The organism is Microbacterium resistens NBRC 103078 (assembly GCF_001552355.1).
GTDB lineage: Bacteria > Actinomycetota > Actinomycetes > Actinomycetales > Microbacteriaceae > Microbacterium > Microbacterium resistens.
The window spans coordinates 1-42,977 of sequence record NZ_BCRA01000050.1; the positions used below are offsets into that span (position 1 = coordinate 1).

Genomic DNA, 42,977 nt, shown 5'->3' on the forward strand with positions numbered 1-42,977 from the left:
TGGCGCGCGGCCGGCTCGACTGGGTGCTCGTCCCGAGCGACGAGGGCATGTCCACGCCGGCGGTCTACGGCCGCCTGGATGCGCACCGCGACGAGGAGGGGGCGCTCGCCGACGACCCGCCGCTCTCGCTCGACGTCCCGCCGGCGGTGCTGCAGGCGCTGCGCGCGGGCGATCCGCACGTGCTCGCCGACGAGCTGCACAACGACCTGCAGGTCGCGGCCCTTCTGGAGCGACCGGATCTGCAGACGGTGATCGACGAGGGCGTGGCCGCCGGGGCGCTGCGGGGGATCGTCTCCGGCTCCGGCCCGACGGTCGCGCTGCTGTGCGAGGGGCCGGGCATCGCCGCCCGGGTCCGGGAGCGTCTGGGCGCGTCCGGACGCCGGGCGCTGCACGTGCATGGCCCGGTCCCCGGAGCGCGGGTCATCGGCTGAACCCCGGATGAACGGTCGCCGACGACTCCGAATCCGTGATCGGGAGCGCCGGGTCCTTCCGTAGCGTGACGTCCAGATGCAGCGGAACCGCTGCCAGGACGACGGGAGATCCGGATGGGACTGTTCAACCGCAAGTCGATGCAGGAGCGCCAGGCCGACGCCGCCAGGATGGCCGAGGACATCGCCGAGGGGCGCGGGTTCATGGGCCGGATGACCAAGGCCTTCATGGGCAGCGAGTTCACGGACAGCATGAAGCAGGGGATGGCCGCGCTGAACGCTCCCGAGCAGTTCGCGGCGCTGGTCGCGTCCGGCGTCCCGGTGGAGATCGCGACGGTCGTGTCGGTGCAGGACACCGGGATGACGATCAACGACAACCCGAGCGTGGTCCTCGTCGTGGATCTCGACGGGCGACAGCAGGCGCTCACCACCCTGGTCTCGCGCCTGGAGATCCCGCGGGGCGGCGACCGGGTGCGGCTGGCGCGGGACCCGCAGACGACCCGGCTCCTCTACGGCGGACTGGCCTAGCGCCGGCGCGGATGCGGCGGACCCGGAGGCAGGTCATAATGGGGAGACTCATGTGACCGTGCACATTCCGGGAGGCCGTGTTGTCCAGCCCTCCCGATCGCGCCCGGATGCCGAGCATCCGGGACGTGGCGCGGCTGGCCGGCGTCTCGCACCAGACCGTGTCGCGGGTGCTCAACGAGCATCCCAGCATCCGGCCCGAGACGAAAGCCCGGGTCCTGGACGCGATCGCGGTCCTCGACTACCGGCCGAACGTCGCCGCCCGCGCGCTGGCCACCAGCCGCTCCAGCACGCTCGGGATCCTCTCGGCCACCACGGGGGAGTTCGGCCCCACCTCGTCCATCGCGGCGATCGAGGACGCCGCGCGCGCCGAGGGATACTCGGTGAGCACCCTGAACCTGCCGGAGACGACGCCGGAGGCGATCGGCGCCGCGGTGCGCCAGCTCGTGCGCGAGCACGTGGACGGGATCGTCGTCCTCGCGCCGCAGGTCCGCGTGTTCAACGTGCTGCGGGGGACGGCGGTCGCGGTCCCGTTCGTGAGCCTGCAGACGGCCTCGGGGTCCGACGGCGTGAGCCTGTCCGCGGACCAGGTCGCCGGCGCCCGCATGATCACCGAGTACCTGATCCGGCTCGGTCACACCGACATCCTGCATCTCGCGGGTCCGCAGGACTGGATCGAGGCCGAGTCGCGGATGCGGGGGTACCTCGAGGCCCTGCGGGACGCGGACCTGCCGACGTTCCCCCCGATCCGCGGCGACTGGACGGCGGACTTCGGGTACTTCGCGGGGCAGGAGCTCGCCCGCCGCCGTGACTTCACGGCCGTGTTCGCCGCGAACGACATCATGGCGATCGGGCTGATGCACGGCTTCCGCGACGCCGGGCTGCGCGTGCCCGCCGACGTGAGCGTGGTCGGGTTCGACGACATCCCGGTCGCGGCGCACGTCGCCCCGCCGCTGACGACGATCCACCAGGACTTCCCCGAGCTCGGGCGTCGCGCCGTGCAGATCCTCCTCGCCCTCATCCGCGGGGAGGAGCCGCCGTCGTTCGGGCCGGTGGTGCCCGTCCTCTGCGGTCGCGAATCCGCCGCGTCACGGTCCTGACGCGAATCGCGCGCCGCACTTGACAGTGCGGGGGCGGCGATGCACGATGTTACCCAATGTGAACGGTCACATCGGAGGTGGCCGTCGGTATCGAGGAAGTCCCGTGAGCACCACAGCAACGTTGCCGGCCGTGTCGGGCCCCATCCTGGAGATGCGGTCCATCACGAAGCAGTTCCCGGGCGTGAAGGCGCTCGCGGACGTCTCGCTGACGGTCCGGACCGGCGAGATCCACGCGATCTGCGGGGAGAACGGCGCCGGCAAGTCGACCCTGATGAAGGTCCTGTCCGGCGTCTACCCGTACGGCTCCTACGACGGCGAGATCCTGCTCCACGGCCAGGAGCAGCGCTTCCGCGACATCGCGGCGAGCGAGGCCGCGGGCATCGTGATCATCCACCAGGAGCTGGCGCTGATCCCCGAGCTGTCGATCACCGAGAACATCTTCCTCGGCAACGAGATCCGCCGCGGCGTCCGCATCGACTGGACCGAGCAGAAGCGCCGCACCGTGGAGCTTCTGGCGCGGGTGGGGCTCAACGAGGACCCCGACATCGCCGTCAAGCACCTCGGCGTCGGCAAGCAGCAGCTGATCGAGATCGCCAAGGCGCTGAACAAGGACGTGAAGCTCCTCATCCTGGACGAGCCGACGGCCGCGCTGAACGAGAACGACTCGCAGCACCTGCTCGATCTCATCCTCGGGCTCAAGGCCAAGGGGATCACGTCGATCATCATCAGCCACAAGCTCAACGAGATCGAGCAGATCGCGGACGAGATCACCATCATCCGCGACGGCCGCATGGTCGAGACGCTCGACATCGGCCGGGGGGAGATCAACGAGGACCGCATCATCCGCGGCATGGTCGGACGCTCCCTGGAGAGCCGATACCCCGACCGCGAGCCCGAGATCGGCGAGGTCTTCTTCCAGGTCAAGGACTGGTGGGTCCAGCACCCCACGGTCTCCGAGCGGATGGTCGTGAAGGGGTCGGGCATCGAGGTGCGCCGCGGCGAGGTCGTCGGCATCGCCGGGCTCATGGGCGCGGGGCGCACCGAGTTCGCGATGAGCATCTTCGGGCGCTCCTACGGGACGTTCCTGTCCGGGACCGTGATCAAGGACGGCCGCGAGATCACGATCCCCGACGTGCGCAGCGCCATCCGCCACGGCCTGGCCTACGTCAGCGAGGACCGGAAGGTGCTCGGGCTCAACCTCCTCGACAGCATCAAGAGGTCCATCGTGTCGGCGAAGCTCTCCAAGATCGCCCGGCACGGCGTCGTCGACGACCGGGCCGAGGCATCGGTCGCCGAGCGGTACCGTCGGTCGCTGCGCATCAAGACGCCGACCGTGGAGCAGGGCGTGAACACGCTCTCCGGCGGCAACCAGCAGAAGGTCGTGCTGGCGAAGTGGATGTTCACGGATCCGGATCTGCTCATCCTCGACGAGCCCACGCGCGGGATCGACGTGGGCGCGAAGTACGAGATCTACGCGATCATCAACGAGCTCGCAGCGCAAGGCAAGGGCGTCGTCGTCATCTCCAGCGAGCTGCCGGAGCTGCTCGGCATCTCCGACCGCATCTACACCGTCTTCGAGGGACGCGTCACCGACTGCATCCCCGCATCCGAAGCCACCCCGGAGGCGCTCATGCGCAGCATGACCTCCCTGACCCAGAAGGCGCAGACCACCGCATGAGCACGACGACCGAGACCGAGAAGCGCGGCTTCCATTTCGGCGACATCCGGAAGATGTTCGGCGGGGGGCAGTCCACCGGCCGGCAGTTCGGCATCCTGGGCAGCCTGATCGTCATCATCGCGGTGTTCCAGATCTGGACGCTGGTGGCCAAGGGCACCGGGCTCACGCTCGCGCCGGGGAACGTCATCAACGTCGTCAACCAGTACTCCTACATCCTGATCCTCGCGATCGGGATGGTGATGGTCATCATCATGGGCCACATCGACCTGTCGGTCGGCTCGGTGGCCGCCTTCACCGGGATCATCGTCGCCAAGTCCATGGCGGAGTGGCACTGGCCCTGGTGGGCGGCCATCCTGCTGGGCGTGGGCGTGGGCGTCCTCGTCGGGGCGTGGCAGGGCTTCTGGGTCGCGTTCGTCGGGGTCCCCGCGTTCATCGTGACCCTGGCCGGCATGCTCTTCTTCCGGGGCGCCAACCAGTTCATCGGGGACTCGGCGACCGTGCCGGTGCCGAAGGAGTTCCAGTACATCGGGGCCGGATACCTCCCGGAGCTGGCGCTTCCGCTGAACTTCAACGTGCCGACGATGATCCTCGCGGTGCTGGCCGTCTGCTGGGTGGTCGGGTTCGAGTTCTGGCTGCGCCGGTCGCAGCGCACGATCGGGGCCGAGCAGGCGCCGCTGTGGGTGAGCATCGTCAAGGTGGTGCTGATCTCCGCCGTCATCCTCTACGCCGGCTGGTTGTTCGCGACCGGCCGCGAGGGCACGAGCTTCCCGATCTCCGGCGTGATCCTGCTCGTGCTCGTCATCCTGTACACGTTCCTCACGCGCAACACCGTGTTCGGGCGGCACATCTACGCCGTGGGCGGCAACCGCCAGGCCGCCCGGCTCTCGGGCGTGAAGGATCGCTGGACGGACTTCTTCGTGATGATGAACATGTCGGTCCTGGCCGCGGTCGCCGGCATGATCTACGTCGCCCGCGCCACCGCCTCCGGTCCGCAGGACGGCAACGGCTGGGAGCTGGACGCGATCGCCTCGGTCTTCATCGGCGGCGCGGCCGTCTCCGGAGGCATCGGCACCGTGATCGGCTCCATCATCGGTGGCCTCGTCATGGCCTTCCTCAACAACGGTCTCGCGCTTCTCGGCTTCGGCGCCGACGTCGTCTCGATGATCAAGGGCCTCGTGCTGCTCGTCGCGGTCGGCATCGACGTGTGGAACAAGCAGCAGGGACGCCCCTCCGTGACCGGGTTCCTCACCCGGCGCCTCTCCCGGCGCGAGCCGGAGCCCTTCCCGACCCCCGCGAGCCCGTCGGCGAGCGGAAAGTAGGCGGTCGTCGCCGCGACCGCCGGACACCAGAAAAGAGATCACATGAAGAAGCGAATCCTGCTCGGGGCGACAGCGCTCGTCGCCGCCGGCGTCATGGCTCTCGCCGGCTGCTCCTCGGAGCGCGGCGGCGGCTCGGGCGGCACCTCCGAGGGCGGATCCGAGACCTCCGCTCCCGCCGGTTTCGAGGCGGGCGCGACGATCGGCGTCGCCCTCCCGGACAAGACCAGTGAGAACTGGGTGCTCGCGGGCAAGCTGTTCACGGACGGGCTCGAAGAGGCCGGGTTCAAGGCCGACGTCCAGTACGCCCCGGCCAGCAACACCGTGGCCGAGCAGCAGAACCAGATCCAGGCCATGGTCACGGGCGGCGCGAAGGTCATTATCATCGGCGCGAAGGACGGCAAGCAGCTGTCCACGCAGGTGCAGGCCGCGCACGAGGCCGGGGCGACGGTCATCGCCTACGACCGTCTGATCGAGAACACGGACGCGGTCGACTACTACGTCGCCTTCGACAACTTCAAGGTCGGACAGCTCCAGGGCCAGGCGCTCCTGGACGGCCTCGAGGCCCGCGCCGGTCACCCGGCCCCCTACAACGTCGAGCTGTTCTCCGGGTCGCCCGACGACGCCAACTCGGCGGTCTTCTTCGACGGGGCCATGGAGGTCCTCCAGCCGAAGATCGACGACGGCACGCTCGTCGTGGCGTCCGGGCAGACCGACATCAAGCAGACGGCGACCGACGGCTGGAAGGCCGAGAACGCGCAGCGCCGGATGGACTCGATCCTCACCTCGACGTACGGGGACAAGACCGTGGACGGCGTGCTGTCGCCGAACGACACGCTGGCCCGGGCGATCATCACCTCCGTCCAGCAGGCCGGCAAGCCGGTCCCGGTCGTGACGGGGCAGGACTCCGAGGTCGAGTCGGTCAAGTCGATCATGGAGGGCATCCAGTACTCCACGATCAACAAGGACACCGCGCTGCTCGTGGAGCAGTCGATCAAGATGGTCGGCCAGCTCCAGAAGGGCGAGAAGGTCGACGTCAACGACACCGAGCAGTACGACAACGGCGTGAAGGTCGTTCCCTCGTACCTGCTCGACCCGGTCATCGTCACGAAGGAGAACGCCGCCGAGGCGTACGCCAACGTGCCGAACCTGCTGGAGATCGTCAAGCAGTACCAGTGACGCGTCACGAGTCGTGACAAATCGAGGGGCCGTGCGGAGGAGACTCCGCACGGCCCCTCGGCGTCGGGCCGGAGGCGGAGCCCGGGACACTCGCGGACGTCCGTGCAGGCACGGGCTGTTCGCCCTCGCCTAAGGTGTCCCCATGTCTTCCGCTGACCCGCCCTCGGCCCGTGCGCTGCGCGCATTCGGCGCCGACACGGATGCGCTCGAACGGCTCTCCGGAGGGCGCGGACTCACATGGCGGACGGGCGCCATGGTGCTGCGGCCGTCCGCCGGTGACGGCGAGACGGCGTGGAAGGCCGAGCTCCTTTCCGTCCTCGCGCACACCGACGGCTTCCGCACGCCGCGGCCGATCCGTTCGCGCTCGGGGGAGTGGACCGTGGACCGGTGGGAGGCATGGCAATGGCTTCCGGGCGCCACGGACGAGTCCCGCGTCGCCGACGTGCGGGCGGCGGGAACCGCCTTCCATGCGGCCGTCGCCGATCTCGACAGGCCTGCGTTCCTCGACACCGCCCAGGACGCGTGGGCCCGGGCCGACCGTATCGCGTGGGAGGAGGAGCCGATTCCCGCGGACGACACGCTCCATCGTCTCGCCGATGCTTTCGAGCCCGTGCGCGCGCGTTCGCAGCTCGTGCACGGAGACCTCTTGGGGAACGTGATGTTCGCGTCGGGCCAGGCGCCGACGATCATCGACTGGGCCCCCTACTGGCGTCCGACGGGCTACGCCGACGCGATCGTCATCGCGGACGCGGCGTGCTGGCACGGCCTGTCCCTCGCGCGGCTGCACGACCTGGTGGCGGGGATCCCGGACGGTCGCCAGCACCTCGTGAGGGCGCTGACGTTCCGGATCTCGACGTTCATCCTCAACGGGCTCTGGGACCACCGGATGCGCGATCGTCATGCGGGCGTGGTGGAGGCCGCACTGCGGTGAGCACCGGCGGCGCGGCCCGGCGTCGGAAATCGGGCGTCAGCGGCATCGCCGCACGCGACGGATCGCCGCGGATGAGCGCAGGTCAGCCGGTGAGGGACAGGAGCGAGCGTCAGCCGGTGAGGGACGGGAGCGCGGGATCGGTCCTCGCCCGTCCGCCGAGACGGGGCGTGCGCGCCGGATCGGTCCACGGCGGCGGGAGGAACCACACGCGCGCCGCGACACCGGTGCCGTCGATCCGGATGTCCCAGCCGTTGTCGTGGATGAGATGGTGGCAGGTCTCGCAGAGGAGGACCCCGTTGTCGAGATCGGTGGGACCGGTGTCACGCTGCCACCACCGGATGTGGTGGACCCGGGTCAGATGCGGCGGGAGACCGCACATCGCGCACCCGCCGTCGCGTTCGGTCAGCGCGAGCTTCTGAGCCCGGCTGAAGAGCCGCCGCCGTCGACCCCAGTCGAGGACCTCTCCCCGGCTGCCGCAGACCCAGGGGATGACGCTTCCCCCGGCCGCCATCCGGCGGGCCGTGGCGATGCTCACCGGCTGTGCGATGCCGTCGATCATCGCGGACCCCGTGCCCGTCTGGAGGTCGCCGAGCCCGACGCGCACGACGACCGTGGCGCCGTTCAGGGGCGTGCTCCGCTCGCAGCCGAGCGCATGGGCGGCGAGATGGGACAACGCATCCGCGCGGATCTGCGCGACCGGGCGGCGGTCGGCGTCCATGGCCCCGGGGTGGCGCCCCTCACGCGTGGCCGCGAACTCCGCGGAGACGTATCCGTCGATCGCGGCGAGGAGAGGGGCGCCGGATTCCGGGTCGAATCGGCCGTCGAGGTGGATCATGCCGTCCCGCTCGACGATCGTCAGCGAGCGCTGCGCGCGCAGCTGCTCCTCCCGGGGCGCGACGCCGTCCGGGTCCAGCCAGGCCTCGGCGCGAACGATCAGTCTCCGGATCTCGTCCATCGAGAGTCCCGGCACCTGCTCCGTCAGCACCTGCTCCGCTTCGGCGATCCGCTGTGCGCCGACCTTCACGCGCACCCGGTCGAGCAGCGCGATGACCGCACCGGCCGCGGAGGCGCCGATCGTGCCCGCGTGCAGCGCGGCCTGCACCGCCGGATACCGTGCCGGCATCGGCTCACCGATCAGGTTGGTCCGCGGTGCCGTGGCCTCGCCGACCTTCACGAGGCACTGCGCCTCGCCCGCGGAGGCGCCGGTGCTCGTCGCGATGAGGTGGGCGGGCGTACGGAAACCCTGCTGCTTCGCCAGGCTCTCCGGCCCGAGCTCCGGGCGGGACTCCTCCGCGATGCGGGCGGCGATCTCGGCGTGCACCGCGTCGAGCCGGCGCCGGACCAGACCGGCGGCGTCGTTCGCGGCGATCAGGTCCGCGCGGGTGAGCGTGGCCCCGTCCGACCGCGCCGACGCCAGGGCGGCGGCCGCCTGCTGGAGGATGCGGATCAGATCGGGCATACTCCGAGCCTAGCTTCAGACGGCCCGACATTCGAAGAAACATTCTAAGAGAGACTCATCCGTGACCCGGAATGCAGGCATGTCGGATCCTCTGCCGTCCGGGGCGACATCCTCAAGAGCGACGAGGGGTGCGAGCCCCCTCCCGGCGGGCGCCGAACGTGCGCGCGGAGCCGTCTACCCTGGTAAGGACATGGCACATCTTCTCGGGGCCGAAGGCCTCCACCTCGAATTCCCCACCCGCATCGTCTTCGACTCCGTCACCCTCGGGGTCGAGGAGGGGGATCGCATCGGGATCGTCGGACGCAACGGCGACGGGAAGTCGAGCCTCCTGGCGATGCTCGCCGGTCGCCTCGACCCCGACGCCGGCCGGGTGACGGTCCGCGGCGGAACGCGGATCGGCGTGCTCGACCAGGCCGACGTCCTCGACGACGCGCTGACCGTCGCCGCGGCCATCGTCGGCGATGTGCCGGAGCACGAGTGGGCGGGGGACCCGCGGGTCCGCGACGTCATCGACGGGCTGGTCGGCGACCTCGAATGGACGGCTCCCGTGGCGGCGCTCAGCGGTGGCCAGCGGCGCCGGGTGGCGCTCGCGCGGCTGCTGGCGGGCGACTGGGACATCATCGCGCTGGACGAGCCCACGAACCACCTGGACGTCGAGGCGATCACCTGGCTCGCGGCCCACCTGAAGAAGCGCTGGGCGGCGAACCAGGGCGCGCTCCTGGTCGTCACCCACGACCGGTGGTTCCTCGATGAGGTGTGCACGGAGACCTGGGAGGTGCACGACCGGATCGTCGAGCCCTTCGAGGGCGGGTACGCGGCGTACATCCTGCAGCGGGTCGAGCGCGACCGCATGGCGGCGGCGACCGAGGCCAAGCGGCAGAACCTCGCCCGCAAGGAGCTCGCCTGGCTCCGTCGCGGCGCCCCGGCGCGGACGAGCAAGCCGAAGTTCCGCATCGACGCGGCCAACGCCCTCATCGCGGACGTGCCGGAGATCCGGGACCGCGTCGCGCTGCAGTCGCTCGCGGTGTCGCGACTGGGCAAGGACGTCGTGGACCTGGTCGACGCCGGCGTCACGTATCCCGCGACCGACCTGAGCCCGGAGCGGACCGTGCTGCGTGACGTGGAGTGGCGGATCGCGCCGGGGGAGCGCACCGGGATCCTCGGCGTCAACGGCGCGGGGAAGTCCACGCTCCTGGGTCTCGTCGCCGGGACGATCGCGCCGACCTCGGGGCGCGTCAAGCATGGCAAGACCGTCCAGGTGCGCACGCTGACCCAGCGCCTGGACGAGCTCACGGAGGTCTGGGACGACCCCGTGCGCGTGGTGATCGGGCGCCTGCGGACCACGTACACGTTCGGGACCGGATCCAAGGCCGCCGAGCTCACGCCGGGCCAGCTCCTCGAGCGGCTCGGGTTCTCCTCCGCGCAGCTGTCCACCCCGGTGAAGGACCTGTCGGGCGGGCAGCAGCGGCGACTCCAGCTGCTGCTCGTGCTCCTCGACCAGCCGAACGTGCTGATCCTCGACGAGCCGACGAACGACATGGACACGGACATGCTCGCGGCGATCGAGGACCTGTTGGACTCGTGGCCGGGCACGCTCATCGTCGTCTCGCACGACCGGTACTTCCTGGAGCGGGTGACGGATCAGCAGTACGCGATCCTCGACCAGCGTCTGCGTCATCTTCCCGGCGGAGTCGACGAGTACCTGCGTCTGCGGGAGCGCGAGCAGGCCACCGGAGCCTCGGTCGTCGAGCGCGGGAACCGAGACGAGACGCCGGCGCCGGCGACGGCCCTCGACGGCGCGGCGCGCCGGGCGGCGGAGAAGGAGGTCTCCGCGCTCGAGCGGCGCATGCAGAAGCTCGCGGCCCGGATCGACGCCGCCAAGCACGCCTTGGCCGAGCACGACCAGTCCGACTACGCCGGTCTCGGCGAGCGGATGAAGGAGATCTCCGCCCAGGAGGCGGAGGTGGCAGAGCTCGAGGAGCGCTGGTTCGCGCTGACCGAGCAGCTCGGCTGAGGGCGCGATTCCTGGACCCGGTTCCAATATCCCGGTTGCACCGCGAGGTGCGCCGCTCGCTACAGTGGAGCGGATGAGCACCGGGAGCCCTGCCGACGTGACCCGAGCCCGCCTCCTCTCCGCCGCTGCGGAGGAGTTCCTGGAGCGCGGCTATGCGGCCGCGTCGCTCTCTCGGATCGCCGAGCGGATCGGCCTCACCAAGGGGGCGTTCAGCCACCATTTCCCGACGAAGGACACGCTCATCGACGCCATGATGAGTCACGTCGTGACGCACGCGCCGGAGATCGTCCGCGCCGCGGAGGAGGCGTTTCCCGAGAGCCCGGTCCGCGCGTGCGTGGCGGTCATGGGCGGGACGGCGGCGGCCGCCCACCGCGATCCGGTCGTCGCGGCGGCCATGCTGCTCTTCCAGGATCTGTCCGTGGACAGCCGCCGGGTCGCGCCGATGCGTCGCACGATGGCGGAGATGCTGGAGGGCAGGCTGCGCGGCGCGGTCGAGCGGGAGGGATACACGCTCACGATGCCGATCGACGACGCCGTCCAGTACCTCGTCATCGTCCTGGAGGGGTTCCTCCCGGCGAGTCGGTTCCCGGACACGTTCCGCCCCCGTCATGAGCCCCTGTTCGTCCGAGCGGCGCTCGCGGGGATCGGGATCGGCGACGCGGAGGCGGTCGTCCGCGACGCTCTGACGCACCTGACCGTGGCGGAGAGCGCCGACTGAGATCCGACGCGGACGCGCCGGCGGTCCTGCGCGGTTGCGTCGTCGCTCGGCGGCGTCTACGCTCGACGGACGAGATAGACGACCGTCTATCTCCACTGGGGGCGAAGTCCGGGGGAGCCGGTCAGGGGGATGACCGCTCGCGCCGGACCTGGGCCCGCGCACGGTCGGACGATGCGCGGGCCCCGCCCGCCCCTGTCGTGACCGCGTCGCAGGGAATACCGTGACCCTGTCGGACGCTGAGACCCCCGCGGGCCTCGCCGCGCCCGCCCCTCGACGCCGCGATCGTCCGGACCCCGGACGCCCGATGGCCCGCGCCTCCGGAGGTGGACATGGAAGGTCTCGAGATCACGGTCCTGCTCGGACTCACGATCCTCGTCGGCACTCTGCTCGCCCCGCGGCTGCGCCTCGCGCTGCCGCTGGTCCTCGTGGTGCTCGGGCTCCTCCTCGGTTTCGTCCCGGCGCTGCGGCAGGTGCAGCTCCCGCCGGAGACGGTCCTGCTCCTGTTCCTCCCCGTCATGCTGTTCTGGGAGAGCCTCACCACGTCGCTGCGCTCCATCCGCCGCGATGTGCGCCACATCCTGCCGATGAGCACGCTGCTGGTCGTGGCGTCCGCGTTCGCCGTGGCGGGAGTGGCCGTGCTCCTCGGTCTGCCGTGGGAGATCGGCCTCACCCTCGGCGCCGCGGTCGCGCCGCCCGACGCCACCGCGGTCGCCGCGCTCGGACGGCTTCTGCCGCACCGCATGTTCATGAAGCTCAAGGCGGAGAGCCTCACCAACGACGGCACCGCGCTCGTGCTGTACGCGATCGCCGTGACGGTCGCGACCGGTGGGCGCATCACGCCGTGGTCGGTCACCGGGACCGTGATCGTGTCCTATCTCGGCGGGATCGCCGCCGGCGCGGCGGTGGCCGGGGCGGCCGCGATGGCGCTGCGCCGGATCCGGTCCACCCTCGCGATCAACCTCACGCTCCTGCTCGTCCCGTTCGCCGCCTTCCTCGTGGCCGAGCTCGTGCACGCCTCCGGGGTCCTCGCCGTGGTGGTCGCCGGTCTCGTCGTCGCGTACGTCCTGCCGCAGATCACGACGGCGGCCTCGCGCCGCCAGGCCGACGCCGCCTGGCCCTTCGGGGTGTTCCTGCTCAACGGAGCGCTGTTCGTCCTCATCGGGCTGGAGGTCCAGTACGTCGTCCACGAGGTTCCGTTCGCACGCATCGGCCGGCTCGTGCTCGTCACCCTCGCCGTCTGGGCGACCCTGTTCCTCGTCCGCTACCTCTTCCAGTGGCTGAGCGTCCCGTTCCTGCGCTCCGGCGGTCCTCGGCCGGCGTCCGGCGTCCGCGGTCGTGCGCGGCTGGTCTCGACGGTGGCGGGCATGCGAGGGGCGGTGTCCTTGGCCATCGCGCTGTCCGTGCCCCTGACCACGTCCGACGGCGGCGCCCTCACCGGACGGGAGGACGTCATCGTGGTCACGGCCGGGGTGATCCTGCTGAGCCTTCTCGTGCAGGGCCCCCTCCTGCCGGCGGTGGTGCGCTGGGCACGTCTGCCTGTCGATCACACCGAGGACGAGGAGTACGAGCTCGCTGAGAGGACGATCTCCGGTGCCGCGCTCACGGCTCTCGACGACCTGGCGCGCGAGCACGGCGTGAGCGACGAGGTGCGCGACCGGATCCGATTCGAGGGGTACCAGATGCTCGAGCTCGCCAACGCCAGGACCATGGCGCGGGAGCAGGCGCTCATCGATGCCGAGGCGGAGGCGCTGGACGTGCTCCTCGACGAGCCGGATCCGCTGGCCGCGTCGACCGGCGCCGCTGTCGAGGCGACGCCGTTGCAGATGATCGCCTCGTCCACGGACGTCGACCTGCGGCAGCGCTCGCCGATCCTGCGCCACGAGGAGCACACCCGGCTGAAGCTGGCGATGCTGGACCGCAAGCGCGAGGTGCTGCGGGGACTGCGCCGGGCGGGCACCGTGGACGATCTGGTCGTGCGCCGGGTCTCGGCGCGGCTGGATCTGGAGGAGGTCAGGCTGCGAGGCGTCGAGGAGCTGGCCTGAGGGCGTGCGGACCGGGCCGCATCGGCAGGTCGGTCAGGGGCGGATGAACACCCCGGTGCCCTGGGGGAGCTCCGCCAGCTTGGCGATCGCGGCCTCGTCCACCCGCAGGCAGCCGTTGGAGTTCGCCCCGGTGCGATCGTCGTGATAGTGGAACGCCGTGACGGCGGCCTCGGCACCGCCGAAGCCGTCCAGCGTCGGCGACTGCACCGACAGGTAGACCAGGGGGTGACCCCGGGTGTACTCGAACTCGGGCACGGCACGGGTCATCATGATGAAGGACCGGCCCAATGGCGTGGGCGACTCCGCCATGCCGGAGCCGAAGTCCGTCGCGATCGTCTCGCGCGCGCCGCCGCGGACGATCTCGATGGTGCGAGCGGAGAGGCTGACCTCGACGACGGCCTCGGCGGGGGCGAGCTCGACGTCGGCCGCACGGAGCCACCCCGTGATCTGGCCGGCGTTGCCGCCGGAGGGCAGGGCCTGGCGACCGGTGAGGAGCACCCGGACCCAGTTCTGCTGACGCTCCACCACGGCGACCGTGGTGCCGTCGAACGTGTAGTCGCGGGGGAGGGCGGCCACGGGCGGCCCGAGGGGGTCCGCCCAGACCGGTGCCGCCTCCCCGGTCACCCGGGCGGTCAGCCCGAGGAACGGCGCGTCGGGCGTCGGGTCGACGGGCAGGGCCGGGATGACGGCGAACACGTCCGCCTGGGGGAGGGTCGCCGTGTCGTACGCGATGTTGTTCGCGGGGAATCCGGCGGGAGTGGCGGAGGTCGGCGTGGGGGTCGCGGACGCGGACGCGGTGGGCTTCGGCGTCGGGTGTGTCACGGGCTCGGCGGGGCGGGGCCACAGCAGCACCGCGAGCAGGGCGACCAGCAGCGCCGCGATCAGGGCGACGAGCACCCACCCCCGGCGTCCGAAGCGGCGGCGAGGCGGGGTGTCGACGGTCTGGTCAGCGGCATCCACGGGTCCATCCTCCGACGGGCGGCCTCCGTGCGGCAACCGCGCTGTTCCCCTGCACGGCGCGCCGGGCGCCCGCCGCGCTCGCTGTGACGCCGTGTGACGGCCGGATTCGGACGGGACCGGATCCCGCATCTACCGTGTCTGAGTCCCCCGAGAGAGGAACCCACAGCCATGTCCCGTCGTCTCACCTCCGTGCTCGCCGCCGCCACCGCGGCCGCGGCGCTCGTCGTCTCCCTCGCCGGCTGCGCGTCCGGCTCCGCCGGTGCCGAGAACGGCTCCGCCCCCGACGAGGTCGTCACCATCGGCGTCGTCGGCAAGAGCGACGCCCAGTGGCCCGCCTTCGTCGCCGCCGCGAAGAAGGAGGGGATCACCGTCGAGCTGAAGGACTTCACGTCCTACGAGGAGCCCAACCCCGCCGTCACCGAGGGCGACCTCGACCTCAACCAGTTCCAGCACATCGTCTACCTCGCGCAGTACAACGTCGCCTCGGGAGAGGACCTGCAGCCGATCGGCTCGACGGCGATCTACCCGCTGGGCCTGTACTCGCAGAAGTACGACGACGTGAAGGACATCCCGGAGGGCGGAAAGGTCGCCGTCCCCGACGACGCCTCCAACCAGGCGCGCGCCCTCCTCGTCCTGCAGTCGGCCGGGCTCATCGAGCTCAAGAGCGGCGGGACGATCTTCTCGGATCTCGCCGACGTCGACGAGGGGAAGTCCAAGGTCGCCGTCACGGCCCTCGAGGCCGCGCTGATCCCGACCTCCCTTCCGGACGTGGACGCCGCGATCATTAACAACGACTTCGTCGAGCAGGCCGGTCTCTCCTTCGAGGACGCGATCGCCCAGGACGACCCGCAGGACCCCAACGCCCTGCCGTACGTCAACATCTTCGCGGCGCGCGCGGAGGACAAGGACAACGAGACCTATAAGAAGCTCGTCGAGATCTTCCAGACCGACCCGGCGGTGCAGAAGGGGCTGCTCGAGTCCTCGGGCAACACCGGCGTGCCGCTGCAGACGCCCGCGGAGGACCTGCAGGCGTCGCTGACGACGGTCGAGAAGGACGTGAAGGCCCACAAGGGCTGACCGCGCCTCTCCCCGCGCAATGAGAGAATCGGGCGGCGCCACGAGCGTCGCCCGATTCGTCCTGTCGAAGCACACCGGAGCACCACCATGCCGATCGTGAGTCTGCGAAACGTCACGAAGTCCTACCCGTCGCCGCAGCGCGACGCCCCCGCCGTGACCGCGGTGGACGACGTGTCCCTCGACATCGAGAAGGGCGATGTCTTCGGCATCATCGGCTATTCCGGGGCGGGCAAGTCCACCCTCGTGCGCCTGATCAACGCCCTGGAGCCGGCCTCCTCCGGCTCGATCGTCGTCGACGGGACGGACATCACGACGCTGCCGGAGAAGGCCCTTCGGACGCTGCGCGGCGGCATCGGGATGATCTTCCAGCAGTTCAACCTGTTCTCGTCGAAGACCGTGCGGGCGAACGTCGCCTACCCCCTGAAGCTCGCCGGCTGGTCGAAGGCGGACATCGACGCCCGGGTGAGCGAACTGCTGGCCTTCGTCGGCCTGAGCGACAAGGCCCGCGCCTACCCGGAGCAGCTCTCCGGCGGCCAGAAGCAGCGCGTCGGCATCGCGCGCGCGCTGGCCACCCGTCCCGCCATCCTGCTGGCCGACGAGGCCACCAGCGCCCTGGATCCCCAGACGACGCACGAGGTGCTCGCGCTGCTTCGCCGGGTGAACGAGGAGCAGGGCGTGACGATCGTGATCATCACCCATGAGATGGACGTGATCCAGACGCTCGCGACCAAGGTCGCCGTGATGGAGAACGGACGTGTCGTGGAGAAGGGCGACGTCTTCCAGGTCTTCTCCGACCCGCAGAACCCCGCCTCGCAGCGCTTCGTCGGCACGGTGATCAAGGGCGTGCCCTCGCCGGCCGAGATCGCGACCCTGCGGGAGCGGCACGCGGGCCGGCTCGTGACCTTCTCGTTCCGCGACGGCTCCGCCTCCCAGGCACAGGTCTTCGTCGACCTCGCCCAGGCCGGGCTGGAGTTCGAGCTCGTTTACGGCGGCATCAACGACATCCGCGGCCGCGCGTTCGGGCACCTCACCCTCGCCATCCGCGGCGACGAGGCCGTGCTGCGCCGCACTCTGGCGGCGATCGCCGAGAGGGTCGACGTGACCGAGACCGGGGAGGTGCGCTGATGGACCGGCTCATCGAGCTTGCCCCCGAGTTCTGGACCGCGGCGGCCGAGACGCTGTACATGGTCGCGATCGCCCTCGTGGCGGGCGGGCTGCTCGGCGGCGTGATCGGCACGGGGCTCTACACGACACGTCCGGGCGGACTGCTGCGCAACCGCGTCGTCTACGGCATCCTCAACCTCCTGGTGAACTTCTTCCGCCCGATCCCGTTCGTGATCTTCATCGCGGCGATCCAGCCGCTCACCCGGGCGGTGATCGGCAGCGGGATCGGCATCAACGCGGCCGCGTTCGCCCTCTCGCTGGCCGCGTCCTTCGCCATCGGGCGCATCGTGGAGCAGCATCTCCTCGCGGTGTCGCCGGGGGTGATCGAGGCGGCCCGCGCCATGGGGGCGGGCCCCTGGCGGATCCTCGCGACCGTCGCCATCCCGGAGGCCCTGGGCGGGCTGATCCTCGGGTACACCTTCATCGTCGTCGGCATCATCGACATGACGGCGATGGCGGGCGCGCTCGGTGCGGGCGGGCTCGGGCACTTCGCGCAGTCGTACGGTTTCCGCCAGTTCGAGCCCGTGGTGATGTGGGCCGCGATCGTGCTCATCGTCGTCTTCGTCCACCTGGTGCAGACGCTCGGAACCTGGCTCGCCCGCGTCGTGATGCGGCGCTGACGCGGGGCGAAGATCATCCTCCCGTAGGGGGTCGGACGGTACCGCAGGAGGACGAGGGGCGGGGGAGCGTCTTCGTACCGTGGTGTCATGGCCGACCTCCTCCCCGCGCTCCTGACGACGCCGTGGCTGCCCCTGGTGGTCTTCGCGTTCTGCCTCATCGACGGCTTCTTCCCTCCGATCCCGAGCGAGACCGTCGTGATCGGGGCGCTCACCCTGATGCTGTCGGCGGGCACGGCGGCCGGGGGAGCGCCGTACGCTGCGGCCGGGGTCATCGCGGCGGCCGCGCTGGGCGCCGCGGCGGGGGACAGCATCGCCTACTACCTCGGCCGCCGATTCGGGCTCGCGCGCTGGGCGTGGCTGCGCCGGCCGCGCGTGCAGAAGGCGCTGGAGTGGGCAGGGGCCCGGGTGCATGCCCGACCGGCGATGCTGCTGCTGACGGCCCGCTACATCCCCGTCGGGCGGGTCGCGGTGAACATGACCGCCGGCGCCACCCGCCTGCCGTACCGGCGCTTCCTGCCGCTGAGCCTGCTCGCGGCGGTCTGCTGGACGGCGATGAGCATCCTGCTGTCCGTGTTCGCGGCGAGCTGGCTGGGGCACTCGCCGGTCCTCGCGGCCGTGGTCGGCGTCGTGATCTCGGTGATCCTCGGCCTGGCCGTGGACCTCGTCGCCCGGCTCGTCCGGAGGGTCCTGAAGCGCCACGACGGCGCGGCGGAGGACGCCGACGCGGCCGGAGCGGTCAGCGCCGGGGAGCGGCGCTCAGAGCTCGTCGGGTGACGAACCGGCGGTCCTCGCCGGTGAGCGGATCGGTGAAGCGCAGCTCCCGGGCGAGCAGCTGGAGCGGGTGCGTGAAGTCGTCCGGCGCCTCCGGGAGAAGGTCCGGGTAGAAGCCGTCCCCGAGGATCCCCGCCCCGAGCGCCGCGAGGTGCACACGGAGCTGATGCATGCGTCCGGTGTGCGGACGAAGACGGGTGTGCAGGACCGCGTCGTCGAACCCGATCAGCTCGATCCGCGTCTCGGCGTTCGGCTCGCCCTCCCGGTCCACCTGGACCGTGACGGTGCCGCGGAGCTTGTCGATCCGGTTGCGGTAGACGATCGGGAACTCGCGACCCGCCAGCCGCGGGCGCGTCGGGTCCCAGTCCGCGGGCAGGGCGGAGACCGCCTCGTACACCTTCTCGACCTCGCGCCGCTCGAACAGGAGCTGGTACGCGCCGCGGGTCTGCGCGCGGGCGGAGAACATCAGCAGGCCCGCGGTGGCGCGATCGAGACGGTGGATCGGCGTCAGCTCGGGGTTCTCCAGTCGGTTGCGCAGCCGGACCAGCGCCGAATTCTGCAGGTACTTGCCGCCCGGGGTGGTCGGCAGGAAGTGCGGTTTGTCGATGACCACGAGGTCGTCGTCGACGTGGAGGATCTCCTCCTGGAACGGGATCTCCCGCTCGACGGGCGGCTCGCGGTAGTACCAGACGAAGTCGTGCGCGCCGAGGGCGGTGCCCCGCGTGAGCGCGGAGGCGTCCGCCGCGACGATCTCGCCCCGGTCGAAGCGCCGCAGGAGCCGCTCGGGGTCGAGGTGGAAGAACCGCTCGACCATGTAGTCGGCGATCGTCGGCCACGGGCCGGTGCGGGGGACGCGCAGGCGGGTGGCGCCGACGCCGTCGCGAACGGGGAGCGGGGACGCCATGCCCATGGATCGACCGTCGCCGGGCTATCGTGCGTCGTAGCGGCAGGTGACCGTGCCCGTGCCCGTCTCCTCCACGACGATCTCGCCGTTCCAGAGGATCTGGCACTCGACCTGCGCGGAGGCGTCCTCGCGGGCGGCCTCGACGGTCAGCTCCGCCCAGGAGCCGGTGGTCGGGAAGCTCTTGTATCCGCCGTCGGAGGGCCAGGTCATCGTGTCCGACTCGCCCTCGGAGGAGAAGGTCGCGTGCAGGGTGCCCGGGCCCTGACCGCGCAGCTCGACCTGGTCGTGCGGGGCGGACAGCGCGGCGAGGCCGAAGAGGAAGACGGCGAGCAGCGCCACGTCCACGGCCAGCGCGACGATCGCCGAGACCAGGGCGGCGCGAGGACGGCGGGCACGGATGCCGAGCACGAGCCCCGTGACGGCGGCCGCGGCCGCGATCACCAGCAGGATCCCGAAGACGATGTTGCGCGGTGCGAGGTACGGGATCACCAGGGCGGCGCACAGGAGCAGGGCCGCGGACGACAGCCAGATGGCGGTCGTCGCCGTGCGTGACCGGACCCGTGAAGGCGCGTCGGATGCGGCCGGGAGAATGGTGTCGTCAGACATGAGGCGCTCTCGAAACTTCTGGGGGCGTGCCCGACTTGCCGCAGGGCGTGGACTACTCTACCTGCGGGGGGAGAGTCGCGCTTCTCGTGCTCTTCGATCCGTCCTCATCGGGCGAACGACGAGCGACGGGCTCCCCGGACGACGATGCAGGGAGATGTGCGGTGGCGACCTACGGCGAACTCGACACGATCATCGGCCAGATGAAGAAGGCGGCGATCGACTGCTGGATGGCGGATCAGGACTTCGACCCCACCTGGGGCAACGCGGACTGGTCCTACAACAAGTGGGGCTGGGCCCCCTACCAGTACCGGCGGCCCGCGGCGGACGGCAGCGGGGGCGGTCAGAGCGTCGGCTACGGCGACGGCGTGACGTGCGAGGCGCAGTTCGACGAGATCCGTTCGGCGATCGACAGTCTCGTCGAGCGCTGGAAGGGGCTGCCGACGGGATCGGCCGCGGAAGGGCCGCAGGGGCAGAACGCCGCGGCGGCCGCGATCCTCGGCAGCGGCGGAGCCGGGCCCTCGGTGCAGAACAGCGGTGAGATCTCCGACGCGAACAACAAGGTGTACGGCGCCGTCCAGGAGATGAAGGGCCTGTTCGTGGCCCCGTTCCTGATGAAGTACTGCACGAAGACCTCGACGATCCAGAGCGGACTGGCTCAGGCGAACGTCATCCTCCACGCGAACTACTCCGCGCAGGCCGCGATGTGGACCGCGGTCCGCAACGACGTGGCGACGATCTGCGACAACGCGCGCAAGGCCTGGAAGACGCAGGCGGAGACCGCCGCCGCCGAGAACGCGAAGTTCCAGCTCTCCGTCGCGGGGGCCGTCGTGTCGGCCGTCGCCGCGGTGGTCACCGCACCGACCGGGCTCGGCGTCGCCGTCGGGGCGCTGGCCACGGTGGCGGCCGGCATCACGACGGCCGTGGCCAAGGTCTCGGAGAACGCCGCCGTGGAGATCTCGGGGAACTCCTACAGCAGCATCTACACGTCCACGGCCGAGGCGCTGAACAAGCTGAACGAGTCGATCACGGCGCAGGAGAGGGCCCTGAACGACGCGATGACCGAGGCGATGAACACGATCCACGGCAACATCGCGGACTACAACCTCGACGCCGTCTCGCTCGGAGACATCCCCGCCACGGACGGGACGATGCAGATGGACCGGACGCTGTCCTCGACCGCCTCCAGCCACATGGTCCTCGTCGACGAAGCGCTCGCCGAGGCCCGCACGGCGCTGGGGAGCCCCCCGGGGTCGAACCCGACCCCGCGCAGCTCCCTGGTGGGCGTCTATCAGGGCACCCATGCGTCGGCGACCGCGCTGTGGACGCTGACTGCGCGCTGCCTCGAGCTGACCTCGGCCGAGTACAACCGCGGACGCATGCTGTTCGACGCGACGGTCGAGGACTACTTCTCGGCGGACGCCTCCGCGAAGCAGAAGGTCGCCGAGCTCCTGGCGGACGAAGCGTTGACGACCGAGGTGGGAGTCTGACATGTGGGAGAGCCGAGTCCTCGGGTCGATCGAACTCGACGGCGGGTCCGGAGGCGGGTGGATGGACACCGAGATCGACTTCCTGGGCACGCCCGTGCCGGTCCGTCTGGAGATCGACCACCCGGACCGTCTGACGCAGTCGTTCATCGACGGGCTCGACGTCGTCCTGGAGCGGCTGGAGATCCCGGACCGGATCTCGCGGGACGCCATCGCCTCCGCGCTGCGCAATGAGGCGTCCGCACCGGCGCAGCTGTACCGGGCGTGGGAGCGGACGCCGTCGGGCGCCCGGCGCTCCACCGACGAGTTCCTCGCCGGGCTGCAGCCGAGGAGGATGACGATCACACCGGACGGCGGGCGAGTGAACCTCGACCGGGTCGTGCTGAAGTACGGCCTGGCGGACGCGTCGGTGTCGGGCGAGATCACCGTGCGTCTGCCCGCGGCCTCCAGCGGACCCGAGATCGACCCCGCGCCGCGTCAGGGGTACTGAGGGGGCCGCCCTCAGAGGTCGAAGCTGAGGCTGAGCTTTCGCAGCAGGGCCGCGAGGCGGTCGCGGTCGCCGCGGGAGAGCGCCGACAACAGCGTCGCCTCGGCGTCCACCAGCCGGGTGATCGCGGCGTCCACGCGGACGCGTCCGTCGTCGGTGAGCGTGACGAGGACGCTGCGTCCGTCGCCGGGATCGGACTCGCGTCTCACCAGGCGGCGTCCGACGAGCCGGTCGATGCGGTTCGTCATCGTCCCGCTCGTCACCAGGGTCTGCTGCATGAGCTGCTTCGGCGAGAGCTGGAACGGCGCCCCCGCGCGACGCAGCGCCGAGAGCACGTCCCATTCCCACGCCTCGAGGTCGCTGCGGCGGAACACGTCCCGACGTGCGCGGTCGAGGTGGTGCGAGAGCCGGTCGACGCGGGAGAGGACCTCCAGCGGCGAGAAGTCGAGGTCGGGGCGCTGACGGTCCCAGGCCGCCACGATCCGATCGACCTCGTCGCCCTGTGCGGCCGCGTCCGTGTTCATCCGCCCATTATCCCGCCCGCGCCGTGCGGGTTCGTTCCTCCGGCTCCTGCGACGCCTGGTCCGGAGCGCACGACGGCCGGAACGATGCGGGGGAGCGAGGGTTCCGTCGTCCGTGACCGCGCCGAGTCACCGGCCGGGGTGGCCACGGGTATCGCGGACACATATTCTGGAGTGCAATATTGCCGGATGACGTGTGGGGTGCGATGGAAGACTGGACACAGACGTTGGGGGCCGGTCCTCTGCTCGCGATCGCAGCGGCCGCCGTTGCCCTGATCCTCTTCCTCGTCATCACGGTGAAGCTGCATGCCTTCCTCGTGCTGGTCCTGGTGTCACTGCTCACGGCGATCGCGACCGGGCTTCCGCTGAACGCCCTGGTGAACGAGGTCCTGGTGTCGAGCTTCGGCGGGACGCTGGGCTCGGTCGCCCTGCTCATCGGGCTCGGCGCGATCATCGGACGCCTCATCGAGTCCTCGGGAGGCGCCAAGGTGCTCGCCGACCGGATGGTCGGACTGTTCGGCGAGCGGCGAGCCGCGTTCGCCCTGGGTCTCACCTCGCTCGTGCTCGGGTTCCCGATCTTCTTCGACGCCGGCCTCATCGTCATGCTGCCGATCATCTTCGCGGTCGCGCGGCGCATCGGCGGCAACAACCTCCTGCTGTACGGGTTCAGCGGCGCGGCCGCCTTCTCGGTGATGCACGTGTTCCTCCCTCCGCACCCGGGGCCCGTCGCCGCCGGGGAGTTCTTCGGCGCCGACCTCGGGATGGTGATGCTCCTCGGCATCACCGTCGTGATCCCGACCTGGTACGTCTCCGGTTACCTCTGGGCGAGGTTCGTCAACGCCCGATTCCCCATGGTCGTCCCCGCGCTGTTCGGGATGACGGACGAGGACCAGCCGGCGAACCCGCCACGCGTGAGCACCGTCGTGATGATCCTGCTGCTGCCGCTCGCGCTCATCTTCCTGAACACCGGACTCAACACCCTCGGCAGCGGCGGCGTCGTCGACCGCGACGAGACGTGGGTGCAGGCGCTGATGCTGATCGGCACCTCGCCGGTCGCCCTGCTGATCACCGCGCTCGTCGCCCTGCTCGTATTGGGGAGGTTCCGCGGCGAGACCGGCAGTGCCCTGGAGAAGCTCGTGGACGGGACGCTGGGCACGGTCTCGTCGGTGATCCTCATCACGGGGGCGGGCGGCATGTTCGGCGGCGTGCTGCGCGCCTCTGGCATCGGTGACGCCCTCTCCGAGAGCCTGTCTGATCTGGGCCTGCCCGTGATCTTCGCCGCCTATCTCATCGCCGTGGCGCTGCGCGTCGCCCAGGGATCCGCGACGGTCGCGCTGGTCACCACGGCCGGGCTGGTCGCCCCTGCGGTGTCGGCGTCCGGGTTCTCGCCCATGCAGGTGGCGGCGATCACGCTCGCCGCGGCGGCGGGGTCGGTCTTCGCCAGCCATGTCAACGATTCCGGGTTCTGGCTGGTCGGGCGCTTGATGGGGATGGACGTCAAGACGACGCTGAAGACCTGGACCGTGCAGCAGTCGATCCAGTCGGTCGTGGCCTTCCTCATCGTTCTGGCGGTCTACAGCGTGGTCGGCGTCGCGTAGCCGCGGAAGATCGCCGCCGGGGCTAGGTGTTCGGCGAGGGCGGGAAGCGGGCCGTGAGGAAGACGCTGTGCGGATCTTCGTCGTAGTGGCCGAATGGCGCGCACTCGCGGAAACCGCTCCGTGCGTAGAGGCGCCGCGCCGGAGCGAAGAAGTCGGCGGTCCCGGTCTCCAGGGAGACGCGACGGATCCCTCGCCCACGAGCATCGTCGAGCACATGGCGCACGAGCGCTCCCGCGACGCCGCGACCCCGCCACGGCGGTGCGGTGCGCATCGATTTGAGCTCCTCGTGCGCGGACTCCAGCGGGACGAGCGCCGCGGTCCCGACGACGGCTTCGTCGAGGGTGGCGACGAACAGGCGCACCCCCGGCACGAACAGTCTCGTCGCGTCCAGCGCGTGGCGGCTCTCCGGCGGGGCCGTCGGCGCCAGCTCGGCGAGGTGCGCGGAGAGGAACTCCTGAACCGCAGGCGTGGGCCCCGCCGCCCGTTCGATGCGTATCGTCATGCCCCGACGATGCCCGAGAGCTGTGTCGGGGATGTTGCCGGACTGTTTCCCCGGTGTTCGCGCAGGGGAGCGGCGTCGGCGCGTGGCAGACTTGTCGGGCGGCCCGGGCGGCCGCGGTCCGCCGTGGTGTAATGGCAGCACGACAGCCTTTGGAGCTGTGAGGTTCAGGTTCGAGTCCTGGCGGCGGAGCATGACCGGTAACGACCTCGCCATCATCGTCCTGGCCGCGGGCCAGGGGACGCGCATGCGTTCGCGCCTGCCCAAGGTGCTCCACCCCATCGGCGGGCGTCCGCTCGTCGGGCACGTCCTGGCCACGGCCTCCCGGCTGGGCGCCGCGCACGTGGAGGTCGTCGTGCGCCACGAGCGCGATCAGGTCGTGGCCGCGCTGGCGGACGCCTATCCCGGGGTCGTGTTCGTGGACCAGGACGAGGTCCCGGGGACGGGACGCGCGGTGCAGGTCGCGCTCGAGTCCCTGCCGGAGGAGTTCGTCGGCGACGTCCTCGTGCTCTCCGGAGACGTGCCGCTCCTGGAAGCCGACACGCTGCGTGAGCTCGTGGACGCGCACCGGGCGGCGACGGCCGCAGCGACGCTGTTGAGCGCCGTCGTGCCGGATCCGACCGGCTACGGTCGCGTCATCCGTGACGCTGACGGACATGTCGCCCGCATCGTCGAGCAGCGCGACGCCACCGCCGAGGAGGCCGCGGTCACGGAGATCAACGCGGGGATCTACGTCTTCCGTGCGCCGCTGCTGCGCTCGGCCCTCTCGCGCGTCGAGCGGCACAACGCGCAGGGCGAGATGTACCTCACCGACGTCGTGGCGCTGCTGCGCGGCGACAGCGAGCGGGTCTCGGCCACCGTCACCGCCGACGTCCCCTCCACGTTCGGCATCAACGACCGCGTCCAGCTCGCCGAGGCGGCGCGCACGCTCAACGACCGGATCGTGCGCCGCTGGCAGCGCGAGGGCGTGACGATCCTGGATCCTGCCACGACCTGGATCGACGACGAGGTGACGCTCGCGCCGGACGTGACCATCCTGCCGAACACGCAGCTGCTGCGCGCGACGGTCGTCGCGGAGGGCGCCACCATCGGCCCGGACACGACCCTGACCGACTGTGAGGTGGGGGAGGGCGCGACGGTGCGGCGCACCGATGCGAACCTCGCCGTGATCGGCGCCGGCGCCACCGTCGGGCCCTTCTCGTTCCTCCGCCCGGGCACCGTGCTCGGCGCGAACGGCAAGATCGGCGCCTACGTGGAGACGAAGAACGCGCAGATCGGCGAGGGCAGCAAGGTCCCGCACCTTTCCTACGTCGGCGACGCGACGGTGGGGCGCGGGGTCAACCTCGGCGCCAGCACCATCACCGCCAACTACGACGACGTCAACAAGCACCGCACGGAGATCGGCGACGAGGTGCACACCGGCGCGCACACGGTGCTCGTCGCGCCCGTTAGGCTGGGGGACGGCGCGAAGACGGGTGCGGGCGCCGTCATCCGCAAGGATGTCCCCGCCGGTGCCCTGGCCATGACCGTCGCCCCTCAGCGCAACGTCGAGGGGTGGGTCGAGAAGAACAGGGCAGGCACGGCGGCGGCGGAAGCCGCCGCGCGGGCCGATTCGGCGGAATAGGCGGGTCCGATGGGGCGCAGCAAGAAGAAGACGGTCGAGCTGGATCGGGACAACGGCATCGCGCCCGGCCTGATCGCCAAGACGAAGAAGCGGCTCGTCGTCGCGGGAGGGCGCTCGGTCCCCGAGCTCACCCGCCAGGTCGCCGATGCGCTGGGCACCGAGATCGCCCCCGTCGAGCACCGCACCTTCGCCTCCGGCGAGATCTACGCGCGCTTCGAGGTCTCGATCCGCGGCTGCGACCTGTTCATCGTGCAGTCCTTCGGAGAGCCCGTGAACGAGTGGCTCATGGAGACGCTCATCATGCTCGACGCGGCCAAGCGGGCGTCCGCCAAGCGCATCACCGTCGTGGCCCCGTACTATCCGTACTCCCGTCAGGACAAGAAGGGGCGCGGGCGGGAGCCGATCAGCGCCCGTCTCGTGGCGGACCTGCTCAAGACCGCCGGTGCGGACCGCGTGATGAGCGTGGACCTCCACGCCGCGCAGATCCAGGGCTTCTTCGACGGTCCCGTCGACCACCTGTTCGCCAAGCCCGTGCTGCTCGACCACTTCGAGCGGAACCTCACCGCGGAGGACCGCGAGACGCTCACCATCGTGTCGCCGGACATGGGCCGAGTGCGGGTCGCCGACACCTGGTCGGACAGCCTCGGCGCACCGCTCGCCATCATCCACAAGCGCCGGGATCCGAAGGTCGCCAACCAGGTCTCCGTGCATGAGATCGTCGGCACCGTCGAGGGGCGCACGTGTCTCCTCGTCGACGACATGATCGACACCGGCGGCACGATCGTGAAGGCGGCGCAGGCGCTCAAGGCCAACGGCGCCCGTCGCGTCATCGTCGCCGCGACGCACGCGATCTTCAGCGACCCGGCCTCCGACCGCCTGCAGGACTCCGCGATCGACGAGGTCGTCGTGACGGACACGATCCCGTTGACCGAGTCCCGCCGCTTCTCGACGCTCACGGTGCTCCCGATCGCGCCGCTGCTGGCGACCGCGATCCGCCAGGTCTTCGAGGACGGCTCCGTCACGAGCATGTTCGGCGGCGACGCCTAGGCGCGACGCCGTCCCGATCTGCACACGCCGTCCCGATCTGCACACCAATTCTGCCCGTTCGCCCGCGAATCGGATCGTGGTGTGCGGATCGGACCGCGGGCCGCGGAACGGTCGGCCCCCGATCTGCACACTCCGTCCCGATCTGCACACCAATTCGACCGGTTCGTCCGTGGATCGGGATCTGGTGTGCGAATCGGGACACGGGCGGGCGGGTCGCCGCTAGGCGGGACGGCGGTCGGTGGCTACGATCGTCCCATGGTCGCGTCTGCAGCACCGGAAGGTGATGCGAGGGGGGGACGCCGCCGGACCGGGACGCCCTGGCGGTCCCGGGCGGCTCCTTCTCGCACTGATGATCGCGGGCGGCGTGCTGCTCGTGACGACTCTCGGCCTCGGCGTCGCCGTGCTGGCGTTGTCCGGGGCGCGGGCGGATGCGGGGCCGCCGGCGCCGACCGCCTCGGCATCCGCCTCGCCGACGCCGTCTCCGGCCGTGTCGATCCCCGTTCCCGACCTGCAGGAGGTGCAGGGGTTCGAGATCGGCGTGGTGTCCGATCTCGACATCGGCGACGTCGTGATGGCGAAGGCGCCGACCGGCGAGTTCAGCAGCATCCACGCGGTCATCGTCAACCCCGCGGAGACGGCGACCGACGCCTTCTTCGACGTCACGTCCTACGACGCCGAAGGCGGGATCGTCGCACGCTTTCCCGCCACCGCCTACCTGCTCCCGGGGCAGCGCTCCCTGCTCACCGGCATCCTTCCGCGCGACCTGACCGAGGTGTCGCGGATCCTGGTGGAGCAGACCCGCGGCGGAGAGGCGGAGGCCGTGGCCGCCGGCACCGTGGAGCTGAAGGACGTCCGCAGCGCCGAGGACGGACGGGTGCAGGCCCAGTTCGTGTCCACGCTCGACCGACCGGCGCCCCTCGCCGACGTGTACGTCGTCGGGTTCGACGGCGACGACATCTTCGCCGTCGGGCAGACGGTGGTGGACATCCCGGCCGGCGGTGAGTTCGGCGCCACGCTGTCGATGTACCTGGCGACGAAGGGGGACCCGGCCGAGTTCACCGAGATCCCCGCCGACGCCGAATACGAAGCCTTCTTCGAGATGGAGCGGCCGCGATGAGCACACCCCCGGTCCCGCCCCCTCCCGCTCCGCCCGCACGGACTCCGGCCCTGCCTCGACGCCGGCCCCTGATGATCGCGCTCGCGGTGGGCGCGGCTGTGCTCCTCGCGGCGACGATCGGCCTGGGCGCGCGGACGCTCCAGTTGCTCGCCGACGCGCAGCGGACGCCTGCCCCCGCCTCGTCCTCGACGCCGACGCCGGAGGCGACGACACCCGCTCCCGATCCCCTCGGCCCGGCGCCGGGCTACACACAGGAGCCGCTGACCGCGCAGGGCGTCGAGGTCCTGGTGAACTCCGTGTTCACGGTCGAAGAGCTCGCGCTGACGCGCTGGGTGTCCGAGGACGCCTTCACGACTCTCTACGCCCCGGTGCGCTACGACGGCGGCGCGGCGCCGTCCGGCTCCTACTACTTCGACGTGACCGCGTACGACGCCGAGGGCAGGATCCTCCAGCGGTCGCCGACCAACATCTCCTGGCTTCCGGACCAGCGCGAGGGGATGCTCTCGGTCGCCCTCCAGACGGACCTTCCGGAAGCCGCGCGGTTCGTGATCGACCAGACCGTCGCCGAGGAGGCGCCGGCGCCGCTCGCCGGTGCGCTGTCGCTGCAGAGCGTGGAGGTGGATGACGGGATCCTCCGGGCCGTGATCGCGTCCGGTCTGACCCAGCCGATCAGCCAGGCCGACATCATGATCGGCGGCTACGCGGACGGCGTGCTCTTCGCCGCCTGCAGCATTCCGACGCTCGGGATCCCGGCGGGCGGGAGCATCGAGGAGTCCTGCGTCTTCGACGCCGTCGGATCCGAGTTCGTTCCCGACGAGGGGATGCCGGTCGTTCCCGACGACGCGGAGTACCGGGTCAGCCTCTCCCTCTCGCCCTGGTCCTAGGAGACCGACCGGCGCCCGCCCGGGCGTCTCGACTCAGCCCGCGAGGTCGGATGACGGGCGCCCGGGCAGGACGTGGTCGCCGCTCGCGGACTCCGGGCTCGGGGCGTCCGGGGCCGCGGCGTCCGGAGCCGCGGCGTCCGGGGTCGGGGCGTCCGAAGCGGGGCGCGCGAGGGGCAGGCGGATGAGGAACTCGGTGCGGCCCGGCTCGCTCGCCACCTCGATGGTGCCGTCGTGTCCCTCCACGATCGCCTTCGTGATGGCCAGGCCCAGCCCCGTGCCGCCGGTCGCGCGGGTGCGGGACCGGTCGCCGCGGGCGAAACGGGCGAACAGCTCGTCGCGCACCGAGGCGTCGATCCCGGGACCGTCGTCGAGGACGCGGAGCACGGCGTGCGCAGGCTCCGTCCCGAGCCGCACGACGATGCGGGTGCCCGCGGGCGTGTGCGTGCGGGCGTTGGCCAGCAGGTTCGCGATCACCTGCTGCAGACGGCCGGCATCCCCCCGCACCTCCACGGGCTCCGCCGGGACGTCGATCTCCCACTCGTGGTCCGGTGCGGTCGGGCGTGCGTCCTCTACGCCCTCGATCGCGAGCCGGGTGAGGTCCACCGGCGTGTGCACGAGCTCGCGGCCCTCGTCCAGCCGCGCCAGCAGCAGCAGATCCTCCACGAGACGGGTCATCCGCAGGGACTGGGCCTGGATGCGCTCCAGCGCCGTATGCGCGGTCTCGGCCGCCTCCGGACCCTGGCTCTGCCGCAGCGACCGCAGCGACAGCTCCGAGTATCCCCGGATCGAGGCGAGGGGGGTCCGCAGCTCGTGGCTGGCGTCGGCGACGAACTGCCGCATCCGTTCCTCATTGCGCTGCCGCGCCGCGAGCGAGGTGTCGACGTGATCCAGGAGGGTGTTCAGCGCCGCCCCGACCAGACCGGTCTCGGTCCTCGGGTCGGCCTCCATGGCGGGGACGCGCTCCTGGATCGAGACGTCGCCGCGGTCGAGGGGCTGGTTCGCGACGCGGTTCGCCGTCGCGGCCACCGCGCGCAGCGGCCGCAGGCTCACCCGGATCGTGATGGCGGTGGTGACGGCCAGCAGGATGAGCCCGCCTGCCGTCGCCAGCGCGATCACCGTGAACAGCGTGGACAGCGTCTTCTGGATGTCGTTGCGCGGCAGCCCCACGATCATCGTGAACGCCTCCGTGCGCCCTCCCGAGACGAGCTGCACGGAGGGGACCTGCACGGCGTCGAGCTGGTAGGAGCCGAGCTCGCCCAGGCTCGCGGTGCTGTTGCCGGTGCGCAGCGCCGCGACGGCGCGGACGATCTGCTCCTGGCCGACCGTCGTGCCCTGGTAGTCGGCCGTGACGATCAGGCCGTCGGGCGGCGTGCCCTCCGTGGGGATGACGACGAGCATGAGTCCGGGCTGGACGTGCTGCTGGTCGAGGATCGCGCTGGCGCTGGGGGCGCTCACGGACATCCCGGAGCGGATCTGGGCGACCTGCTCCAGTCGGTCGGTGTGGGTGCGGAGCTGGTTGGCGAGGCTGTCCTCGAGGGCGCGCCCGAGGAAGACGCTCGTCACGATGGCCACGATCACGAGGATCAGCGACACGATCCCGATCACCGCGCCCATGAGCCGCGTCTGCAGCGTGAGCGGACGCCGCGGCGGCTCGGGGCTGTCGACCGGGGTCATCGGGTCCGGCTCACTGCGGCGCCTTGATCATGTAGCCGACGCCGCGGACGGTGTGGATGAGGGGGGTGCGCCCGGCGTCGATCTTCTTGCGCAGGTACGAGATGTACAGCTCCACGACGCTCGAGCGTCCGCCGAAGTCGTAGCTCCACACCCGGTCGAGGATCTGGGACTTGGACAGGACCCGGCGCTCGTTGCGCATCAGGTAGCGCAGCAGCTCGAACTCGGTCGCGGTCAGCTCGATCTCCGTGTCGCCGCGCATGACCTCGTGGCTGTCCTCGTTCAGCGTGAGGTCGCCGACCTGGAGGACCGAGTCGCCCGCGTCCGAGGCCGCGCCGCCGCTGCGCCGGATGACGGCCCGCAGCCGCGCGACGACCTCTTCCAGGCTGAACGGCTTGGTCACGTAGTCGTCGCCGCCGGCGGTGAGCCCGGCGATCCGGTCGGTGACCGCGTCCTTGGCCGTGAGGAACAGCACCGGCACCATGTTCCCGGACTCGCGTAGGCGCTTGAGCACCCCCATCCCGTCGAGGTCGGGCATCATCACGTCGAGCACCAGAGCGTCGGGGCCGAACTCCCGGGCCACCTGAAGGGCCTCGAGCCCGGAGCCGGCGGTGCGCACCTCCCAGCCCTCCATGCGCAGCGCCATCGAGAGGAGGTCCGTGAGCATCGGCTCGTCGTCCACGGCGAGGATGCGGAGGGGACTGCCGTCGGGGCGGCGGAGGTCGGGGTGCGAGTGGTCGCTCATGCCTCCATTCTCCTCGGTCTGCTATGTGTTTCCTATGAGAGCGTCCGGGGTGGGGGATCGGCGTCTGTACGGATGTCGGTGGCGCGCCCTAATGTCGGCGGAATGAACCCCGCAGAACTGCAGGATCACGTCTCCGGAACCGTGCTCACGGCGAAGGACACCGGGTGGGACGAGGCGCGTGCGTTCCACTCCGGACGAGGGGAGCCGGATGCGATCGTCCGCCCGGTGGACGCGTCGGACGTCGCCGCCGCGGTGCGGATCGCCGCGGCGTCGGCGACACCCGTGGTCGTCCGCGGCGGCGGCCACAGCGCCTGGGCGCGCCTTCCCGGCGGCCTCGCGCTGGACCTCCGCGACCTCGACGACGTCGAGGTCGACGGGACGCTGGTGCGCATCGGGGGCGGCGCCACGTGGGGCGCCGTCGCGGAGGCGCTGGCGCCCCACGGGCTGGCCATCAGCTCCGGCGACACCCGGTCGGTCGGCGTCGGCGGGCTCACCCTCGGCGGCGGCATCGGGCTGATGGTGCGCGCATGGGGCCTCGCGGTCGACCAGCTCGTGGGCGCGCAGGTGGTGACGGCGACGGGCGAGATCGTCGAGACCACCGCGCAGGACCACCCGGACCTGTTCTGGGCGCTGCGGGGCGGCGGCGGCAACTTCGGCGTCGTCACTCGCTTCGACTTCCGCGCTCACGCGCTGCCCGGTGCGGTGCACGGGATTCTCACCGTCCCGCAGGATCCTCGGCCGGCCCTGCGCGCGCTCCGCGACCTGCTGGCCGACGCGCCGCGAGAGCTGACCGCGTCGTACATGGACGTGCCGGCGATGGATCCGAGCGCCCCGGCGGGCGCATCGATCGTCGTCGTGTGGGCCGGCGACGACACCGCCGCGGCGGAGCGGGCGCTGGCCCCTCTGCGGGCGGTCTCCGGCGTCGAGGGCGAACTTCGGCGCGTGCGTTATGCGGACATCCTGGAGGAGATGCCGGGGGTGGACGAGACCGGGCAGGAGATGCCGGGGTTCGTCGGCGGGAACATGCTCGCCCGCGTCGTGGACGACGATCTCATCGACCGCCTCGTCGCGTTCCGGGCCGCCTATCCCGCCTCGGTCGTCTTCCTCCGTTCGCTCGGCGGCGCCTTCGCCGATGTCGCGCAGGAGGACACCCCCTTCCCGGCTCGTGACGCGACCATGTTCGTGATGGCAGGGGCCTTCGACATGCCGCAGTTCCTCGACGACGGGGAACGCGAGCGGGTCCGCGCGGACTGGGCGGAGATCGCGGCACGGGGGTCCGGGATGTACGGCAACTTCATCGCGGACCCGATCCCGGGACTGGCCGAGCAGCTGTTCGCGCCGGCGGCGTGGGAGAGGCTGCGCGGGATCAAGCGCACGTGGGACCCGGAGAACCTCTTCTCCCGCAACCACAACATCGTCCCGGAGGGCGGGGCCTGAGCGTCGGGCGGTTCCGCCCTGGGGCGGGACCGCCCGACGCCGCCCGGGGTGGAACCGGGCTCATTCGGCGGCGCGCTCCTCCAGCTCGCGATCCCAGATCGAGCTCATCTCGGCCAGGGCCCGCTCGGTGATGAGCACCATGGCCTGTGCGGCCTTGTCGGCGTTGCCGGTCTGGATGGCGGTGGCGATGTCCACGTGGTTCTGCAGCGCCTCGACGGCGGGATAGCGTGGCATGAGGTCGTACTGCGTGCGGCTGCGGAGCACCTCCTCGACGAGGTGATGCAGCTGCGCGAACATCTCGTTGCCGCTCATCTCCAGCACCAGGCCGTGGAACTGCAGATCGAGGCGGACGAACTCGGCGGTGTCCCCGCGCTTGCCCGCGGCCCAGAGGCGCCCGGAAAGGCCGACGAGGTCGCTGGCCAGGTTCAGCGGTGCGCGGATGGCGGCCAACCGTGCCGCGGCGGGCTCGATCGCGCCGCGCAGCTCGGTGAGGGAGCGCAACTGCGCCACCCGGCTGGGGCCGGCCAGCCGCCAGCGGATCACCTGCAGGTCGTACGCGTTCCATGCCGTCGCCGGGAGGACCCGCACGCCGACGCGGCGCTTCTGGGCTACGAGGCCGAGCGCCTCGAGCGCACGGAGCGCCTCGCGGACGACCGGACGGGAGACCTGGAAGCGGGTCTCCAGCGACTCCGTGGTGAAGGTGCTGTCCGCGGCGTACACGCCCCCGCAGATCTCGCGGCCGAGCGTGTCGAGCACGAGGTCTCGCAGATCGCCGGCCACGGCCGGGGCGGGCGCGGCCAGAGCGTCGCCGTACGGAGGGACCGTGTCCATGAGGAGAGCATATCTTTTTGACCCCGGGGATTGATATGTCTGACTTATTCGGGTTACGGTGACGATTGAGCAGATGTAAAGCGGCATCTGCGCCCACCCGCACCCAGGGGAGCCGTCGCGAGGTTGCGCGGCTCAGGATGGAGTCACAGTGAAGTACGCATCGAAGCCCGCCCGCCTCGCCGCCGTGGCCGCGGTCGCCGTCGTCGCCGGAACGCTCGCCGGCTGCAGCACCGGATCCGCGGTGGACGAGAACGCCGACATCGACGGGACCACCCTCCGCGTCACGCTCGTCAACCATGTGTGGACCGAGGCGATCAAGGAGCTGATCCCCGAGTTCGAGAAGGAGACCGGCGCCAAGGTCGAGGTCACGCAGCTGGCCGAGGACCAGCTCTCGGACCAGTACAACGTCAAGCTCAACGCCGGCACGGACGAGATCGACGTCATGATGTACCGCCCGCTCCAGGAGAACAAGCTGTTCGCCGGCAACGGGTATCTCGCCGATCTCACCGAGCTCGCCGAGGGCGACGAGGAGTGGGACTGGTCCGACTTCCAGGAGGGGCCGGCGTCCCTGACCTCCTACGAGGACGAGATCGTCGCCGTGCCGATCATCACCGAGCGCACCGTGCTGTACTACCGCAAGGACCTCCTCGCGGAGGCGGGCCTCGAGGTGCCGACGACGCTGGAGGAGCTGGACGCGGCCGCCGCCGCCATCCACGAGCGCCACCCGGACGTCGCCGGCTACATCGGCCGCACCGGCAAGTCGGCGGCGGTCACGCAGTTCAGCGCCTTCCTCTTCAGTGAGGGCGGCACGTGGATCGACGAGGACGGGAAGTCGGCGATCGGCAGCGACGAGGCGCGCAAGGCGTACGCCTTCTACGGCGACCTGATCCGCAATCACACCTCCGCGACGATCAACCCGGAGATGAGCTGGGCCGAGGCGTTCGCCGTCTTCCAGCAGGGCCAGGCCGCGTTCATCGCCGATGCGGACAGCCTGTACAAGAACATGACGGACCCGTCGCAGTCCACCGTCGCGGACCAGGTCGGCTTCGCGCCGTTCCCCGCCGGCTCTGCGGGCTCGAAGCCGTACAACGTCGCCGCGTGGGCGCTCGGGATCAACGAGACCTCGGAGAACCAGTCCGCGGCGTGGCAGTTCATCACCTGGGCGACCTCCAAGGAGATGACCGCGGAGCTCACCAAGCTCGGCGTGACCGGCGCCCGATCGTCGGTCTGGGAGGACGAGGACGCCACGGCCGACTACCCGACCGAGCTGATCGAGGCCATCAAGGTCAACGGTGAGAACGGCGTCGGTCAGGACCGGCCGCTGGTGGTCCAGGTGGCGCAGGCGCGCGAGATCGTGGGGGAGCCCATCGTCGCCGCGATCGCCGGCGGGGACGTGGACGCGGCGGTCGATGCCGCGGACAAGGCCTTCGGGGACTTCCTCGTCGAGGACGCCGAGTAGACACGACCGACCGTCACCGCGGCGGCCCCGCCCGGGCCGCCGCGGTCCGATCCAGGGAGTCATCATGACCGCTCTGCGCACTCCGGACGCCGTGCGCCCGCCCGAGGCGGTGAGCACGGGGGAGCGCTTCAGCCGCTGGGCCGATCGGCACCGCAAGTGGCTGTTCGCCGGCCCGTCCGTCGTCTTCACCGCGCTGTTGCTGGCCGTTCCGCTGGGATGGACGCTGTTCCTGAGCCTGACCGACGCGAAACGGTCCGTCCGCCGCGACTTCGACGTGATCGGACTCGGCAACTACGCGGACGTCCTCACGGACACCGAGCGCTTCTGGCCGTCCGTCTGGCGCACGTTCGCGTTCACGGGCGGGGCGCTGTTCTTCGAGCTCATCCTCGGGATGATCATCGCGCTGCTGCTGTGGAAGCCGTTCCGCGGGCAGGGCGTGGTGCGCACGATCGTCCTGCTGCCGCTGGTGGCGACCCCGGTCGCGGTCGGGATGATGTGGCGGCTGCTCTTCGAGCCGAACATCGGCTTCGTCAACGAGATGCTGGGGTGGGTGGGGATCCCGCCGCAGCCCTGGCTCGCGGACCCGGCCACCTCCCTGCCGACGCTGATCTTCGTCGACATCTGGCAGTGGACCCCGATGGTCGCGCTCATCCTCCTCGCGGGGCTCACGAGCCTCTCCGACGAGCCGCAGGAGGCGGCCCGGGTCGACGGCGCCAACGCCTGGCAGCGCTTCTGGTACATCACCGTGCCGCTCATGCGCCCGGTCATCATCGCGGCCGTCCTGCTGCGCGGGATCGACGCGCTGAAGACGTTCGACATCCTCTACGCGACCAAGGGCAAGGGCGGAGGGGCGTTCCACGATGTGGAGACGCTCAACGTCTACGCGTACGGCCTCAGCTTCGACTACAACGAGTACGGCGTCGCCTCGGCCGTGCTGATCCTGTTCTTCCTGATCATCCTCGTCGTGATCTGGGTGCTCCAGATGCAGAGAAAGGGCAAGCAGTCATGACCGCCCTCGCCGACACTCGCACCGTCGTCACCGGCGGACGCCCGGCGCCGCGCCGGCGCCGCACGCGGCCCGGCTCCATCGGCCGGTTCCTCGGACTGGCGCTGATCGTCCTGGCCTTCCTCGGCCCCATCGTGTGGATGGTGCTGGCCAGCTTCAAGCACAACGTCCAGATCTACGACGCGGCGCAGGCGCTGCTGTTCCAGCCGACGCTCGACAACTACGGGACGGTGTTCGACCCGCGGCGAGGGAACTACCTCGTCTACATCTGGAACTCGTTCTTCGTCGCGTTCATGGCGACGGCGCTGTCCCTGATCCTCGCGGTGCCCGCTGCCTATGCGATGAGCCGCTTCGTCATGGACAAGTCCGCCATGGTCGTGCTGCTGGCGAGGATCATCCCCGGGGTGAGCCTGCTCGTGCCGTGGTACTTCATCTTCGCCCAGCTGAAGATGACCGGCGGCTACATCCCGCTCATCCTGTCGCACATGTTCGTCTCGCTGCCGCTGATCCTCTACATCATGATGTCGTTCTTCGACCAGCTGCCGGAAGAGCTCGAGGAGTCGGCGCAGGTGGACGGGCTGACCGCGATCGGCGCGTTCTTCCGGATCACCCTCCCGCTGTCGGTCCCGGGCATCGCGACGGCGACAATCCTGTCGTTCATCTTCTCGTGGAACAACTTCATGTTCGCCCTCGTGCTGTCGGGGAACGCGACCAAGACGCTGCCGGTGGCGATCTTCGACTTCATCGGCTACGCGTCGATCGACTGGGGAGCCCTGATGGCGGCCTCGGTCGTCGTGACCACGCCCATCATGCTCATCGCGCTGTTCACCCAGCGCTACATCGTCTCCGGCCTCACCGCCGGGGCCACGAAAGGTTGACCATGGCCGTGACCGGCGTCATCTCCCGCGTGGAGTCGTTCCCCGTCGCCCCGCGCTGGCTGTTCGTGCGGATCGAGACCGACGACGGCCTGGTGGGCTGGGGCGAGGCGTCCCTCGAAGGCTACGTCGACGTGGTCCGCGCGGCCGTCGACCAGTTCGCCCTGACGCTGGTCGGCGCCGACCCGCGCCGCATCGAGGACCACTGGCAGGTGCTGACCAAGGGGCAGTTCTACCGCGGCGGGCCGGTCCTGGCCAGCGCCGTGTCCGGAGTGGATCAGGCGCTGTGGGACCTGCAGGGCAAGCGCCTGGGGGTGCCGGTGCACGAGCTGCTCGGCGGCGCCGTCCGTGACCGGATCCGCGCGTACGGCTGGGTGGGAGGGGACGACCCCGACGAGGTCGGCGACCACATCGCCGCCCAGCTGGAGGTCGGGCTCACCGCCGTGAAGATGAACGCCTCGGGACGGATGAGCCGCAACGGCTCGAAGTCGGAGCTCGACGCCGTCGTGGCGCGGGTCGCCAGGGCGCGGGAGGTGCTGGGGCCGGACCGCGACGTCGCCGTGGATCTGCACGGGCGTTTCACGCTCGGGACGGCACGCCGACTCGCATCGCTGCTGGAGCCCCTTCATCCGTTCTTCCTCGAGGAGCCGGTCGTGCCGGAGAACTCCCATGTGATCGAGCGGATGGTCGAGGCGACCACGATCCCCATCGCCACGGGGGAGCGGCTCTACAGCCGGCAGGAGTTCCTGCCCGCGCTCCAGGCCGGGATCGCGATCGGCCAGCCGGACCTCGCGCACGCGGGCGGCATCTCGGAGAGCCGCCGCATCGCCGCGCTCGCCGAGACCTTCGACGCCATGATCGCGCCGCACTGCCCGCTCGGGCCCCTGGCGCTCGCCGCGTGCCTGCAGGTCGGCTTCGCCACGCCGAACCACCTCATCCAGGAGCAGTCGATCGGGATCCACTACAACAAGGGCGCCGAGGTGCTCGACTACGTCGTGGACACCGAGCCGCTCCGCTTCGTGGACGGCGGATTCGAACGGCTCACGGGGCCGGGACTGGGGATCGAGATCGACGAGCAGGCGGTGCGTGCCGCCGCAGGCCGGTGGGAGACGTGGCAGAACCCGGTGTGGCGGCACGCCGACGGCTCGATGGCGGAGTGGTGAGCACCGCGGTGGCCGGACGAGGGGCGCGGGACCCCGGGACGATGCGCGCGGTCGTCAAGCACGGGCCGGGGCCGTCGGGCATCGCGGTGCAGGACCGGGAACGGCCGGTGGCCGGGCCAGGGGAGGCCGTCGTCGACGTCCGCGCGACGGGGATCTGCGGGACGGACGTGCACATCGCCCACGACGAGTACGCGCACCGGACGCCGGTCGTCCTGGGCCACGAGGTGCTGGGCGTCGTGAGCGCCGTCGGATCGGGCGAGGACGCCGACTGGATCGGGAGCGTCGTGGCGGTGGAGACCTACTTCTCCGCCTGCGAGCGCTGCGAGCAGTGCCGTGCGGGAAGGCGCAACCTCTGCGGGCTGCGCCGGTCGATCGGCTCGTTCCGCGACGGCGGGTTCGCGGAGCAGCTGCGCGTGCCGGTCCTCAACCTGCATCGCCTTCCGGAGACCCCCGGCGAGCTCGACGGCGTGCTCTCGGAGCCGCTGGCGTGCGTGGCGCAGTGCCTGCTGGACCCGCCGGTCGTGCAGCCCGGCGATCGTGTGCTGGTCACGGGACCGGGCGCGATGGGGCAGCTGGCCGCGCAGGTCGCGCGGGCGTGCGGGGGGATCGTGACGCTCGCGGGACTGCCCGCGGACGCGGAGCGGCTCGCCGTGGCGGCGGAGCTCGGGCTCGGCACCACGACCGAGGCACCTCCGACGGAGGCCTTCGACGTCGTGGTGGAGTGCTCCGGGGCCGCTCCCGCCGCAGCCGGAGCCCTGCGCGCCGCCCGCCGCGGCGGACGGTACGTGCAGGTCGGGATCTTCGGTCGCGACGTGACCTTGCCGTTCGACCTCGTCCTCTACAAGGAGCTCGTCGTGACGAGCGGCTTCGCGTCGACGCCCGCGTCGTGGCGCGCGGCGATGCGACTCATCGCGGCGGGCGCCGTCGTGCTGACGCCGCTCGTCACCCGCCGCGTCGGGATCGAGGACTTCCGGGAGGCGCTGGACGCCGCCGAGCGCGGCGAGGGGCTGAAGACGGTGGTCGTCCCGGGCGGATGACGCGGTGGCCGCCCCGTTTCGTCTCGTCGCTGCGCTCCTCGCTCAACGACCGGGGGTGGCCCCTTTTCGGTCGGTGAGCGAGCGGAGCGAGTCGAAACGCGGTGACCCGGGGCTGGCGGCGTTTCGTCTCGGTGCTGCGCCCCTCGCTCAACGACCGGCGGTGCTTCTCGGTCGTTGAGCGAGCGGAGCGAGTCGAAACGCGGTGACCGGCGGGGTCAGTGGGTGTCTTCGGCCTCGACCTCGGTGCGGTCGCCCGACCACAGCGTGTGGAACGTGCCCGGCTTGTCGATTCGGCGGTAGGTGTGCGCGCCGAAGAAGTCCCGCTGGCCCTGCACGAGCGCGGCGGGGAGGCGCTCGGCGCGGATCCCGTCGTAATAGGACAGGGACGACGAGAACGCGGGAGCCGGGATGCCGGCCTGGGCGGCGGCGATCACCACGCGGCGCCACGCGTCCTGACCACGGGTGAGCGCCTCGGCGAAATAGGGTGCCGTCATCAGGACCGGCAGATCCGGGGTCTGCGCGTACGCCTCCGCGATCCGGTTGAGGAACTGGGCGCGGATGATGCAACCCCCGCGCCAGATCTTCGAGATCGCGCCCAGGTCGATGTTCCAGCCGTACTCGGCGGCACCGGCGCGGATCTCGTCGAAGCCCTGCGAGTACGCGACGATCTTCGACGCGTAGAGGGCCAGGCGCACGTCCTCGATGAAGGCGTCCTCGTCGACGACGCGGAACGCCTCGCTCGGGCCGGGAAGGCCTGCGGCGGCGGCCCGCTGCTCCGGGTGCGACGAGAGAGAGCGCGCGAAGGTGGCCTCGGCGATGCCGGAGACCGGCACGCCCAGCGCGAGCGCGGTCTGCACCGTCCACGCGCCGGTGCCCTTGGCCCCGGCCTGGTCGACGATCACGTCCACCAGCGGCTCACCCGTGGCGGCGTCCACCTGTCGCAGCACCTCGGCGGTGATCTCGATGAGGTAGGACTCCAGCTCGCCGCGGTTCCACTCCGCGAAGATCTCCGCGATCTCGGCCGGGGACTTGCCCGTGCCGCGGCGGATCAGGTCGTAGGCCTCGGCGATGAGCTGCATGTCGGCGTACTCGATGCCGTTGTGCACCATCTTCACGAAGTGGCCCGCGCCGTCGTGCCCGACGTGCGTGACGCACGGCTCGCCCTCGGCGACGGCGGCGATGGACTTCAGGATCGGTCCGAGCGTCACCCAGGACTCGTCGGAACCGCCGGGCATGATCGAGGGCCCGGTCAGCGCCCCCTCCTCGCCGCCGGAGATCCCCGCGCCCACGAAGTTGATGCCGGTCTCGCGCACGGCGCGTTCGCGGCGGATCGTGTCCGGGAAGTAGGCGTTGCCGCCGTCGACGATGATGTCGCCCGGCTCGAAGACCTTCACGAGCTCGTCGATCACGGCGTCGGTCCCGGCGCCGGCCTTGACCATGATGATCGCGGTACGCGGGGTGGACAGCGACGCGGCGAACTCCTCGTAGGAGAAGGCGGGGAGGAACCCGGCCTCGGGGTGCGCGGCGACCAGCTCGTCGGTCTTCGCCCGGCTGCGGTTGTACACCGCGACGGTGTTGCCCTCGCGGCTGGCGAGGTTGCGGGCGAGGTTCGACCCCATGACGGCGAGTCCGACGACTCCGATGTTCGCTGCGGCGTTGGGCACTGTGATCTCCTCGATGTCACCGTTGGGGGATGCGTTCAGCGTATCGCTGTCACCGGGGTCGGTCGTCCTGTGCGTCGCGCTCGCGTCGTGGACAGGACCGGTGCGCGGCGCACGCCGTACGCGGTCGCCGAGGGGTGCGTCGTCGCCGAGCGCGTCGCGGGATGCGACGGGCGACGACGCCGGCCGGAGCCGGGTCAGTCCTTGCGGTAGCCCGAGCGGCCCATGCTGAACAGGGCGCCGAGCGAGAGGACGGTCGCGCAGACGGTCATGGCGCCGATGAGCCAGAACAGGGCATGGGACAGGAAAGCGCCATCGAACATGGAACTCAGCCTATCGGCAGATCCGGTACGATGGAGACGTTCCTCGGCGAGGGATGGCGTGCGTGCGCACTCATCCGTGATCGACGCGGCGATGCGAGCCCGGTGCTCTCCTCACGTGTCCGCTGCCGAGACGACACCACCCAGACCACCGCGCAGCCCCGCCTGCTGCGCGCCTGAAGGAGAACATCATGAGCGAAGACACCACCGTCCACGCGGAGGTCCGCACCAGCTTCGGCAAGGGCTTCGCCCGCCGCCTGCGCGCCGCCGGCAAGATCCCGGCAGTCCTCTACGGTCACGGCACCGACCCGGTCCACGTCGCCCTTCCGGGCCACCAGGTCAGCCTGCTGATCCGTCGCGCCAACGCGCTGCTGGACCTCGACATCGAGGGCAAGAGCCAGCTCGCGCTCGTCAAGGACGTGCAGAAGGACCCGGTGCACCAGGTCATCGAGCACATCGACCTGCTCATCGTGAAGAAGGGCGAGAAGGTCGCGGTCGACCTCCCCGTCATCGTCGTCGGCGAGCCCTTCTCGGGCACCATCGCCACCCTCGACGCGACCACGCTGGCGGTCGAGGCCGAGGCCACCCACATCCCCGAGCACGTCGAGGTCTCGGTCGAGGGGCTCGAGGAGGGCGCGCACATCACCGCCGCCGACGTGAAGCTGCCCAAGGGCGTCACGCTCGTCGCCGACCCGGAGACCCTCGTCGTCGCGGTCTCGGTCCCCGCCGCCACCGTCGCGGAGGAGACCGAGGAGGCGGCGGCCGAGGAGGCCCCGGCCGAGGAGACCGCCGCGGAGTGATCCGTCCGGACGACACGAAGGGGGTGCGACGCGGTCGCGCCCCCTTCGTCGTCCCCGAGCGGTGAGCCCCTTCACGATCCGGAGGACAGGACATGGCGCAGACGTGGCTCGTGGTGGGCCTGGGCAACCCGGGGCCGCGATATGCGGCGACCCGCCACAACGTCGGGCAGATGGTCGTCGACGAGCTCGCCGCGCGCCGCGGCGAGAGCTTCCGCGATCACCGAGTCCGCGGTCAGGGAAGCGGCGCGCAGGTCGTCGAGACCTGGGTGCGCCCCGGCGGCGACAAGATCGTGCTGGCCAAGCCCACCTCGTTCATGAACGTGTCCGGGACGCCGGTCGCGTCGCTGGCGCGGTTCTACTCCGTGCCGGCCGAGCGGATCGTGCTGGTGCACGACGAACTGGACATCCCGTTCGACACCATCAAGCTCAAGGTCGGCGGCGGGCACGGCGGACACAACGGCATCCGCGACGTCGCTCGGGCCCTCGCCACCCCGGACTTCCCGCGGGTGCGCGTCGGCATCGGCCGCCCGCCCGGCCGGCAGGACCCTGCGGACTGGGTGCTCGCGCCCTTCGGAGCGGCGGAGCGGCCGAACCTCCCCGTGCTCGTGTCGGATGCGGCGGACGCGGTCGAGCAGCTCATCGAAGAGGGGCTCGTCGCGGCCCAGCAGAAGCACCACGCCCCCCGACCCTGACGGCGGGATCGGGCGCCGATCAGGACAGCGCGTTGATCCCGGCCGCGGCTCCGGCCGTGAACAGCGCCCAGGCGACGCCGGCGAAGACGAACGGGCCCACCGCGGCGATCACGAGGCCGGCGATCCCCGCGCCTCGCCCGCGCCGCTTCACGGTGGCGACGATCCCGAGCACGAACGCCACGACGCCGAGGGCGGTCGCGGCCCAGAAGGTGATCTCCGCCCACAGCACCACGTCGCGGACGGGGGTGAGCAGGCGCAGCGGGTTGGTGGTCGACGAGGTCAGGTTGTCCATCGAGACGACGCCGCGACCGATCTCGAACGCGGCCCAGGAACCGAGCGCGGTGCCGAGGACCACCGCGATGAGGGCGAGCACCAGCGAGAGGACGCCGGTGGTCGAGGTCGCGGGGCGCTCCGGCTCCGGGGCGAACGGCGCCGCATAGCCCGCCGCGGGACCGGCGTAGGCGCCGGGAGGCGCCGCGTATCCGGTCGGTGCGGGCGCGCCGTACCCCGACGGAGCCGGTGTGCGG

Annotated in this window: 40 protein-coding genes, 1 tRNA gene and 1 pseudogene; 30 read left to right on the forward strand and 12 right to left on the reverse strand. The window is 71.0% G+C overall.

Annotation, left to right across the window (positions count from 1 at the left end; translation table 11 throughout):
• The 7 genes and pseudogenes from MR1_RS09515 to MR1_RS09545 form a co-directional block, all read left to right on the forward strand.
• Window positions 1-431, forward strand: a pseudogene (locus tag MR1_RS09515) (4-(cytidine 5'-diphospho)-2-C-methyl-D-erythritol kinase); the annotation flags it as partial.
• 114 nt (window positions 432-545) lie between these two features.
• A complete protein-coding gene (locus MR1_RS09520) occupies window positions 546-956 on the forward strand; it encodes a hypothetical protein (protein WP_067245485.1) in 411 nt (136 codons plus the stop codon).
• A 107-nt stretch (window positions 957-1,063) separates the two neighbouring features.
• Window positions 1,064-2,053 (forward strand): LacI family DNA-binding transcriptional regulator, encoded by a 990-nt coding sequence (locus MR1_RS09525; protein WP_067245486.1) that lies wholly within the window; start codon window positions 1,064-1,066, stop codon window positions 2,051-2,053.
• 46 nt (window positions 2,054-2,099) lie between these two features.
• Window positions 2,100-3,731, forward strand: a complete 1,632-nt coding sequence (gene mmsA / locus MR1_RS09530; RefSeq protein WP_174522527.1) for a multiple monosaccharide ABC transporter ATP-binding protein — start codon at window positions 2,100-2,102, stop codon at window positions 3,729-3,731.
• On the forward strand, window positions 3,728-5,050 hold the full coding sequence (gene mmsB / locus MR1_RS09535; RefSeq protein WP_067245488.1) for a multiple monosaccharide ABC transporter permease: 1,323 nt from the start codon (window positions 3,728-3,730) through the stop codon (window positions 5,048-5,050). The genes mmsA and mmsB overlap by 4 nt, the downstream gene beginning before the upstream one ends.
• Before the next feature lie 42 nt (window positions 5,051-5,092).
• Window positions 5,093-6,226 (forward strand): substrate-binding domain-containing protein, encoded by a 1,134-nt coding sequence (locus tag MR1_RS09540; RefSeq protein WP_067245490.1) that lies wholly within the window; start codon window positions 5,093-5,095, stop codon window positions 6,224-6,226.
• 142 nt (window positions 6,227-6,368) lie between these two features.
• Window positions 6,369-7,157 (forward strand): hypothetical protein, encoded by a 789-nt coding sequence (locus MR1_RS09545; RefSeq protein WP_067245492.1) that lies wholly within the window; start codon window positions 6,369-6,371, stop codon window positions 7,155-7,157.
• A gap of 109 nt (window positions 7,158-7,266) precedes the next feature.
• Here MR1_RS09545 and MR1_RS09550 read toward each other — a convergent pair whose 3' ends face one another.
• Window positions 7,267-8,616: an HNH endonuclease signature motif containing protein gene (locus MR1_RS09550; protein ID WP_067245495.1), complete on the reverse strand. Its 1,350-nt coding sequence runs from the start codon at window positions 8,614-8,616 to the stop codon at window positions 7,267-7,269.
• A 190-nt stretch (window positions 8,617-8,806) separates the two neighbouring features.
• On the opposite strand from MR1_RS09550, the gene MR1_RS09555 reads away from it, so the two are divergent.
• From MR1_RS09555 to MR1_RS09565, 3 genes are all read left to right on the forward strand, one after another.
• Window positions 8,807-10,630 (forward strand): ABC-F family ATP-binding cassette domain-containing protein, encoded by a 1,824-nt coding sequence (locus MR1_RS09555; protein ID WP_067245499.1) that lies wholly within the window; start codon window positions 8,807-8,809, stop codon window positions 10,628-10,630.
• A 73-nt stretch (window positions 10,631-10,703) separates the two neighbouring features.
• A complete protein-coding gene (locus tag MR1_RS09560) occupies window positions 10,704-11,348 on the forward strand; it encodes a TetR/AcrR family transcriptional regulator (protein ID WP_067245501.1) in 645 nt (214 codons plus the stop codon).
• 329 nt (window positions 11,349-11,677) lie between these two features.
• Window positions 11,678-13,390 carry a Na+/H+ antiporter gene (locus MR1_RS09565; protein ID WP_067245503.1) on the forward strand — a complete coding sequence of 571 codons (1,713 nt, stop codon included), beginning with the start codon at window positions 11,678-11,680 and terminating at the stop codon, window positions 13,388-13,390.
• Window positions 13,391-13,423: 33 nt separating this feature from the next.
• Here the strand turns inward: MR1_RS09565 and MR1_RS09570 are convergent, their stop codons facing one another.
• Complete coding sequence (locus MR1_RS09570) at window positions 13,424-14,350, reverse strand: L,D-transpeptidase (protein WP_067245507.1); 927 nt, start codon at window positions 14,348-14,350, stop codon at window positions 13,424-13,426.
• 168 nt (window positions 14,351-14,518) lie between these two features.
• Here MR1_RS09570 and MR1_RS09575 point away from each other — a divergent pair, with 168 nt between their 5' ends.
• The 4 genes from MR1_RS09575 to MR1_RS09590 all read left to right on the forward strand — a co-directional run bounded on the left by MR1_RS09575 (window position 14,519) and on the right by MR1_RS09590 (window position 17,985).
• Window positions 14,519-15,427 (forward strand): MetQ/NlpA family ABC transporter substrate-binding protein, encoded by a 909-nt coding sequence (locus tag MR1_RS09575; protein ID WP_067245510.1) that lies wholly within the window; start codon window positions 14,519-14,521, stop codon window positions 15,425-15,427.
• Between the two features lie 87 nt (window positions 15,428-15,514).
• Window positions 15,515-16,552, forward strand: a complete 1,038-nt coding sequence (locus tag MR1_RS09580) for a methionine ABC transporter ATP-binding protein (protein WP_067245511.1) — start codon at window positions 15,515-15,517, stop codon at window positions 16,550-16,552.
• Complete coding sequence (locus MR1_RS09585; protein WP_067245513.1) at window positions 16,552-17,211, forward strand: methionine ABC transporter permease; 660 nt, start codon at window positions 16,552-16,554, stop codon at window positions 17,209-17,211. The genes MR1_RS09580 and MR1_RS09585 overlap by 1 nt, the downstream gene beginning before the upstream one ends.
• Before the next feature lie 87 nt (window positions 17,212-17,298).
• On the forward strand, window positions 17,299-17,985 hold the full coding sequence (locus MR1_RS09590; protein ID WP_084344505.1) for a DedA family protein: 687 nt from the start codon (window positions 17,299-17,301) through the stop codon (window positions 17,983-17,985).
• Here the strand turns inward: MR1_RS09590 and MR1_RS09595 are convergent.
• Both MR1_RS09595 and MR1_RS09600 read right to left on the reverse strand, forming a co-directional pair.
• Window positions 17,948-18,886, reverse strand: coding sequence for a pseudouridine synthase (locus MR1_RS09595; protein ID WP_217996214.1), 939 nt, complete (start codon window positions 18,884-18,886; stop codon window positions 17,948-17,950). The two genes, MR1_RS09590 and MR1_RS09595, sit on opposite strands and share 38 nt — an antisense overlap.
• A 24-nt stretch (window positions 18,887-18,910) precedes the next feature.
• Window positions 18,911-19,492, reverse strand: coding sequence for a hypothetical protein (locus tag MR1_RS09600; RefSeq protein ID WP_067245518.1), 582 nt, complete (start codon window positions 19,490-19,492; stop codon window positions 18,911-18,913).
• Between the two features lie 161 nt (window positions 19,493-19,653).
• Between MR1_RS09600 and MR1_RS09605 the strand changes: the two genes are divergently transcribed.
• Together MR1_RS09605 and MR1_RS09610 are read left to right on the forward strand one after the other, a co-directional pair.
• Entirely contained in the window at window positions 19,654-20,979 is a 1,326-nt protein-coding gene (locus MR1_RS09605; RefSeq protein WP_067245521.1) for a hypothetical protein, read from the forward strand.
• A 1-nt stretch (window position 20,980) separates the two neighbouring features.
• Window positions 20,981-21,466 carry a hypothetical protein gene (locus MR1_RS09610; RefSeq protein ID WP_067245525.1) on the forward strand — a complete coding sequence of 162 codons (486 nt, stop codon included), beginning with the start codon at window positions 20,981-20,983 and terminating at the stop codon, window positions 21,464-21,466.
• Between the two features lie 11 nt (window positions 21,467-21,477).
• Here MR1_RS09610 and MR1_RS09615 read toward each other — a convergent pair whose 3' ends face one another.
• Complete coding sequence (locus tag MR1_RS09615; protein ID WP_067245528.1) at window positions 21,478-21,987, reverse strand: MarR family winged helix-turn-helix transcriptional regulator; 510 nt, start codon at window positions 21,985-21,987, stop codon at window positions 21,478-21,480.
• 203 nt (window positions 21,988-22,190) lie between these two features.
• On the opposite strand from MR1_RS09615, the gene MR1_RS09620 reads away from it, so the two are divergent.
• Window positions 22,191-23,582, forward strand: coding sequence for a GntP family permease (locus tag MR1_RS09620; RefSeq protein WP_067245533.1), 1,392 nt, complete (start codon window positions 22,191-22,193; stop codon window positions 23,580-23,582).
• 22 nt (window positions 23,583-23,604) lie between these two features.
• Here the strand turns inward: MR1_RS09620 and MR1_RS09625 are convergent, their stop codons facing one another.
• Window positions 23,605-24,084, reverse strand: a complete 480-nt coding sequence (locus tag MR1_RS09625) for a GNAT family N-acetyltransferase (RefSeq protein ID WP_067245536.1) — start codon at window positions 24,082-24,084, stop codon at window positions 23,605-23,607.
• 117 nt (window positions 24,085-24,201) lie between these two features.
• On the opposite strand from MR1_RS09625, the gene MR1_RS09630 reads away from it, so the two are divergent.
• From MR1_RS09630 to MR1_RS09650, 5 genes are all read left to right on the forward strand, one after another.
• A tRNA-Gln gene (locus tag MR1_RS09630) sits at window positions 24,202-24,273 on the forward strand.
• Between the two features lies 1 nt (window position 24,274).
• Window positions 24,275-25,705, forward strand: a complete 1,431-nt coding sequence (gene glmU, locus MR1_RS09635; protein ID WP_067245538.1) for a bifunctional UDP-N-acetylglucosamine diphosphorylase/glucosamine-1-phosphate N-acetyltransferase GlmU — start codon at window positions 24,275-24,277, stop codon at window positions 25,703-25,705.
• Between the two features lie 9 nt (window positions 25,706-25,714).
• On the forward strand, window positions 25,715-26,752 hold the full coding sequence (locus MR1_RS09640) for a ribose-phosphate diphosphokinase (RefSeq protein ID WP_067245541.1): 1,038 nt from the start codon (window positions 25,715-25,717) through the stop codon (window positions 26,750-26,752).
• A 349-nt stretch (window positions 26,753-27,101) separates the two neighbouring features.
• Complete coding sequence (locus MR1_RS09645) at window positions 27,102-27,869, forward strand: hypothetical protein (protein WP_157518000.1); 768 nt, start codon at window positions 27,102-27,104, stop codon at window positions 27,867-27,869.
• Window positions 27,866-28,753 carry a hypothetical protein gene (locus MR1_RS09650; protein WP_157518002.1) on the forward strand — a complete coding sequence of 296 codons (888 nt, stop codon included), beginning with the start codon at window positions 27,866-27,868 and terminating at the stop codon, window positions 28,751-28,753. Before MR1_RS09645 ends, MR1_RS09650 begins: the two co-directional genes overlap by 4 nt.
• 33 nt (window positions 28,754-28,786) lie before the next feature.
• Here MR1_RS09650 and MR1_RS09655 read toward each other — a convergent pair whose 3' ends face one another.
• Together MR1_RS09655 and MR1_RS09660 are read right to left on the reverse strand one after the other, a co-directional pair.
• Window positions 28,787-30,427, reverse strand: a complete 1,641-nt coding sequence (locus MR1_RS09655) for a sensor histidine kinase (protein WP_084344506.1) — start codon at window positions 30,425-30,427, stop codon at window positions 28,787-28,789.
• Window positions 30,428-30,437: 10 nt separating this feature from the next.
• On the reverse strand, window positions 30,438-31,169 hold the full coding sequence (locus tag MR1_RS09660; RefSeq protein ID WP_067245551.1) for a response regulator transcription factor: 732 nt from the start codon (window positions 31,167-31,169) through the stop codon (window positions 30,438-30,440).
• A 102-nt stretch (window positions 31,170-31,271) separates the two neighbouring features.
• Between MR1_RS09660 and MR1_RS09665 the strand changes: the two genes are divergently transcribed.
• A complete protein-coding gene (locus MR1_RS09665; RefSeq protein ID WP_067245554.1) occupies window positions 31,272-32,606 on the forward strand; it encodes an FAD-binding oxidoreductase in 1,335 nt (444 codons plus the stop codon).
• 60 nt (window positions 32,607-32,666) lie between these two features.
• Here MR1_RS09665 and MR1_RS09670 read toward each other — a convergent pair whose 3' ends face one another.
• Complete coding sequence (locus MR1_RS09670; RefSeq protein WP_067245558.1) at window positions 32,667-33,437, reverse strand: FadR/GntR family transcriptional regulator; 771 nt, start codon at window positions 33,435-33,437, stop codon at window positions 32,667-32,669.
• 148 nt (window positions 33,438-33,585) lie between these two features.
• On the opposite strand from MR1_RS09670, the gene MR1_RS09675 reads away from it, so the two are divergent.
• From MR1_RS09675 to MR1_RS09695, 5 genes are all read left to right on the forward strand, one after another.
• Window positions 33,586-34,896, forward strand: a complete 1,311-nt coding sequence (locus MR1_RS09675) for an ABC transporter substrate-binding protein (protein ID WP_067245562.1) — start codon at window positions 33,586-33,588, stop codon at window positions 34,894-34,896.
• A 64-nt stretch (window positions 34,897-34,960) separates the two neighbouring features.
• The gene (locus MR1_RS09680; protein WP_067245564.1) at window positions 34,961-35,905 is read left to right on the forward strand and encodes a carbohydrate ABC transporter permease; all 945 of its coding nucleotides are present in this window, start codon (window positions 34,961-34,963) and stop codon (window positions 35,903-35,905) included.
• Complete coding sequence (locus tag MR1_RS09685) at window positions 35,902-36,780, forward strand: carbohydrate ABC transporter permease (RefSeq protein WP_067245567.1); 879 nt, start codon at window positions 35,902-35,904, stop codon at window positions 36,778-36,780. The genes MR1_RS09680 and MR1_RS09685 overlap by 4 nt, the downstream gene beginning before the upstream one ends.
• 2 nt (window positions 36,781-36,782) lie before the next feature.
• Window positions 36,783-37,940, forward strand: coding sequence for a galactonate dehydratase (gene dgoD, locus MR1_RS09690; protein WP_067245570.1), 1,158 nt, complete (start codon window positions 36,783-36,785; stop codon window positions 37,938-37,940).
• Window positions 37,937-38,977, forward strand: a complete 1,041-nt coding sequence (locus MR1_RS09695; RefSeq protein ID WP_217996213.1) for a zinc-dependent alcohol dehydrogenase — start codon at window positions 37,937-37,939, stop codon at window positions 38,975-38,977. The genes dgoD and MR1_RS09695 overlap by 4 nt, the downstream gene beginning before the upstream one ends.
• Window positions 38,978-39,192: 215 nt before the next feature.
• Here MR1_RS09695 and gndA read toward each other — a convergent pair whose 3' ends face one another.
• Entirely contained in the window at window positions 39,193-40,641 is a 1,449-nt protein-coding gene (gene gndA, locus MR1_RS09700) for an NADP-dependent phosphogluconate dehydrogenase (protein ID WP_157518004.1), read from the reverse strand.
• A 194-nt stretch (window positions 40,642-40,835) separates the two neighbouring features.
• Window positions 40,836-40,961: a hypothetical protein gene (locus tag MR1_RS20520; RefSeq protein ID WP_255218122.1), complete on the reverse strand. Its 126-nt coding sequence runs from the start codon at window positions 40,959-40,961 to the stop codon at window positions 40,836-40,838.
• A gap of 188 nt (window positions 40,962-41,149) precedes the next feature.
• Here MR1_RS20520 and MR1_RS09705 point away from each other — a divergent pair, with 188 nt between their 5' ends.
• Both MR1_RS09705 and pth read left to right on the forward strand, forming a co-directional pair.
• Complete coding sequence (locus MR1_RS09705; RefSeq protein WP_067245576.1) at window positions 41,150-41,758, forward strand: 50S ribosomal protein L25/general stress protein Ctc; 609 nt, start codon at window positions 41,150-41,152, stop codon at window positions 41,756-41,758.
• Between the two features lie 92 nt (window positions 41,759-41,850).
• Window positions 41,851-42,450 carry an aminoacyl-tRNA hydrolase gene (pth, locus tag MR1_RS09710; protein WP_067245580.1) on the forward strand — a complete coding sequence of 200 codons (600 nt, stop codon included), beginning with the start codon at window positions 41,851-41,853 and terminating at the stop codon, window positions 42,448-42,450.
• Between the two features lie 19 nt (window positions 42,451-42,469).
• Here the strand turns inward: pth and MR1_RS20090 are convergent.
• On the reverse strand, window positions 42,470-42,977 hold a 508-nt coding region (locus tag MR1_RS20090; RefSeq protein WP_067245584.1), incomplete at its 5' end, for a hypothetical protein.

Coding starts and splice junctions, on each gene's coding strand:
- MR1_RS09520 (WP_067245485.1), top strand. CDS start 546: ATGGGACTGTTCAACCGCAAGTCGATGCAGGAGCGCCAGGCCGACGCC.
- MR1_RS09525 (WP_067245486.1), top strand. CDS start 1,064: ATGCCGAGCATCCGGGACGTGGCGCGGCTGGCCGGCGTCTCGCACCAG.
- mmsA (WP_174522527.1), top strand. CDS start 2,100: ATGTTACCCAATGTGAACGGTCACATCGGAGGTGGCCGTCGGTATCGA.
- mmsB (WP_067245488.1), top strand. CDS start 3,728: ATGAGCACGACGACCGAGACCGAGAAGCGCGGCTTCCATTTCGGCGAC.
- MR1_RS09540 (WP_067245490.1), top strand. CDS start 5,093: ATGAAGAAGCGAATCCTGCTCGGGGCGACAGCGCTCGTCGCCGCCGGC.
- MR1_RS09545 (WP_067245492.1), top strand. CDS start 6,369: ATGTCTTCCGCTGACCCGCCCTCGGCCCGTGCGCTGCGCGCATTCGGC.
- MR1_RS09550 (WP_067245495.1), bottom strand. CDS start 8,616: ATGCCCGATCTGATCCGCATCCTCCAGCAGGCGGCCGCCGCCCTGGCG.
- MR1_RS09555 (WP_067245499.1), top strand. CDS start 8,807: ATGGCACATCTTCTCGGGGCCGAAGGCCTCCACCTCGAATTCCCCACC.
- MR1_RS09560 (WP_067245501.1), top strand. CDS start 10,704: ATGAGCACCGGGAGCCCTGCCGACGTGACCCGAGCCCGCCTCCTCTCC.
- MR1_RS09565 (WP_067245503.1), top strand. CDS start 11,678: ATGGAAGGTCTCGAGATCACGGTCCTGCTCGGACTCACGATCCTCGTC.
- MR1_RS09575 (WP_067245510.1), top strand. CDS start 14,519: ATGTCCCGTCGTCTCACCTCCGTGCTCGCCGCCGCCACCGCGGCCGCG.
- MR1_RS09580 (WP_067245511.1), top strand. CDS start 15,515: ATGCCGATCGTGAGTCTGCGAAACGTCACGAAGTCCTACCCGTCGCCG.
- MR1_RS09585 (WP_067245513.1), top strand. CDS start 16,552: ATGGACCGGCTCATCGAGCTTGCCCCCGAGTTCTGGACCGCGGCGGCC.
- MR1_RS09590 (WP_084344505.1), top strand. CDS start 17,299: ATGGCCGACCTCCTCCCCGCGCTCCTGACGACGCCGTGGCTGCCCCTG.
- MR1_RS09595 (WP_217996214.1), bottom strand. CDS start 18,886: ATGGCGTCCCCGCTCCCCGTTCGCGACGGCGTCGGCGCCACCCGCCTG.
- MR1_RS09600 (WP_067245518.1), bottom strand. CDS start 19,492: ATGTCTGACGACACCATTCTCCCGGCCGCATCCGACGCGCCTTCACGG.
- MR1_RS09610 (WP_067245525.1), top strand. CDS start 20,981: ATGTGGGAGAGCCGAGTCCTCGGGTCGATCGAACTCGACGGCGGGTCC.
- MR1_RS09615 (WP_067245528.1), bottom strand. CDS start 21,987: ATGAACACGGACGCGGCCGCACAGGGCGACGAGGTCGATCGGATCGTG.
- MR1_RS09620 (WP_067245533.1), top strand. CDS start 22,191: ATGGAAGACTGGACACAGACGTTGGGGGCCGGTCCTCTGCTCGCGATC.
- MR1_RS09625 (WP_067245536.1), bottom strand. CDS start 24,084: ATGACGATACGCATCGAACGGGCGGCGGGGCCCACGCCTGCGGTTCAG.
- glmU (WP_067245538.1), top strand. CDS start 24,275: ATGACCGGTAACGACCTCGCCATCATCGTCCTGGCCGCGGGCCAGGGG.
- MR1_RS09640 (WP_067245541.1), top strand. CDS start 25,715: ATGGGGCGCAGCAAGAAGAAGACGGTCGAGCTGGATCGGGACAACGGC.
- MR1_RS09645 (WP_157518000.1), top strand. CDS start 27,102: ATGATCGCGGGCGGCGTGCTGCTCGTGACGACTCTCGGCCTCGGCGTC.
- MR1_RS09650 (WP_157518002.1), top strand. CDS start 27,866: ATGAGCACACCCCCGGTCCCGCCCCCTCCCGCTCCGCCCGCACGGACT.
- MR1_RS09655 (WP_084344506.1), bottom strand. CDS start 30,427: ATGACCCCGGTCGACAGCCCCGAGCCGCCGCGGCGTCCGCTCACGCTG.
- MR1_RS09660 (WP_067245551.1), bottom strand. CDS start 31,169: ATGAGCGACCACTCGCACCCCGACCTCCGCCGCCCCGACGGCAGTCCC.
- MR1_RS09665 (WP_067245554.1), top strand. CDS start 31,272: ATGAACCCCGCAGAACTGCAGGATCACGTCTCCGGAACCGTGCTCACG.
- MR1_RS09670 (WP_067245558.1), bottom strand. CDS start 33,437: ATGGACACGGTCCCTCCGTACGGCGACGCTCTGGCCGCGCCCGCCCCG.
- MR1_RS09680 (WP_067245564.1), top strand. CDS start 34,961: ATGACCGCTCTGCGCACTCCGGACGCCGTGCGCCCGCCCGAGGCGGTG.
- MR1_RS09685 (WP_067245567.1), top strand. CDS start 35,902: ATGACCGCCCTCGCCGACACTCGCACCGTCGTCACCGGCGGACGCCCG.
- dgoD (WP_067245570.1), top strand. CDS start 36,783: ATGGCCGTGACCGGCGTCATCTCCCGCGTGGAGTCGTTCCCCGTCGCC.
- MR1_RS20520 (WP_255218122.1), bottom strand. CDS start 40,961: ATGTTCGATGGCGCTTTCCTGTCCCATGCCCTGTTCTGGCTCATCGGC.
- MR1_RS09705 (WP_067245576.1), top strand. CDS start 41,150: ATGAGCGAAGACACCACCGTCCACGCGGAGGTCCGCACCAGCTTCGGC.
- pth (WP_067245580.1), top strand. CDS start 41,851: ATGGCGCAGACGTGGCTCGTGGTGGGCCTGGGCAACCCGGGGCCGCGA.